32 protein-coding genes are annotated in these 57,671 nt (G+C 67.2%); 17 read left to right on the plus strand and 15 right to left on the minus strand.

Translation table 11 applies throughout. The features are described from left to right. The first annotated feature begins 77 nt into the window (after positions 1–77). Genes ACH34T_RS39470 through ACH34T_RS39480 form a run of 3 tightly spaced genes read left to right on the plus strand, consistent with a single transcriptional unit; the run spans position 78 to position 20,657 of the window. Complete coding sequence (locus ACH34T_RS39470; RefSeq protein ID WP_396026187.1) at positions 78–11,678, plus strand: amino acid adenylation domain-containing protein; 11,601 nt, start codon at positions 78–80, stop codon at positions 11,676–11,678. Then, entirely contained in the window at positions 11,678–19,036 is a 7,359-nt protein-coding gene (locus tag ACH34T_RS39475) for an amino acid adenylation domain-containing protein (RefSeq protein WP_396026116.1), read from the plus strand. Before ACH34T_RS39470 ends, ACH34T_RS39475 begins: the two co-directional genes overlap by 1 nt. 52 nt (positions 19,037–19,088) lie before the next feature. After that, positions 19,089–20,657: an NAD(P)-binding domain-containing protein gene (locus ACH34T_RS39480; RefSeq protein WP_396026117.1), complete on the plus strand. Its 1,569-nt coding sequence runs from the start codon at positions 19,089–19,091 to the stop codon at positions 20,655–20,657. 423 nt (positions 20,658–21,080) lie between these two features. Here the strand turns inward: ACH34T_RS39480 and ACH34T_RS39485 are convergent, their stop codons facing one another. The 3 genes from ACH34T_RS39485 to ACH34T_RS39495 all read right to left on the minus strand — a co-directional run bounded on the left by ACH34T_RS39485 (position 21,081) and on the right by ACH34T_RS39495 (position 25,714). Further along, positions 21,081–21,818, minus strand: a complete 738-nt coding sequence (locus ACH34T_RS39485) for a hypothetical protein (protein ID WP_396026118.1) — start codon at positions 21,816–21,818, stop codon at positions 21,081–21,083. A 105-nt stretch (positions 21,819–21,923) separates the two neighbouring features. Then, complete coding sequence (locus tag ACH34T_RS39490) at positions 21,924–23,705, minus strand: ABC transporter ATP-binding protein (protein ID WP_396026119.1); 1,782 nt, start codon at positions 23,703–23,705, stop codon at positions 21,924–21,926. A gap of 113 nt (positions 23,706–23,818) precedes the next feature. Then, positions 23,819–25,714, minus strand: a complete 1,896-nt coding sequence (locus ACH34T_RS39495; RefSeq protein WP_396026120.1) for an ABC transporter ATP-binding protein — start codon at positions 25,712–25,714, stop codon at positions 23,819–23,821. 257 nt (positions 25,715–25,971) lie between these two features. Here ACH34T_RS39495 and ACH34T_RS39500 point away from each other — a divergent pair, with 257 nt between their 5' ends. Further along, positions 25,972–26,343, plus strand: coding sequence for an ArsR/SmtB family transcription factor (locus ACH34T_RS39500; protein WP_396026121.1), 372 nt, complete (start codon positions 25,972–25,974; stop codon positions 26,341–26,343). A gap of 130 nt (positions 26,344–26,473) precedes the next feature. Here the strand turns inward: ACH34T_RS39500 and ACH34T_RS39505 are convergent, their stop codons facing one another. Continuing rightward, entirely contained in the window at positions 26,474–28,066 is a 1,593-nt protein-coding gene (locus ACH34T_RS39505; RefSeq protein ID WP_396026122.1) for an MBL fold metallo-hydrolase, read from the minus strand. A gap of 239 nt (positions 28,067–28,305) precedes the next feature. Between ACH34T_RS39505 and ACH34T_RS39510 the strand changes: the two genes are divergently transcribed. The 4 genes from ACH34T_RS39510 (at position 28,306) to ACH34T_RS39525 (ending at position 32,541) form a co-directional block, all read left to right on the plus strand. Next, on the plus strand, positions 28,306–29,319 hold the full coding sequence (locus ACH34T_RS39510; RefSeq protein ID WP_396026123.1) for a hypothetical protein: 1,014 nt from the start codon (positions 28,306–28,308) through the stop codon (positions 29,317–29,319). 43 nt (positions 29,320–29,362) lie between these two features. Beyond that, entirely contained in the window at positions 29,363–30,361 is a 999-nt protein-coding gene (gntD, locus tag ACH34T_RS39515; protein ID WP_396026124.1) for a guanitoxin biosynthesis L-enduracididine beta-hydroxylase GntD, read from the plus strand. 321 nt (positions 30,362–30,682) lie between these two features. Beyond that, positions 30,683–31,402, plus strand: coding sequence for a DUF169 domain-containing protein (locus ACH34T_RS39520; protein WP_396026125.1), 720 nt, complete (start codon positions 30,683–30,685; stop codon positions 31,400–31,402). Between the two features lie 137 nt (positions 31,403–31,539). Beyond that, the gene (locus tag ACH34T_RS39525; protein ID WP_396026188.1) at positions 31,540–32,541 is read left to right on the plus strand and encodes a methyltransferase; all 1,002 of its coding nucleotides are present in this window, start codon (positions 31,540–31,542) and stop codon (positions 32,539–32,541) included. 30 nt (positions 32,542–32,571) lie between these two features. Here the strand turns inward: ACH34T_RS39525 and ACH34T_RS39530 are convergent, their stop codons facing one another. The 3 genes from ACH34T_RS39530 to ACH34T_RS39540 all read right to left on the minus strand — a co-directional run bounded on the left by ACH34T_RS39530 (position 32,572) and on the right by ACH34T_RS39540 (position 34,719). Then, entirely contained in the window at positions 32,572–33,363 is a 792-nt protein-coding gene (locus tag ACH34T_RS39530; protein WP_396026126.1) for an alpha/beta hydrolase, read from the minus strand. A gap of 87 nt (positions 33,364–33,450) precedes the next feature. Next, positions 33,451–33,738, minus strand: a complete 288-nt coding sequence (locus ACH34T_RS39535) for an MbtH family protein (protein ID WP_396026127.1) — start codon at positions 33,736–33,738, stop codon at positions 33,451–33,453. Between the two features lie 114 nt (positions 33,739–33,852). Then, positions 33,853–34,719 carry a Clp protease N-terminal domain-containing protein gene (locus ACH34T_RS39540; protein ID WP_396026128.1) on the minus strand — a complete coding sequence of 289 codons (867 nt, stop codon included), beginning with the start codon at positions 34,717–34,719 and terminating at the stop codon, positions 33,853–33,855. A 587-nt stretch (positions 34,720–35,306) separates the two neighbouring features. Between ACH34T_RS39540 and ACH34T_RS39545 the strand changes: the two genes are divergently transcribed. The 7 genes from ACH34T_RS39545 (at position 35,307) to ACH34T_RS39575 (ending at position 45,581) form a co-directional block, all read left to right on the plus strand. After that, positions 35,307–36,308 carry a pyridoxal-phosphate dependent enzyme gene (locus tag ACH34T_RS39545; protein ID WP_396026129.1) on the plus strand — a complete coding sequence of 334 codons (1,002 nt, stop codon included), beginning with the start codon at positions 35,307–35,309 and terminating at the stop codon, positions 36,306–36,308. Positions 36,309–36,376: 68 nt separating this feature from the next. Next, the gene (locus ACH34T_RS39550; RefSeq protein WP_396026130.1) at positions 36,377–37,153 is read left to right on the plus strand and encodes a class I SAM-dependent methyltransferase; all 777 of its coding nucleotides are present in this window, start codon (positions 36,377–36,379) and stop codon (positions 37,151–37,153) included. Further along, complete coding sequence (locus ACH34T_RS39555; RefSeq protein WP_396026131.1) at positions 37,150–40,521, plus strand: amino acid adenylation domain-containing protein; 3,372 nt, start codon at positions 37,150–37,152, stop codon at positions 40,519–40,521. Before ACH34T_RS39550 ends, ACH34T_RS39555 begins: the two co-directional genes overlap by 4 nt. Next, positions 40,518–42,320 carry an AMP-binding protein gene (locus tag ACH34T_RS39560; RefSeq protein ID WP_396026132.1) on the plus strand — a complete coding sequence of 601 codons (1,803 nt, stop codon included), beginning with the start codon at positions 40,518–40,520 and terminating at the stop codon, positions 42,318–42,320. The genes ACH34T_RS39555 and ACH34T_RS39560 overlap by 4 nt, the downstream gene beginning before the upstream one ends. Continuing rightward, complete coding sequence (locus tag ACH34T_RS39565; protein ID WP_396026133.1) at positions 42,317–43,633, plus strand: condensation domain-containing protein; 1,317 nt, start codon at positions 42,317–42,319, stop codon at positions 43,631–43,633. Before ACH34T_RS39560 ends, ACH34T_RS39565 begins: the two co-directional genes overlap by 4 nt. Then, positions 43,630–44,895 carry an MFS transporter gene (locus tag ACH34T_RS39570; RefSeq protein WP_396026134.1) on the plus strand — a complete coding sequence of 422 codons (1,266 nt, stop codon included), beginning with the start codon at positions 43,630–43,632 and terminating at the stop codon, positions 44,893–44,895. The genes ACH34T_RS39565 and ACH34T_RS39570 overlap by 4 nt, the downstream gene beginning before the upstream one ends. After that, entirely contained in the window at positions 44,853–45,581 is a 729-nt protein-coding gene (locus ACH34T_RS39575) for a methyltransferase domain-containing protein (RefSeq protein ID WP_396026135.1), read from the plus strand. The genes ACH34T_RS39570 and ACH34T_RS39575 overlap by 43 nt, the downstream gene beginning before the upstream one ends. A gap of 18 nt (positions 45,582–45,599) precedes the next feature. Here the strand turns inward: ACH34T_RS39575 and merB (ACH34T_RS39580) are convergent, their stop codons facing one another. The 4 genes from merB (ACH34T_RS39580) to merA form a co-directional block, all read right to left on the minus strand. Next, positions 45,600–46,247 carry an organomercurial lyase MerB gene (gene merB, locus ACH34T_RS39580; RefSeq protein ID WP_396026136.1) on the minus strand — a complete coding sequence of 216 codons (648 nt, stop codon included), beginning with the start codon at positions 46,245–46,247 and terminating at the stop codon, positions 45,600–45,602. Between the two features lie 142 nt (positions 46,248–46,389). Beyond that, a complete protein-coding gene (merB, locus tag ACH34T_RS39585) occupies positions 46,390–47,106 on the minus strand; it encodes an organomercurial lyase (RefSeq protein ID WP_396026137.1) in 717 nt (238 codons plus the stop codon). Positions 47,107–47,221: 115 nt separating this feature from the next. Further along, positions 47,222–47,701, minus strand: coding sequence for a MerR family transcriptional regulator (locus ACH34T_RS39590; protein WP_396026138.1), 480 nt, complete (start codon positions 47,699–47,701; stop codon positions 47,222–47,224). Then, complete coding sequence (merA, locus tag ACH34T_RS39595) at positions 47,686–49,152, minus strand: mercury(II) reductase (RefSeq protein ID WP_396026139.1); 1,467 nt, start codon at positions 49,150–49,152, stop codon at positions 47,686–47,688. The genes ACH34T_RS39590 and merA overlap by 16 nt, the downstream gene beginning before the upstream one ends. Positions 49,153–49,277: 125 nt before the next feature. Between merA and ACH34T_RS39600 the strand changes: the two genes are divergently transcribed. Beyond that, entirely contained in the window at positions 49,278–49,664 is a 387-nt protein-coding gene (locus ACH34T_RS39600) for an ArsR/SmtB family transcription factor (protein WP_396026140.1), read from the plus strand. Between the two features lie 435 nt (positions 49,665–50,099). Continuing rightward, entirely contained in the window at positions 50,100–50,549 is a 450-nt protein-coding gene (locus ACH34T_RS39605) for a DUF4231 domain-containing protein (protein WP_396026141.1), read from the plus strand. 51 nt (positions 50,550–50,600) lie between these two features. On the opposite strand, the gene ACH34T_RS39610 is transcribed toward ACH34T_RS39605, so the two are convergent. The 4 genes from ACH34T_RS39610 to ACH34T_RS39625 form a co-directional block, all read right to left on the minus strand. Continuing rightward, a complete protein-coding gene (locus ACH34T_RS39610; RefSeq protein ID WP_396026142.1) occupies positions 50,601–51,206 on the minus strand; it encodes a hypothetical protein in 606 nt (201 codons plus the stop codon). A 475-nt stretch (positions 51,207–51,681) separates the two neighbouring features. After that, the gene (locus ACH34T_RS39615) at positions 51,682–54,660 is read right to left on the minus strand and encodes a TIR domain-containing protein (protein ID WP_396026143.1); all 2,979 of its coding nucleotides are present in this window, start codon (positions 54,658–54,660) and stop codon (positions 51,682–51,684) included. 1,138 nt (positions 54,661–55,798) lie between these two features. After that, positions 55,799–57,013 carry an RNA polymerase sigma factor gene (locus ACH34T_RS39620; RefSeq protein WP_396026144.1) on the minus strand — a complete coding sequence of 405 codons (1,215 nt, stop codon included), beginning with the start codon at positions 57,011–57,013 and terminating at the stop codon, positions 55,799–55,801. A gap of 7 nt (positions 57,014–57,020) precedes the next feature. Further along, positions 57,021–57,308, minus strand: a complete 288-nt coding sequence (locus tag ACH34T_RS39625; protein ID WP_396026145.1) for a YciI family protein — start codon at positions 57,306–57,308, stop codon at positions 57,021–57,023. Positions 57,309–57,671: the final 363 nt, after the last annotated feature.

The raw sequence follows: 57,671 nt of genomic DNA on the forward strand, positions 1-57,671 counted from the left end.
TCGCCCGCCAACACCCCAACGGACACCTCCAACACCTCGGCCGCACCGACACCCAAACCAAAATCCGCGGCTACCGCATCGAAACAACAGAAATAGAAACAACACTCACCACCCACCCCAACATCCACACCGCCACCGTCATCCCACATCGCGAAGCGCCCGACGCCGCCCAGCGTCTGATCGCCTATCTGACCACGCGCTCCGGCCACGTCCCCACCTCCGACGAACTCCGCGCTCACCTCGTCGACCGGCTTCCCGAATACATGGTCCCGGCGGCGTTCGTGTTCCTGGACGCCCTTCCGCTGACCGCGAGCGGCAAGATCGATCGCAGTGCCCTGCCCGCGCCCACGGCCAGGCCCCGGCTCACCGCGGCCTACGCGCCCCCGTCCACTTCCGCGGAGCGAACCCTCGCGGCAATCTGGGAAGAGGTCCTGGGCCTCGACCACGTCGGCGTGCACGACAACTTCTTCGATCTCGGCGGCGACTCGATCCTGGCCATCCAGGTGGTGACCAGAGCACGGGCCGAAGGGCTTCACCTAACCCCGGCGCAACTCTTCCAGCTCCCGAGGGTCACCGACCTCGCCTCGGCGGCCGGAACCGGGGAGGCGGCTCAGGCGGATCAGGAGCCGCTCATAGGCCCGACCGGCCTCTTCCCCATCCACCACTGGTGGGCCGACCTCACGACTCCGTACCCCGAGCACTTCAATCAGACCGCCCTTCTGGAATCGGCAGGTCCCCTGAACCCGGATCTGCTGGAACGAGCGATCGCGGCTCTGGCGGACCATCACGATGCGTTGCGTCTGCGCGCCTCCGGCTATCCCGACCAGCTGCACCTGTCGGTGGCGTCACCCGGTGAACAGCCCTCGGTGACGCACCATCGGCTCTCTGGCCAGTGCGACGCCGATCAGCGGATCCGCCTGATCCGCATCGCCGAGGCAGCGCAGCGAAGCCTGAGTCTTGACGACGGGCCGATCCTTCGGGTGGAACTGCTGGACCGTGGCGCCGACCGACCCGCCTGGCTACTGATCGTCATCCATCATCTGGCGGTCGACACCGTCTCCTGGACGATCCTCATCGAGGACCTCACCCGCGCCTGTCGCCAGCTCGTCCAAGACCAGCCCGTCGACCTGGGGGCCCGGACCGACTCGATTCGCCGGTGGGCCGACCATCTCGCGGATCTCGCCCACGATGCCGACACCCTGGCGGAGCTCGACCACTGGACCGCTCCTGAACGGGCCGACGCCGATCCGCTTCCCGTCGACCACGACACCGGACCCGCCACAGTCGCGACGACGGCCACCTACGGATTCTCCCTGGGTGCCGACAAGACCGAAACGCTGCTGCGCAGCGCCCCGGCGGCGTACAGAGCCCAAACCCGGGATCTGCTACTGGCCGCGCTCGCGATCGCCATGCGCGAATGGGCGAACGCCCGCCGGATTCTCGTCGATCTGGAAGGCCACGGCCGCACCCACAGCGGTGCCGTCGACCTGACCCGGACCGTCGGCTGGCTCACGACCCTCTCGCCGGTCGTACTGGAAGCTCCCGCCAACACCGATCCGGTAACGGTGATCAAATCGGTCAAGGAGCGGTTGCGCGCCGTCCCGCGCGACGGTCTCGGCCATGGCGTACTCCGCTACCTCGCCGACCCTGCCGCACGCCGGCGGCTCAGCACCCTGCCGAAGCCACAGATCGGCTTCAACTACCACGGACGAGACGAACCGGCACGCGAGTGGAGCACGGAGGCGGAGTCCGTCGCCGAGCTCGGCGCGGTCGGCGGCGCGTCGGCGGCCGTGTTCCGTCATCTCGGCGGGGAGACCGGGCCCGATCTGCATCCCGACACCCCGCTGCCGCATCTGCTGGAGATCAGCGCGGTCATCAGCGACGGCCGGCTACGGCTGAGCGTGACCTATCCGACCACCCGGTACCGGTCGGCGAGCATCAAGGCCCTGGCCGACCATCTCACACATGCCCTCGGCACGGTCGTCGATCACGTGGAGGCCGCCCCCCGCGGGTCCGCGACACCGAGCGACTTCCCCCTGGCCTCACTCACCCAGTCGGAAATCGACCACCTCACCGCGACCACGCCCTTCGTCATCGAGGACGCCTATCCGCTGGCACCGATGCAGCAGGGGATGCACTTCCATACGCTCCTTGAGCCGGACAGCGGCCTGTACGTCCAGCAGGTCCTGCACGAGCTCGAAGGCACGCTCGAGCACGAGCTGTTCCGCACGGCATTCCAAGGACTTGTCGACCGCCATCCGGTCCTGCGCACCGCGATCCGTCACCGCGGCGTGCGGCGGCCATTGCAACTCGTCTCCGCTCGGGCAGAGATTCCCTTCACCGCGCACGACTGGACCGGCCTGTCGCCGGAGGAGTGCCGTCGCCGGCTCGCCGAGCTCCTCGATGAGGATCGTGCACGCGGTCTCGACCTGGCGGCCCCGCCGGCAGCCCGCCTGATCGTGGTGAGCCGCACGGACGCCGATCACCTGCTCATCTTCAGTGCGCATCACCTGCTGCTGGACGGCTGGAGCATGGAGCTCCTCACCTCGGAGCTCTTCGAGGGCTACCGCGCGCTGGCGGCTCAGGGCACCGTCTCCGCACCGCGACGCCGTCCGTATCGCGACTTCATCGCCTGGCTCCGCGAGCAGGACGAAGGCCGCGCACGCCATCTGGATTTCTGGCGTTCGCAACTCGCCGGATTCCGTCAAGCGACGCCGCTCGCACTCGACCCGCCGCGCTCCTCAACCGAGCACGGCACTCACGGCTGGGCGCTGCCGGAAACACCGAGCCGGGCACTGGCCGACTTCGCCCGCGCCCACGACTTCACGGTCAACACCGTGATGCGGGGCGCCCTCGCCCTGCTCATCGCCGCCTACACGGGAAGCGACGACGTCTGCTTCGGAGCCACGGTGGGAGGACGGCCGGCGTCCCTGCCCGGGGCGGAGGAGATGATCGGCCTGTTCATCAACACGATCCCCGTGCGCGCCGACGCGACTCCCGACACGGTGCTCCCAGACTTCCTCGAAGCCCTTCAGCGCCAGCAGCTCGACCAGCAGGATCACCAGCACACGTCGCTCGTCGACATCCAGGCCCAAAGCCCGCTTCCTCCCAACACACCACTCTTCGACACGCTCCTCGTCTTTGAGAACTATCCGACGGTCTCTCCGAGCGAACCCGAGGTCCCCTCAGCGGACGCGCCGGCCAGTACGGACACCTCGAACCTGACGGTGTGCGGCAGCTCGGTGATCGAGTACGGCAATTACCCGCTCACCGTGGCCATCGGTCCCGGCGTCCCGCTGCACCTTGCGCTGTCGTACGACGCGGCCCGCTTCTCCCCCGCGACGATCGATCGCCTGGCCGCACACTTCACCGCCCTCCTGGAGGGCATCGCCGCGGATCCGCACCGGCGACTCGGTGACTTCTCGCTTCTGCCCGCAGCCGAACGGGACCGGATCGCGGAATGGGAAAGGGGGCCGCGAAGCGAGCGCGCCGAACCAGGACTCGTCCACGAGCTGATCGGCGCGCGAGCTCAGACGGCTCCCGAGGCGATCGCCGTGATCGAAGACGAGGAGCGACTCACCTACGCCGAACTCGCCGCACGAGCCAACGGGCTCGCCGCGCATCTTCGCGACCTCGGTGCGGCCCCCGAAACGGTGGTCGGAGTCTGCTTGGAGCCCGGCCTGGACCTGGTCGCCGCCCAGCTGGCGATCTGGGCGGCCGGCGCCGCCTACCTGCCGGTCGATCCCGAATACCCGATGTCACGCATCGCCTACTGCCTCCGCGACGCGGCGGCCAGCCTGCTCGTCACGACCTCAGAGCTGCTCGAGCGGCTTCCCGATCAACCCATTCCGCTGGTTCTGCTCGACGACGGCGCCACCAGGGCCGCCATCACGCAGCACGAGAGTGAGGCGCTGGACGTACGGGCGCAGCCGGACAACACCGCGTACCTCATCTACACCTCAGGATCCACCGGGAAGCCCAAGGCCGTCGCCACCACCCACCACGGCCTGGCGCGCCTCGCTAATGCCCAACACCGGCTGTTCGACCTTTCTCCCTCCGACCGGGTCCTGCAATTCGCCTCCCCTGGATTCGACGCCTCGATCTGGGAAACGAGCATGGCGCTGACGGCCGGCGCGACCCTGGTCGTCGCGGGCGCGGAACGTCGCCGTTCTCCGGATCGGCTGGCTCGCCACCTCACTCGGCATGGTGTCTCCGTCGCCACTCTTCCGCCGACCATGCTGGGCGCTCTGGATCCCGAGCAGGCGCCTGGCTTGCACACGGTCGTCGCGGCAGGCGAGCGTCTTCCGGACACCACCGCGGCCCGCTGGAGCGAAGCTGTTTCCCGCTTCTTCAACGCTTACGGCCCGACCGAGACCACCGTCTGCGCGACCATCGCCAGGTGTCCGGACGCCTCGAAGCCCGCCATTGGGATCGGGACACCTCTGCCCGACACGACCTGCCACGTACTCGACGCCCATCTGCGGCGAGTGCCGACCGGCGTCGTCGGGGAGCTCTACGTGGGCGGTGGACAGCTGACGCGTGGCTATCACCGCCGGCCCGTTCTCACGGCCGAACGCTTCGTCGCGAACCCGTTCGCATCCGACGGCGGTCGGCTCTACCGCACCGGAGACCTGGTGCGGTGGCGGTCCGACGGGCAACTGGAGTTCGTCGGCCGCAACGACGGCCAGGTCAAGGTCCGCGGCCACCGGGTGGAGCCGGCCGAGGTCGAGGCCGCGCTCACCGAGCATCCCTGCGTCGCCGCCGCCGTGGCGGCGGTGCGGGCCGCCGAGAGCGGGGACGAACGGCTTGTCGCCTACCTGGTTCCCGCCCTCGACACCGAGCCTCCGGCCGTGTCGGAGTTGCAGGCCCATCTTCAGGCCAGGCTTCCCGAATCGCTCGTACCGGCGGCGTTCCTCGTTCTCGAGGAACTGCCCCTCACCGCCAGCGGCAAGGTGGACCATGCGGCACTGCCCGAACCGGACGCCGCGCGGCGCGCCCCCGGACCTGCGTATCTCCCGCCATCAGGGCCTACAGAAACCGCGCTGGCGCAGATCTGGCGCGAAGTACTCGGCGTCGAGCGGATCGGCGCGCACGACAACTTCTTCGAACTGGGCGGCCATTCCCTGCTCGCCGCCCAGGTCATGACCAGGCTCCACGCGCTGCTCGACGTGGAGCTGCCGGTGGCGGCGCTCTTCGAGGCCCCTACGTTGGGACAATTCGCGGCTGCGGCCGACGCCGCCGCACGGACGGAGCCGCTGACACCGATCGCTCCGGCCGACCGTGACGCGCCGCTCCCCCTGTCGTACGCGCAGCAGCGGCTGTGGTTCCTGCACCGGCTCGATCCCGCCAGCGCCGAGTACAACATCCCGATCGCGATGAACCTGTCGGGAAACCTCGATGCGGGAGCTCTCGAAAGGGCACTGGGCGGCATCATCTCCCGGCACGAGATACTCCGCACGACGATCAGCGCGTCCGAGGCCGGAGAGCCCATCCAGGTCGTCCATCCGAAGAGACCGTTGGAGATGACGACCACCGACCTGGGCGCCCTGACCATCGAGCTTGCACAGAACGAGACCAGGCGGCTTCTCGAAGACGAGGCGACCCGGCCGTTCGATCTCGCCGGGATGCCCCCGCTGCGCGCACGACTGATCGTCCAGCCCGGCGACGAGTACGTACTCGTGGTCACCGTGCACCACATCGCGTTCGACGAGTTGTCCATCGGCGTCCTCACCCGCGAGCTCGCCGAGCTCTACGCGGCGTTCCGCGAGGACAGGCCGAACGCCCTCGCCCCGTTGCGGGTCCAGTACGCCGACTATGCGGCCTGGCAGCGCGAACGATGGTCCAGCGAGACCCTCGATCGGCACATGGAGTACTGGCGTGGCCAGCTGGCGGACCTGCGCCCACTGCAGCTGCCGACGGACCGCCCCCGCCCCGCCGTCCGCGACCCGGCCGGCGCGACACTGGGCTTCACCGTCCCCGCCGAGGTCGGCCGCGCGCTGCGGGCGCTGAGCCTTCAGGCCGACTCCAGCATGTTCATGACGCTGCTCGCCGCCTTCCAAGCTCTCCTGTCGCGCTACAGCGGGGATGAGGACGTCGCCGCGGGCTCCCCCATCGCCAACAGGCCCCATCCGGATGTCGAAGGACTGATCGGGTTCTTCGTCAACACCCTGGTCCTGCGCTCGGACACGTCCGGCGATCCCACGTTCACGGACCTGCTGGCACAGGTCCGAAAGACCGCGCTGGAGGGGTACGCGCACCAGGACGTGCCCTTCGAACACCTCGTGGACGTGCTCCAGCCGGAGCGTGACCGCTCAAGGCACCCCCTGTTCCAGGTCATGTTCACCTTCGACGCGGGCAGCGACCGGATCGGCGAGACGGTACTGGACGACGTCGACCTCTGCGGCTACCCCATCGCTCCCACCGTCACGCAGTTCGACCTGACCATGAACATGGCCGAGGCCGGCGGCGACACCCTGGAAGGCGCCGTCGTCTACAGCACCGGGCTCTACGACCAAAGCACCGTCGAGCGACTGGCCCGGCACTACGTCGCTCTCCTGACGGCCGTGGCGACGGCCCCCGACAGCAGATTGAGCGAGCTGAACCCAATGTCGCCGGCCGAGCTGCGGCAACTGACCGAGTGGGGCACCGGCCCTCTCCTGCGACTGCCGGATCAACCCGTGCACGAACTCATCGCGGCGCGGGCCGCGGCCGTCCCGCACGCCACCGCGGTGGTCGCCAACAGCCGGCACTTCACCTACCGGGAGGTCGACGAGCACGCTGATCGCCTGGCCGCCCGGCTGCGGGCGCTGGGGGCCGGCCCCGAACGCGTCGTCGCGGTCTTCCTGCCCCGCGGCTTCGATCTCATCGCCGCGGTGCTGGCCGTCTGGAAGGCCGGTGCCGTCTACCTCCCACTCGACCCGGATGATCCTGCCGAGCGGTTGGCCTACCAACTCGGCGACAGCCAAGCCCACGCCATCGTCTCCACCACGGGTCTGCGAGGACGGCTGCCGGAGGCCGGGCCACCGCGAGTGATCGTCGACGAAGACGGCGGAACGCCCCCGGTCTCCTCGCCCAGCCCCCGGGTGAACCTGGCCAACGCCGCGTACCTCTTCTACACCTCCGGGTCGACCGGCACCCCCAAAGCGGTGACCGTGCCACACTCCGGCCTGCTGAGCCGGCTGCGCTGGCAGATCGACGCCCACGACCTCACTTCCGCGGACGTCATCCTGCACAAGGCTCCGGCGACGTTCGACGTTTCGTTGTGGGAGCTGTGCTGCCCCCTCCTGGTCGGAGGCACGCTCGTGATGGCGGGGCCCGGCGAGCATCGTGATCCGGTCGCGCTCTGCCAGACGATCACCGTCGCCGGGGTCACGGTGGCGCATTTCGTGCCGTCCATGCTGGGTCCGTTCCTGGAGGCCGTCGCCCACGGGCAGTGCGAAGGTCTCCGGCTCCTCGTCACCAGCGGCGAAGCGCTCTCGGCGTCGCAGGCCCGGCGCTGTCGCGAGCGCTTCGGCGAACGTCTGCAACTGCGCAACCTGTACGGCCCCACTGAGACGTCGATCGACGTCACCGCGTCACCGGACGTCCTGACCGCCGACGGGACACCTCCCATCGGTGCCCCGGTCGCCAACACCACCGCCGTGGTCTTGGACCGAGGCCTTCGCCCCGTCCCCATCGGCGTGCCTGGCGAATTGTGCATCGGCGGCATGCAGCTGGCTCGTGGCTACCACGATCGTCCCGCCCTCACAGCCGAACGATTCGTCCCCGACCCGGCAGGAGACGGCTCACGCCTGTACCGCACCGGCGACGTGGCCCGGTGGCGGCAAGACGGCCAGCTCGGCTACCTCGGCCGCCTCGATCACCAGGTGAAGATCCGTGGGCAACGAGTCGAACCAGCCGAAGTGGAACAAGTCCTCAGCACCCACCCGGACGTCGGCGCGGCGGCCGTCGTCGTACACCGTGCGCGCACGGACGATCCGCGGCTGGTCGCGTACGTGGCCGCCGTCGCCGGCGGCCGGGCGCCCACCGGCGGCGAACTGCGCGACTTCCTCCAAGCCCGGCTGCCCGGATGGATGATCCCCGCCGCCTTCGTCGTCATGGACACCCTGCCGCTGACCGCCAGTGGGAAGGTCGACCGCACGTCTCTCCCCAGCCCCGGAGAGGCACGCCCCGTCCTCACCGCGGCCCACCAGCCCCCGGCCACGCCCACCGAGGAGGCGGTGGCGGAAATCTGGCGAGACCTTCTCCACCTCGACCGGGTGGGCCGCCACGATGACTTCTTCGGGCTCGGCGGCCACTCCCTGCTCGCCGCCCAGGTCACCGTGAGGGTCAAGTCCCTGCTCCACGTCGACCTTCCCGTGGCCGCGCTGTTCGACGCCCCAACTCTGGCCGCCCTCGCCGCCCGCGTGGACGACTCGGCGCGCACGGAACCGTTGGCACCGATAACCCCGATCGATCGCACCGGGCAGATCCCCCTGTCCTTCGCGCAGCAGCGGCTGTGGTTCCTCAACCGGCTCGAACCCGAGAGCGCCGAGTACAACCTTCCCACCGCCATGCTCCTGGAAGGCGAGCTGGACGCCGAAGCCCTGCGACGGGCCTTCAACGAGGTCGTCGCCCGGCACGAGGTGCTGCGCACGACCGTCGCACCCACCCCGGACGGGATTCCCATGCAAACCGTCTCGGCCGCGGCGACGGTGGAACTTCCCATCACCGACCTGTCCGGCCTGACACCGGAAGAGGCCCGCGACGAGGCCAGGCGGCGGGTGGACGCGGAAGCAGCCCTTCCCTTCGATCTGGCCGCCACAGGCCCGCTACGCGCGCGCCTGCTCCGGCTCGGCGCGCGGGAGCACGTGCTGGCGCTGGTCCTGCATCACATCGCCTCGGATGAGTGGTCGGCCGGCATCCTCACACGCGAGCTGTCCACGCTCTACGGGGCCTTCCGTGAAGGTCTCCCCGCACCACTCGACACACTACCGATCCAGTACGGCGACTACGCCGCCTGGCAGCGCACCTGGTTCTCGGGCGAGGTGCTCGAGCGCCAGCTGGACTACTGGCGCGGCAAGCTCGCCGATATGCCCGCCCTCGAGCTGCCGACGGACCGGCCGTACCCCACGTTGAGGGATCCCGCCGGCGCGGTGCGGCCCTTCGTCGTCCCGGCCGAGCTGACCGACCGGCTGCGCGCCCTGAGCCACGCGTCCGGTACCACCATGTTCATGACCATACTGGCGGCCTTCCAGGCACTTCTGGCGCGCTACAGTGGTCAGGACGACATCGTTGTCGGAACACCGGTCGCGGGGCGCACACACCCCGACACCGAGGACCTCATCGGGTTCTTCGTCAACACCCTGGTGCTCCGCACGGACCTCTCCGGCGATCCGGAGTTCACCGAGCTCCTGGCCCGGGTTCGATCGACCGCGCTGGACGCCTACGCCCACCAGGATCTTCCTTTCGAGCGTCTCGTGGAAGCCCTCGGGCCGGGACGCGACCTCGCCCGCCACCCGCTCTTCCAGGTCATGTTCTCCTATGGCGTCACTCCCCCGGCCGACGTCCGCGGCGGCGCCGACCTGGTCGGTGTCGACGCCTGCGGCTTCCCGTTCACCTACACGGCGACCCCGTACGACCTCACGCTGAACCTCGCCGAATCTGACGGGCAGCTGTTCGGTGGCTTCGAGTACAGCACCGTGCTGTTCGATCCGGAGACCATCGACCTGCTGGCGACTCACTTCTCGGTGTTGCTGGAGGAACTCGTCGCCGAACCCGGCCAGCGCGTCAGCGAGATCGCCATGACGCCGGACGAGGAGATCGCCCGTCTGCTCGCCCTCGGCGCCGGGCCCTCAGCCGACGCCCCACCGGGCGCCCTCATCCACGAGCTGGTGGCGGCGCACGCGACGGCCACGCCGGAGCGGACGGCGGTCAGTGCCCATGGAGAAGAACTGTCCTACGGCCAGCTCGAAACGCGGGCGAACCGGCTCGCCCATCTCCTGCGAGACCTCGGCGTGGAATCGGAATCGATGGTCGCGCTGCTGCTCGGCCGTGGCGTGCAGACGGTCGCCGCGATCCTGGGGGTGCTCAAAGCCGGCGGGATCTATCTGCCGGTCGATCCCGACTCCCCGCCCGACCGGATCGACTACCTGCTCCGTGACGGCGGGGCACGGCTTGTGATCACAACGACCGACCTGCGGGAACGGTTCACCGCCGACATACCGGTGGTATCGCTGGACGACCAGTCTCGCCGCGCCGAACTCGCCCTTCTCCCAGGCACGCCGCCCCCGCTACGGGCGCATCCCGACAGTGGCGCCTACCTGATCTACACGTCGGGATCGACCGGGAGCCCCAAGGGAGTCCTGGGGACGCACCGCAACCTCGTGCAGCTTTACCACGCCTGGTCCATCAGCTATCACCTCGGTCCGACCGACATCTGGCTCAACACCGCCAACCTCGGAATCGACGTGTTCACCGGCGACTGGGTCCGTGCCCTCGCCCCTGGCGGCACCCTCTATGTCGGTCCCGATCGCCGCGGGCTTGACGCCGCCCGCCTGGCCGAACTCATCGTGGACAACGACATCACCGCCCTGGAGACCACTCCGCACCAACTCACCGAACTCCGCGACCACCTCGATCCGGAAGCACCCCCGAGACTGCGGGTTCTCATCGTCGCCGCCGACCTGTGGCCGGCCGCGCACGTCGAGCCCACCCGCAGGCTGCTGCCGGGTACTCGTCTCTTCACCACCTATGGGCTCACCGAGACCAGCGTCGACAGCACCTGGCAGGAGACGACGGACGGCGGTCCCTCCAGCGGGTCGGTTCCCATCGGCAGGGCCCTTCCCCATAGCGGGGTCCACGTCCTGGACCCGCACCTGCGCCCGGCCCCGGCGGGGCTGATCGGCGAGATCTACGTCTCCGGACCTGGACTCTCCCGGGGCTATCACGGGCGCCCCGCCTTGACCGCCGAACGCTTCGTCCCCGACCCGTTCGCCTCGGACGGGTCGCGCCTCTACCGCTCCGGCGACCTGGCCCGTCGGCACAACGACGGACGGCTCGAATTCCTCGGCCGCACTGATCAGCAGATCAACCTGCACGGCCATCGCATCGAGCCGGGGGAGATCGAGGTCGCCCTCACCTCTCACCCGTGCGTGACCACGGCGGCCGTCGTCGTCCGCCCGGACCACGGCATCGACCGCCTGGTCGCCTATCTGACTGTCACCGCCGGGCATGAACCGAGGGGGCGCGAGCTGCGCGACCATCTCAGAAGCGCCCTTCCCGACCACATGGTCCCGACGGTCTTCGTCACGCTTCCCGACCTCCCCCGCACAGCGACCGGCAAGATCGATCGCAGGTCCCTCCCCGCGCCCCCGGCAGTGCGTCCGGAGCTCAACGCCCCGCACCGCCCGCCAGGCACGTCCACCGAGCACACCCTCGCGGGCATCTGGCAGGAGCTCCTTCCCGTCGACCGCGTCGGCGCCGACGACGACTTCTTCGAACTCGGCGGCCATTCCCTCCTGGCCACCCAGATCATCGGCCGGGTCCGCAGCCGCCTCATGGTGGAACTCCCGGTGGCGGCCATCTTCGAGGCACCCACGCTGGCGGAGCTTGCCGCCACGATCGACACGCTCGCCTGGATCAAGCAGGGCGGACGGCAGGCGGACGGCACGGATGACTACGAGGAGATGGAGCTGTAGTGACCGCCCTCGAGCTACTCACCCGTCTCCGCGCCCTCGGCGTCGAGGTCCGGCGCGACGGCGACCGACTCCACGTCCGAGCTCCCAAGGGGGCCCTCACCCCCGAACTGCGGAGAGATTTCGGCACGCACCGTGCAGAGATCCTTGCCCTGCTCCGTCAGGCCGAGGCGGCGCCCGTTGCGGACCACATCGCTCGCTGCTCCCGGGACGCAGTCCTGCCCCTGTCGTTCGCCCAGCAGAGACTTTGGTTTCTCGATCGATTGCGGCCCGATGAGACCGAGTACAACCTCGCCGTCAAGTGGCACGCGCCCCGGGACCTGGACCACGACGCACTCTGCCGGGCGCTGAACGAGATCATCGCCCGGCACGAGATCCTGCGGACCACCTTCCCCAGCCGGGACGGCGTCCCGAGACAGGTCGTCCATGCGCCGACGCCCGTCGATCTGACGGTCTACGACCTGACCCATCTCCCCCCTGCCGAAGCTCGCGGCGAGGCGGACCGGAGGGTCCTGCGTGACGTCTGGCGTCCATTCGATCTGTCGAAAGGACCCTTGCTCCGCTTCCACCTCATGCGGATCAGCGACCGTGAGCACCAGCTGGGAATCGTCCTGCACCACATTCTGTTCGACGACTGGTCAGAGAACCTCCTGTTGGACGAGCTCTCGACGTTGTACGAGACCTCTCGGCTTGGCCGTCCGTCCCCCTTGGAGGCCCTCCCGATCCAATACGCCGACTATGCCGCCTGGCAGCGAGACCGCATCTCCGGGGACTACCTCGAACAGCAGCTGACCTACTGGCGCACGCAGCTGGCCGATCTGCCGCCCCTGCGGTTGCCCGCCGACCGCCTCCGTCCGGCGCATCGCGACCCGGTGGGCGCGTTGCACCAGTTCATCGTCCCAGCGGAGACGGCGGACAGGCTGCGCGAGATCAGCCGCCGGGCAGGCGGCAGCATGTTCATGACGTTGCTGGCCGCGTTCCAGGCCATGCTGGCCCGGTACAGCGGCCAGGACGATTTCGCGGTCGGAACCCCGATCGCGGGCCGGACCCACCCCGACACGGAGCGGCTGATCGGCTTCTTCGTCAACACCCTGGTGCTCCGCGCCGACCTCTCCGGCGACCCGAGCTTCACCGAACTCCTGGCCCGCGGCCGCAAGACCGTGCTGGGCGCCTTCGCTCATCAGGATCTGCCGTTCGATCACCTGGTGGAAGCCCTGCGGCCCGAGCGCAATCCGGCTCGAACCCCGTTCTTCGACGTCCTGTTCACCTATGCCGTGGACGACGAGGGCCCCGCAGGAGCCATGCTCGACGCTCCTCCATCACCTGAGCCCAGCATCACGAAATCCGACCTGGGGCTTGCGTTCGTGGACTCGGGCCGAGCTCTCGGCGGTTGTTTCGAGTACAGCGGTCAATGGCTCACCCCAGAAGCGGTGAGCCGGATGGCGGATCATCTGGTCGCACTACTGGTCGCTGCCGCCGAGGACCCTGACCGGCCCCTCCGGGCCATCTCTCTGGTGTCGGACACGGAACGGGAACGACTGTCAGTCTGGGGCCGCGGTCCAGTCGCGCCCGCGCCCTCCGGACTGGTGCACGAGCTGGTTTCGGCGCAGGCCGAGAACACCCCCGACGCCACAGCGGTGGTCGCCGCGGACGGGGAGCTCAGCTACCGGCAACTGGACCGGCGAGCCGACAGTATCGCCCACCACCTTCATGAGCTGGGAGCGGGCCCGGAGACCGTCGTCGCGGTATGCATGCGGCGATGCTCCGACCTCCCTGCCGCACTTCTGGGGGTGTGGAAGGCCGGGGCCGCCTATTTGCCGGTCGACCCGGACGATTCGCCGGAACGGCTCGGCTGCCTGCTCGCGGACGCCGACGCACGCGTGCTTCTTACGACCCGGGCCGCTCGTCCCCCGACCGTCCCGCAAGGGACGGGTGTCGTCCTCATCGACGATCTCTCGTGGCCGCCCTCCTCGCCGCCCCGCGTCCGCGTGCGTCCCGAGAACGCCGCCTATCTGATCTACACCTCGGGTTCCACGGGCACGCCGAAGGCGGTCATCGTGTCCCATGCCGGCCTCGCCAACAGGCTTCTCTGGCAGGTCGGAGCCCATGGATTCGGCCCCGCCGACCGAATTCTGCATAAGACCCCGCTCATCTTCGACGTCTCGCTCTGGGAGCTCTGCTGCGCGCTCCTCGCCGGCGCCACACTGGTCGTCGCGGAACCCGAGCGGCACCGCGATCCCGCGGCGCTGTCCCGCCTGATCATCGACAACCGGGTCACGGTCGCCCATTTCGTGCCTTCGATGCTCGGCCGGTACGTCGACGAGGCGCCCTCAGCCGGCCCCGGCGCGATGCGCCTGATCGTGGCCAGCGGAGAGGCGTTGCCCGGCCCACTCGCTCGCCGCTGCTACGAGCGGTTCGGTCACCGGATGCGGCTGCACAACCTCTACGGCCCCACAGAAGCCTCGATCGACGTCACCGCCGAGTTCTGCCCGCCGGACATCGACCACGCGCCGCCCATCGGCGTCCCCGTGGCCAACACGACGGCGTTCGTGCTGGACGAGCGGCTGCGCCCGGTCCCCATCGGCGTTCCCGGAGAGCTGTTCATCGGCGGGCGTCAACTCGCACGCGGATACGCGAACCGTCCGGCTCTGACCGCCGAGCGTTTCGTCGCCCACCCGTTCGACTCAGACGGAGCCCGCCTCTATCGGACCGGTGACAAGGCCCGCTGGCGCCACGACGGCCGGCTTGAGTACCTCGGCCGGGTGGACCGGCAGATCAAGCTCCGCGGTCACCGCATCGAGCCCGGTGAGATCGAGGCCGCGCTCGCCGGCCATCCGCTCACACGTGCCGCGGCCGTCGTCGCGCGTTCGGAGGATCCCGCTGGTCCCCGCCTCGTCGCGTATGCCGTGCCCACGGACGTGCTTCGGCCGCCCACCGTCGAGGAGGTCCGGGACTTCCTCCGCACGCGACTGCCGGACGCCATGATCCCGGCCACGTTCGTCTGGCTCCCCGAACTCCCTCACACGACCAGCGGCAAGATCGACTACAGTGCGCTGCCCGCCCCCCGAACGGATCGCCCCGCCCTCTCCGCCGCTTTCGCCGAGCCCGCGTCCGCCACCGAACAGGTGCTTGCCGAGATCTGGCGGGAGGTTCTGGACGTCGACCGGATCGGGCGGCACGACGACTTCTTCGCGCTCGGCGGGCACTCGCTCCTCGCCACCCGGGTCGTCGCGCGAGCCCGTGATCGTCTCGGCATCGACCTGTCCATCGCCATGCTCTTCGACGATCCGACCCTGACGGCGCTCGCCTCCACGATCGACGCCGCACCCCGCACTGACGCGGGGCCGCCGATCACGACGGTCGGCCATGACGGCCCGCTGCCGCTGTCCTTCGCCCAGCAGCGCCTCTGGTTCCTCAACCAGCTCGAACCCGAGGGCACCGAGTACCACGTGCCGCTCTCACTGCACCTGACCGGTCGGCTCGATCTGAACCTCCTACGCGACGCGTTGAGGGCGATCGTCGCCCGTCAGGAGGTATTGCGCACCGAGTTCACCGCGGACGAGGAAGGCGCTCCGCAGCAGATCATTCGGGCCGTCCCTTCGATCGAGCTGCCCGTCTCCGACCTCAGCGGGATGCCGGCGGCCCGGGCCCAGGCCGAGGCACGGTGGCTGGTCGACGGAGACGCTCAACGCCCCTTCGACCTGAGCGCGGGATCTCTACTACGCGCCCGCCTCGTGCGTCTGTCGGAGGAGGACCATGTGCTCGCCCTCACCGTGCACCACATCGCCTTCGACGAATGGTCAGCGAACGTCCTGCTCACGGAGCTCTCCGAGCTGTACACCGCGCTCCAGGAAGGCCGACGACCCGAACTGCCCGAGCTTGCCGTCCAGTACGCCGACTACGCCGCCTGGCAGCGCGAGGTCTACTCCGGGGAGCGGCTCCAGGAGCATCTGGACTACTGGCGCACCCAGCTCGCCGATCTTCCAGTGCTGTACCTGCCGACGGATCGGCCTCGTCCCGACACCCGGGCATCGGCCACGGGGAAGGTCGACTTCACCATCGATGCCGAGATCACACAACGGCTTCGCCGCATCGGCCGCCGTGCGGGTGCGAGCATGTTCATGACGCTGCTCGCCGCATATCAGGCGCTGCTCGCACGGCACAGCGGCCAAAGCGATGTCATCGTCGGCTCTCCCACGGCCAACCGCGGCCGACCCGAGGTCGAGGACCTGATCGGGCCCTTCATCAACATCCTGCCGCTCCGCACGGACCTCTCGGGTGATCCGGCCTTCCAGGAGGTGGTGGCGCGCGTCCGAAGAGTCGCGCTGGACGCCTATGCGCACCAGGACCTTCCGTTCGAGCAACTCGTCGAGGAACTTCAGCCGGATCGCGACCGGCGCCGGCACCCGCTGTTCCAAGTGATCATGAACTACGCCGTCGCGGAAGGCACGGCGGGTCGGCCGAGTCTCGCCGACCTGTCGCAGTGCGACTTCCCGACGACACCGGTGAGCGAGAAGGTCGATCTCCGGCTGGCGTTGACCGAGGTCGGCGGTGAACTCCAGGGCGAGATGTTCTACCAGGCCAGCCTGTTCGAGCAGGAGACGATCGAGCGGCTGGTCCACCGCTTCACGACGCTGCTGGTCGCCATGTCCCGGAACCCCGACGCAGCGGTGAGCGGGCTTCCCCTGCTGTGCGAGGACGACCTGTCGGAGATCTCCGGCTGGGCCGCCGGATCCGGCGAAACCCCTCCTCGGCCAGGAGGCGTCCACGAGTGGATCTCGGCGCGGGTCCGGGAGGCGCCACACAGGCCTGCCGTCGTCACCGAGCACGAAGCGTTGTCCTACGGTGACCTGGAATCACAAGCCAACCGGTTGGCCCATCGCTTGCGCGCCATGGGCATCGGCCCCGAGTCGGTGGTGGGGCTTTTCCTGCCTCAGACCGCGGATCTCGTCGCCTCGGTGCTCGCGGTGCTGCGGGCAGGCGGCACCTACCTTGCCCTGGACCCCGACGCGCCGCTCGCCCGGCTCGCGTTCCAGCTCGGCGACTCGGCCGCCAGCGTGATCATCACCACGGACGGGCTCGCGGACAAGCTCCCCGGTCATCCGAATCCTCCACTGATCCTCGACGATCCGGACGAGCGGATGGAGCTCGAACGGCTGGCGACCACACCGCCGGACTTGGCCGCCGCCCCGGCGGCGGGGGCCTATCTCGTCTACACCTCGGGGTCCACCGGTCAGCCGAAGGCGGTGACCGTCACACGTCAGAACCTGGCAACCTACGTCCACCACGCCGTGCGCGCCCTGGGCCTGAGACCAGCCGCCAACTACGCCATGGCTCACTCGCCGGCGGCCGACTTCGCCAACACGACGCTGTTCGGATGCCTGACCCAGGGCGGCACACTCCACCTGCTCGACGGCGAGGTGCTCAGCGACGGGGTACGGCTCGGGGAACGGATGAGAGATCACCGCGTCGAGTTCCTCAAAATCGTCCCTACCCACCTGGCTGCGCTGCTCGCCACCACCGACGACCCCGTCCAGGTGCTGCCGGAGAAAGCCCTGGTGCTCGGTGGCGAGGCGACCCCGCGGAGCCTGGCCGTCCGCCTGCATGAGATCGCCGACCGGAACCGCATCACTCTCCACAACCACTACGGGCCAACCGAAGCGACGATCGGTGCGACCACCTACCGTTCGCTCGTCCCGCCCATCACCCCCACCATGCCGATCGGGAGGCCGCTGCCCCACACACGAGTCAGGGTGCTCGACCAGCACTTCCAGCAGGTCCCCAGGGGAGTGCCCGGAGAACTGTTCATCGGCGGGCTCGGCCTCGCGCGCGGCTACCGTAACCGCCCGGCACTCACCGCTGAGCGGTTCGTCGCCGACCCGTTCGCCGCCGACGGGTCCCGGCTCTACCGCACCGGCGACGAGGTGCGTTGGCTTGCCGACGGCGCCCTGGAGTTCCTGTGCAGGGTCGACGACCAGCTGAAGATCCGCGGCCACCGAATCGAGCCCGGAGAGATCGAAGCCGCGTTGGCCGCGCACCCCCAGATCGCCGATGGCACCGTCGCCGCCTGCGATGACCCCGGTGGTGGCCAACGCCTCGCTGCATACCTCGTCAGCGCCGATCCCGAGCGGCCTCCCTCTGCCGGCGAAGTCCGCGCACACCTGGCACAGCGTCTGCCCGGCCCGTCGATTCCGTCGCTCTTCGTGCATCTTGCGCGGATTCCCCGGACGACCGCGGGCAAGGTCGACCGCCGGGCGCTGCCGGACGCGAACGCGGCGACCCCCGCCGGCACCGGCGGACGCCGCGAACTCCGCACGCTGACCGAGCACATGCTCGCCGACGTCTGGCGCGACGTGCTGCGCATCGAGCAGGTGGGGCGCGACGACGACTTCTTCGATCTGGGCGGCCACTCACTACTCGCCGCTAACCTCGTCGCCCGGTTGCGCGCGCACCATAATGTCGACCTTCCATTGGGCGCCGTCTTCGATGCGCCCAGGCTGGCTGATCTGGCCGTCGTGATCGACGAGCAGGGCGAACGCCACCGCCTGCGTCCGCCGCTGATCCCGATGAACCACGCACGGAGCGAACGCGCCTTCTTCGCCGTGCCGCCGGTGAGCGGAAGCCCGTTCTGCTACCGGCAGCTAGGGCAGAGCCTCGCACCGGAGCTATCGTTCATCGGGCTCCAGGCCCCGGGCGTCGACGACGCGCAGCCGCCGCTCCACCGCGTGGAGGATCTCGCGGAGCACTATGTGGAGGCCCTCCGGAGTGCCCAACCGACCGGCCCCTACTTCCTCGGAGGCTGGTCCGTCGGCGCCATCGTGGCCTTCGAGATGGCACAGCGGCTCGTCTCCGTAGGAGCGGAGGTGGGCATGCTCTGCCTGATCGCCCCCGCACGGCTCAGGACCCGATCCGCCAAGCGGCACGCCGACCGGGTGAGATCGTTCATCGGGGAGTTCCGCGCCGGGTCCCCAGACGCTATGGACCAGGCAATCCTCGCGGGATGGATACGTCCGCTCCGCTGCGAGCCGGGCTTCTCCGAGGACCCGGCCCGTGTGGACCGGCAACTTCTGCTCCAGCGCCTCGAAGTGATCGCAGCCACCACGGAGGCGAAGGCCGACTACCGCGCCCGTCCGTTCCCTGGACAGGTGTCGATTCTCCTGCCGGAAGAGGAGAGGCACGCCAGGGGCCTCGTCTCCCAATGGCGGAAGGTCGCCTTGGGAGGCGTCGACGTGGCCGCCGTGCCCGGAAGCCACCAGTCGCTGATCCTTGACGACGCCAACGCACGAGCGGCGGCGGAGTGGCTCAAGCCAACTCTCATAGCGCGTGGGCTTCTCAGCCTCGACACCGTCCACACGGGATGACCCCCGGAACGACCGTCGGCACCACCGATCGCAGCCCATGAGGAGGCCGACCATGACCGACCACGCCGCCGCCCACATCGACTACCTGCTCATCGGCGCCGGACCTGGGAATCTTCAGCTGGCTCATCACCTCCAGCGCGCCGACGCCGACTACCTCGTGCTGGAGCGCGGCCAGGCACCCGGTACCTTCTTCCGGCGCTTCCCGCGTCATCGGACGCTGATCTCGATCAACAAGCCCCATGTCGGAGGCCTGTCGGCCGAGGCGGCGCTCCGCTACGACTGGAACTCGCTGCTGAGCGACGACGAACGCCTGCTCTTCACCCGCTACACACCGCGGTACTTCCCCGCGGCCGACGACTATGTCCGCTACCTCGGCGACTACGCAAACGAGCTCGCGCTCGACGTGCGATTCGGCATCCGGATCGAGCGGATCGACAAGCCCGATCGTTTCGAGGCCATCGACCAGGACGGCCGCGTCTACTCAGCCCGGAACCTCATCATCGGCACCGGCCTGAGCGCTCCGCGGCTTCCCGCGATTCCCGGCATCGAGCACGCCGAGCCCTATCGGGACTTCGACACCGATCCGGCCGGCTTCACCGACCAGAGAGTCCTCATCATCGGAAAAGGCAATTCCGCCTTCGAGACGGCCGAAAGCCTCACCGAGAGCGCGGCGACGCTCCACCTGGCCAGCCCCAACCCGATCCGCTTCGCGTGGAAGACCCGCTATGTGGGCCACCTGCGCGCCGTGAACAACGACTTCCTCGACACCTACCATCTGAAGTCGCAGAACGCAGTGCTGGACGCCCACGTCACCCGGATCCGGCGCGCGAACGGGGGTCTCGTCGTCGACTTCTCCTACACGCACGCATCCGGCGAGCGCATCCAGCGCTACTACGACCGGGTGATCGCCTGCACCGGTTTCCGGTTCGACGATTCGATCTTCGCCCCGGCCGCGCGGCCGGTCTCCTGTCATGACGGCAGGTATCCGGCGCAAACGAGCGAGTGGGAATCGGTCAACGTGCCAGGGATGTTCTTCGCCGGCACGCTGATGCACGCGCGGGACTATCGCCGGACGATGTCGGGGTTCGTCCACGGCTTCCGCTACAACGTCCGCTTCCTCGCCGACCTGCTGCTCGGCCGGAACGGTGGCCAACGCCTGGCTTCCAGGGAAGTCCCACGCGTCCCGGAGAAGATCTGCGAGTCGGCGCTGCGGCGGATCAACACGAGCAGCGCGATGTTCCTGCAGCCTGGCTACTTCTGCGACGTGATCACTGACGCCGGGGGCGAGACGCTGCGGCACTACTCCGACATCCCGTACGACTACGTTCTCGACAGCGAGCTCTCCAGCGCGCGCTGGTTCTCCATCACCCTGGAGTACGGCCCCGAAGCCGACGATCCGTTCAACATTGTGCGGGACACCGACCCCTCCTGGGCGAGGCTCGCGCCTTTCCTTCACCCCGTAGCACGCGTCTTCGACGGCACAAGGCAGATCGACCAGTTGCACCTGCTGGAGGACCTGGAGAACAAGTACTCCTCAGACAAGCACGGCCGCCTGCTGACGCGATTCTTCGACGAGCACATCCGACGGGCAGAACTCAACACGGAGCCCGCAGCCTTCTGAGAGCGTTTTTGAGAAGTCATGAATCTTGGTGTCCGCGTCTGCGTGACCACAAATGGCGATGCCATCAGGTGGCCGGGTCTCTCCGCTGCGGCGGTGCCCCGCGGACTTGAACGACGGGCAGTGGGCGCTGATTGAGCCGTCATCGTCGCGTCGTGCGCTGTTGTTGATTGGTGCCCCGGGATGCGTTCGGGACGTTTCTCCTTGGTCGATGCTGTCCTCGGTACCCCGGCGATCTCGATCCGGCACCAGATCTAGCGCCACTGGGGGAGTTCGTGGTATTGCCGCCGCGCAGTGACGTTCGGCGAGCTGCCGCGGGGTTCCCGGGCGAGGATTGGTCGTGCTCATAGTGCGTGTCTGAGACGCGGGCATGATTCATCCGGCCAGGGTCGGCGACCCGGCGGCGAGCACAGCACTTCGGTCCGGTTATTTCTGCTCGCCTTCCTCAGAGGTTGAATGGCAGGAGGAGCACATCCACTCATAGAATGGCAAGTGATGCTCATAAAATGCCCGCAGCACGCTCTTGTTGTCTACCCCTACGAGATGCATTCTGGCGCTGGACCTGAACCCTCTGCTTTCGGCCACTTCACGGTGCCACTCACTGGTCCGACCCCATTCCGCGCGGTCACCAGGTTCCCAAGAAAGAGCCGATGAAATGAAGGGTATTCCGACCTGTTCGCAGTATCTCCGTACTGCGCCGCATGAATCTGCCATGAGCTGCTCAGCTTCGACGACCACCGGGATTCGTCCATCGTGGTCCCAGACCATCCTGAAAATCTCATACTGGTGCTCAAAACCGATCTCCGGGCAGGTAACGTTCTCGTTCATCGCATAGTGGGATGCGATCACCGACCGGGGATGGCGCGTGATAAAGCTATGAGCACCCGACGAAACGAGATCGGGGTCATCGATCACGTCATATCGATACTCGGTGGTCTCCTTAACGAAAATTGGCCTGTGCAGAGCATACTCGCGGAACAGCTTAAGCAGTTCTGAGGCATCCGCCACCGGTTCATCCTCGAAAACGAAATACCCCTGGACAACGATGCTCGAAAAAGGCTCGTGCACCACTAGAAAATCACCGCGCTCCAACATCATCCGCAGGAACGCCGTCGAGAGCGAGCGGGGCGGGCCCCAGAGAAAGATGAGACAAGGAGCCGTCATGACAGCTTTCGACCTCCGGCCGTCCGGACCGCCGCAGAAGAGACAGCTCTGCGACTCCGAAATCGCTCAGTTTACCCGGTCAATTGATTAGCAGCCTCAGCGTGATCAGGGAGCACGTTCATCAGGAGATCTCGCCGCAGGCCGATCCTGGTGGCCGGGTTCCTGTGCCTCGTCCTGGTAGCTGGCGGCCTGAAGCGTGAACAACTGAGCATAATGACCGCCCAACGCCATCAACTCCGCATGACCACCAGACTCGATCAACCGCCCTTCCCGCAGCACGAAAATCCTGTCCGCCGTCCGCACCGTCGAGAACCGATGCGAAATCAACAACACCGTCCGCCCCTCACACAACGAACGAATACTCTCGAACAACTCAAACTCCGCCCGCGCGTCCAACGACGCCGTCGGCTCATCCAAAATCACAAACGAAGCACCCCGGAAGAACGCCCGCGCCAACGCCACCCGCTGCCACTGCCCAACCGACAAATCCCGCCCACCCTCGAACTCCGGCCCCAGCACCGTCCCATACCCATCAGGCAACGCCTCCAAGAAATCCGACGCCCCCGCCTGCCGCGCCGCCTCCCGCACCCCCGCCAAATCATCAGCCCGCTCATACCGACCAAAAGCAATATTATCCCGCACCGGCAACAAATACCGAATGAAATCCTGAAACAACACCGCGATACCCTCGCGATACCGCTCCGAATCCATCTCCGCAACATCCCCACCATTCCACACAACACGCCCCGACCCCGGCCCATACAAACCACACAACAACTTCGCCAACGTCGTCTTCCCCGACCCATTCTCCCCCACCAGCGCCACCACCTCCCCAGCACCGATCTCCAACGACACATCAGTCAACACCAACCGATCCGACCCCGGATAAGAAAACGACACCCCCTCCACACCCAAACACACCAACGACCCAACCCCCACCCCCTCAGAAGAACACCCCCCACCACCAACCGACCCCCACTCCAAAAAATCAGCCAAATCATCAACCAACGGCACCGACTCAAAGAACTCGTTGGTCGAGCTGATCGCAAGGGTCAGCATCCGGATGAGCACCAGAAGCGCCGCGACCGCGGTGGCCGCCTTGGCGAACGACATCATCCCGGCCTCGTTCAGTGCCACGAGGGCGCCGAGGGCCGCGAGGAAGGACAAGGTGATCGCCACGTTCGCGACTACCTCGGTACGCAGCCGCCTGCTGAGGTTCCCGCGCATCGCCGCCAGACGCTTCTCCGAACTGTCGTGCCATCGCTGATAGAGGAAGTCGCCGAGGTTGAACGCGCGGATCTCCTTCGCCGGACCCCGGCGGGTCAACAACTCGAAGAGATAGCTCCGCTCACGCTCCACCGGAGCCGTACGGCGGACGTACTCAAAATGCTGCTCGCCACTGCGGATCGAGCCCAACCACAGCGGCACGACGGCCACCACGGCCAGCAAGGCCACCAGCGGCTGGATCAGGAACAGCGCACCGGCGACGCCGGCGAGAACGATGAACGCCCGCAGGGTCCGGGCGAACCCCAGGACGAGGGCCCGCGGCTTGTCGGAGGCGCTTGACACCGCACGCTGGAGTCGGTCGTGAAAATCGTCGGTGTCGAAGGCCTCCAGTCCCACCGAGGAAGTCACCCGAAGAATCCGTTCCATCACCCGCAATGCGACGATCTCCCCAAGGACCTGCCTGCGATTGTTGGCGAACACTCGGGTTGCGAAGACCGCGAAGTAGACGGCGACGACCGCGCTCGTCGTGTACACGACCGTGGACAGGCGGACGTCGTCTCGTTCGAAGACCTCCGTCATCACCTTCCGCGCCAACCCGAGGAGGGCGAAGATCCCGATGCCTTCCAAGAGCTGGAATCCCACGATCAGCGAGAACTGCACTCGCCCTACCGACCACGAGAGGGTCAACCCGCGTGTGACAAGGCGCGGGACGCGCCGGAGCGGCAGTCGCCGTGATCCCGGCCGCTGAGGTTTCCGCTGCTGCCGCGCGTCGGTCACGCCTCACCCCGCCGCTGTACTGGTGTCGTCCCGCCGGGTTCCTGTGCCTCGTCCTGGTAGCTGGCGGCCTGAAGCGTGAACAACTGAGCATAATGACCGCCCAACGCCATCAACTCCGCATGACCACCAGACTCGATCAACCGCCCTTCCCGCAGCACGAAAATCCTGTCCGCCGTCCGCACCGTCGAGAACCGATGCGAAATCAACAACACCGTCCGCCCCTCACACAACGAACGAATACTCTCGAACAACTCAAACTCCGCCCGCGCGTCCAACGACGCCGTCGGCTCATCCAAAATCACAAACGAAGCACCCCGGAAGAACGCCCGCGCCAACGCCACCCGCTGCCACTGCCCAACCGACAAATCCCGCCCACCCTCGAACTCCGGCCCCAGCACCGTCCCATACCCATCAGGCAACGCCTCCAAGAAATCCGACGCCCCCGCCTGCCGCGCCGCCTCCCGCACCCCCGCCAAATCATCAGCCCGCTCATACCGACCAAAAGCAATATTATCCCGCACCGGCAACAAATACCGAATGAAATCCTGAAACAACACCGCGATACCCTCGCGATACCGCTCCGAATCCATCTCCGCAACATCCCCACCATTCCACACAACACGCCCCGACCCCGGCCCATACAAACCACACAACAACTTCGCCAACGTCGTCTTCCCCGACCCATTCTCCCCCACCAGCGCCACCACCTCCCCAGCACCGATCTCCAACGACACATCAGTCAACACCAACCGATCCGACCCCGGATAAGAAAACGACACCCCCTCCACACCCAAACACACCAACGACCCAACCCCCACCCCCTCAGAAGAACACCCCCCACCACCAACCGACCCCCACTCCAAAAAATCAGCCAAATCATCAACCAACGGCACCGACTCAAAGAACTGCTTGGCCGAGCCGATGGCGTTCGTCATCGATTGGGCGATCAAGACCAGTGTCGCGGCGACCGTCAGCGCGTCGGCGAACGACGTCAGGTCCGCCTCGTTGAACACCAGTACGCTGCAGAGCGCGACCACGATCATTACCGAAATGGCCAGTCCGCTCAGGACCTCCGACTTCATCCTCCGCCGGAGGTTGAGCTTGAGCTCACTCAGCCGCTTCTCTGAACTGCGCCCCCACCGTTGATAGAGGAATTCGCCGAGATTGAACGCGCGGACCTCCTTAGCAGGCTCACGACGGGTCAACAACTCGAAGAGATAGCCCCGCTCACGCTCCACCGAAGCCGTACGCCGGACGAAATCGAAGTTCTGCTCCCCACTGCGGATCGAGCCCAGCCACCACGGTACGACGACCAGCAACGCCACCAAGCCCACCAACGGCTGGATGACAAACAGCACCGCGAACATCCCGACCAGCATGAGGAGGTCTTCCAAGACCCCCGCGAGCCCTTGGACAAGTTGCATGGGACGACTGGCCTGGACGGGGCGGCCCACCATGCCGGTTGACACCCTCTGCAGGCGATCGTGAAATCCTTCAGTGTCGAATGCGGCCAGTCCCACCGACGAAGTCACTCGAAGTACCCGCTCCATCACCCGCAACGCGACGACCTCCCCGAGCACCTGCCTCCGGTTGATCGCCAACTGCTCCGCCGAGTTGTACAAGAAGAACGCGAGCACGGCGAGGAGGACCGGTACCGTCAGTGAGGAGAGCTGGTCGTGGCCTCGATCCAGTATCGCGTTGAGCAGGTCCCGCCCCAACCAGAGAATGGCGAATACCCCGAGCCCCTCCAAGACCTGGAAGAGGCTGATCAAGATGAGTTCGAGGCGACCCACCGACCACGCCAACGACAATCCCCGGACAATGAGCCGGGGCGCGCGACGCAAGGTGATTCGTTCAGAGGCCCTTGGATGCTCTGCCAGCCCCGCCTTCATGGGTCAATTCCCGCTTCGGCACACCGCACGTTCCTCTGCATGCCGAACGGGCGCCGCAGCGTCTCGTGGCGGGCTCCGAGTGACCTCCACACCGTCATCACGCTACTCTGACCACGGAACACATACAACAGGAATGCCTGTTGCGAGTGTCCATCGGGACCTTCCGATGGTCCGTGTGCGTGATGGCCGAATGACTCAGCGCCACCGTCGCATACCGGTTCCGATGGTGTCGGCGGGACTTACGTAGTATTGGGGGCGTGGGTACTGCAACGCACGATGGCGCGGAGAGCACCGCGGGCGACGAGGAACTGGTCGTCTCGGCGAACGCACGCTTCTTCCGGGCCCTCGGCGACCCGACGAGGATCGCCATCATCCAGCTCCTGCTCGCGCGACCGCACACCGTGTCCGAGCTGATCAATGAGCTTGACGTGCCGCAGAGCAGGGTGTCCAACCATCTCGCCTGTCTCCGCTGGTGCCGCTTCGTCGAGACCGAGCGCAAGGGCCGCCAGGTCCTGTATTCCATCTCCGACCCCCGGATCCGTGACCTCCTCCACCTGGCCACCCGGATGGCGGGAGACAACCTGGAGCACCTCGCCGCCAGTCAGCGAACGGGACCTGACTGGCTCTAGAGCGCCGCACGCCGGCGTCCCGAACGGCCATCCCTCCGTGCGGTGCCGGAGGTCGCCCCGGTCGGACGTCACGCTCCTGCCGCGTCGACGATACGGACGCCGCCGTGCACATCCGTCACATCGCATCGACCTACCAGCGAAGCTCTTTCTGCACGAGCAGGTGCTCGGCTTTGACCCCGCGCTCCGCGCACGCCTCCAGGAAGGCCGCGACTTGCTTGAGCTGGTAGGACTCCGGCGTGTAGCTCGTCGCCATGACGTGCTGCAGCCAGTCCTCTTCTCCCATGGCATAGACGTAGGCCTCGTTCACGCCGAGCTGCCGGACGATGCCCAGCGCCTGTTCGGCGTTAGAGCCGGACAACTTCCGTGTGAGGCTCATCTTCCGGCTCACCGGCTGCGTGAACAGCGCGCTGTACAGCCACGTTAGCGGGGCGCCATCGCATTCCATCCCCAGGAAAGCGATGTCAGTCGGCCCAACGGTCTCACGGATATGTCCGTACAGTTCGGGCTCGATGCCGGAGGAGTCGGCGTCGATGAAGATCGATCGATCCGCCAGCCTGAGCCAGAAGGTGCTCTTGGCCCGTATGTCGAGGTCGCTGTGCTCCCCGAGGAAAGGGCAGGCCACGATGGCCCCACCCGCGAACGGGATCTCCTCGAAGTCGTCCACCACCTGCACGTCGAATCCCAGCCGCCGCAGGCAGAGTTCTATCGAGGGGTCCTGAAGATTGCCGGTCCCGTTCTTCGGGACCACGACCTGGCCGATGCGGCCGCGCAATTGGAGCAGGCTCTCCAGGACGATGTGATCCTGATGGCCGTGCGTGATCAGGCAGTAGTCGAGGCGCTCGGGAAGGTCGACATAGGTGTAGCGATCGCCCGCCTGGTGATCGGCGCTGATGAAGGGATCAGTAATGATCGAGACCGTCGGGCTCTGCAGAACGAGACACGCGTGGCCGAAGTACCGGATGCGCCCGCCCGAGGTGACCTCGCGCTCAGCCGGGAGAGTGGGTTCTTCGGTCAGGAATGAACGCAGGATCTCGGCCTGGCCGTCGTCGGAAACTTCGAGCCCCTCCCGAAGCCGATCGAAGGGCTGGGGGTTCAGCCGAGCCTGGAAGAGTTGGTCGATTCCGGAGTGCCGGAGGGGCAGCGGCAACTGCAGTTGCCCCGGCTTCGGCAGGCGGGGGGTGCTGAGCGTGAACGGCCGGGCCTGTCCCTCGTCCAGGGACAGTTCGATCGACTGTCGTTCCTCGCGATAGAACCGGCTCCGGTACAGCAGCGATTCGAGGAACCGCATGGAGGGCTGGTGGTTCAGGTCGTAGACGATCTCGACGAAGCCTCGCACGGCGTCCGGAAGCTGCGGATAGAGGCCCGTCAGATCGAATCCCGTCGCCTGCGCGCGCAGCAGTTCATCGGTCTCCTTGATGCCCGCCGCCAGCTCGAGCAGAGCGGCGTTCTCCCGGGTCAGCCGCTCCCGCAGCGCTTTGATCTCACCGACACGCTCACTGTCGTGGTCGATGAAGAATCCGCCTCGCATCTTAGGGTTAGCCACCGCGGCCGCGTGCACCTTCGGCTGTTGGACGTACGAATCCAACATCGACAGGTGCAGGTTCTGCAGATTCATCGCGGACTGAGCGGGCGGAATGAGATACAGCCACGCGTAGAACTGGTCGATCAGCCCCTCGATGATGAGATTCGGCTTGATGAAAAGGGCTTCGTCGTCACTGCTCATCGGCTACCCACTTCACACAGGAAGGGAATCTCCTCGGAAGCCGTCCGTCCGCCTAGAGGAGCAGCGGGTTCGTCACCTTGCCTGCCTCGGCCACGGCCACCTCTCAGACGATACGCCGGACCCTACCTCGACTCAACAGGTTATCCGGATCTTATACTTCTGAACTGGCGAGGAGCCGGCAACGGAATCCGTTGTGAAGGGAGCGTGCCCACGTGAACACAGGTCGACTGCATGTCCGAGTGCTCCTGGACACCGGGCCGACCCTCGAAGAGTCCGAGCAGATCCGCGCGATATTCGACGACATGGACATGACCGCCGAGGTCGAAGGCCACTCCTACGGCGGTCCCCCTCCCACCTCCGCCTTCCTCGTTGTGGTCAACAGCGATCTCTCGTCTCTGCTCGACGCGTTCCTCTCCCAGGGGACGGGCGAGTATTCCAGGTTCGAGCGGTGGGCGGTTCAGATGCTCGCACTGCGATCCGACGAGCGAAGATGGGGCAAGCAGCACACGCTCAAACTTGAGGACGACCGGTACGACCTGGGCATCCTCCTCTGCAACACGCTACCTACCGAGGCCTATCGAACGATCCTGAGGGTCGACCTCTCGGGTTTCGATCGCGGCTCACCGCCGACCACCATTGAATGGAACGAAGGTCTGCGCGCTTGGCGGGCGCACCCCCACGCGGCGCCGCGCCACATCGCCCGGCGGATCAGGTTGCGGTCCGATGCGAAGCAGGACGAGTCACGGCTCCGCGACGTCTCTGAAGCCGATCTGCGCACCATGTGGCGACTCACGGAAGACCCCGACCTTCACACCGTGACATGGCAGCGCGCAAAGATGGTGCTGTGGAGTGCGGTCGGATGGAGCCCGAGAGCGATCGCCGACAAGCTTCTCGTAAGTGAACTCCGGACGCGGGAGACGATTCACAATTTCAATGCCGATGGGTTCAGCTCCTTCGAGCCCGGCTATTCCGGCGGTCGACCGGCTCGGTTGACCCCCGAGGAGGAACAGGAGGCCATGGTGGTGGCCGCCGGCCGTCCGCGCGACCATGGCCTGCCCATAGAGAGCTGGGACGCCGAGACTCTGTCCGACTTCTTGGTGAGCCAGGGCGTGGTCGAGGACATCACGCAAGACCAGGTCACGGCGCTCCTTGACTCCCCCGCCAACGCCACCGCCCCCAGGACGCCGACGGAGGAGCCCCAGGGACCAGGCGGCTCCAAAGAGGGCACACTAATACAACAAGATATCCTGTGATATGTTGTCCAGCGCCAGAGGCACCGCCCGCCAAGGGGATCGCATGGAACGGCTCGAGCTCGAGGAAGCCGAACTGCAGACAGTGAACGCCTTGGTGGATCGCCTGACCAACGACCATGATCGCGTCGACGATATCGACCTCTTAGCCGAGGTCCAGCTGCTGGCCCACGAACTGCCCCGTCGAATCCGGCGGTTCCTTCAACGACTACACCGCGAGGACATGAGCTGGTGCGTCATCGGCGGACATCCGATCGACGAATCGCTTATCGGCCCCACACCCGGGCATTGGGCGTCCATCGGCCACCCATCGCCGAGCCTCCGCTATGAGGTCCTACTCATTCTCTACGCCTCGCTCCTAGGTGACGCGTTCGGGTGGGCCACCCAGCAGAACGGACGCCTCGTCCACGACGTACTTCCGATCAAGGAGCATCAGGGGTCTCAACTGGGCACGGGCAGCGAGACATTGCTGACCTGGCACACAGAAGACGCGTTTCATCCTTACCGAAGTGACTACGTCATCTTGGCCTGTCTACGCAATCCCCATGGGGCCGAAACGCTCATCGGCTCGATCGATCGGCTGGACCTGGAAGACGGCGTTCAGGAGGTCCTACGCCAGGAGCGATTCACGATCCTTCCCGACGAATCCCACCGCCCCAAGAACAACACGGTCGGCACCAGCGCGGACTTCGAGCGCATCGAGTCGCTGCTCACCGCCCCACCGCGGGTCGCGGTTCTCTTCGGAGGCGACGACGCCCCCTACATCCGTGCCGACCCGTTCTTCATGCGCACCGAACCTGGTGATGTCGAAGCCGAATCCGCCCTGCGGAATCTCGTCGCCGCGATGGACGACTGCCTGGAGGAGGTGGCCCTCAGCCCCGGAGACGTCTGCTTCCTCGACAACTACAGAGTCGTCCACGGCCGCAAGCCCTTCACTGCGCGGTTCGACGGAAGAGATCGCTGGCTGAAGCGCGCCTGCATCACGCGAGACCTGCGCAAGTCACGCGGCACCCGCATGAGCAGCGCCGATCCCATCATCGGGTGAACGGACTTCATCCCCGACGATGGCTTAGTTCAGCCACAACAACACAAACCTCACATATACCCCACCTCGAAACGAACGGCGGGGCGCTTTTATCTGCCCACTCAAAGAAAGCCGACCAAATTCACGCGAGCGTTTACAAGAGGCGGCGTAAGTGTACGCCTGATTCCACAGGCATGGAAGTGGATCGATTGATATTTGCCCAATGTGGCCCCAGTCTGGACACGCTCCGCAGGGGCATTGAAGTATCCCAAGTAATCATCGCAAGTCCGTCATCGCAGCATTACCTGGAGACTTGCGAGGGCTCACGTGATAGGAGAACCCATGATCTTCTCCGAGACCTCCCGCCGCATCACCGATACCCTCGGTCTTGCGACACCGCCGATCACCCTCACGTTCGCCGCCGAAGCGCCCGACGGGGTCTCCGGGCCTTCTCGCGAGGTTCCCTCGGCGTGTACCTTCTGGCGGGAGGCCGAGAAAGGAACGTTCTTCGCCACCGCCGAGCACCACTACAACTGTCCGATCGGCTCGATGGTCATGGGCTTCCCTTTGCCGGAGGAAGTTCAGAAGAACCTCGGCGAGGTCGTCACGGGTATGTGCGAGCAGAACTACATCTCCCCGGACGAACCCCCGAAGATCCCGGTGGTCGCGGACCAGCACGCCGGGATCGTCTACGGGCCGCTGTCGGAATGCGTCGCACGTCCCGACCTGGTGTTGCTCTGGGCGACCTCCCGCCAGGCCATGATCTGCAATGAGGCCCTGGGCGCGGCCAGCTGGCTGTCGGGCTCCCCCACGGTCACCGGCCGGCCAGGATGCTCAGCCCTCCCCCTGGCGATGGACCAGGGCCACCCGACGATCTCCCTCGGCTGCGCGGGAATGCGCACGTTCACCGGGATCGGCGACGACAGGCTCCTCTTCGCCATCCCCGGTCAGGCGCTGGAAGAGTTCACCGAGGCGGTCGAGAAGACCCACCGGGTGAACCAGCACATGATCGGTTATTACAAGGAGCAACAGCAGAAAGTGGCGGCCACGTCGGAATCCTGAATCGGGTGGACGCCCGGTGACGGTCGATTCCCAGAGCCTGTTGACGGCCGTCCCGGCCGCGGCAGGGTCATTCTCGGAAGGGCGCACGGCACATGACCGAACCTACTCCGGTGATTCCTGATCAAGATCACTTGAGCATGGTGCTGTTCGGCCACGCCGCCTTCCAGTACTTGCACGCCGGCTGTGAGTTGGGCCTGTTCCGGCTCCTGCATCGCAGGCCGGGACTCGATCGGCAGGCTCTCGGAGAAGAACTCGGCCTACCGGAGCGCCCGGCGTCCATCCTCCTCTTCGGCACCACTTCCCTGCGACTCGTGGAACGTACCGATGACACGTACCGGAACGGGGCGGTGATCAACGCCCTGATGACCACAGGGCAGTGGACCGCCTTCGAAGCCGCGGTCGAGTTCGAGGCCCATATCAACTACGGAGGACTACAGGACTTCTCCGCCTCCCTGAAGGAGAACAGCAACATAGGGCTGCGGCGAATACCCGGCGAAGGCCCAACTCTCTATCATCGCCTGAGCCAGAACCAGGAACTCAACGAGGTCTTCTTCCACTACATGCACTCCTGGTCGGACATGGTGAATCGCCATCTCATCGAGATGGTCGATTTCAGCCGAGTCCACCGCATGCTCGATGTCGGAGGCGGGGATGGAGTCAACGCGATCGCTCTGGCTTCCGCGTTTCCTCATCTACGCGTGACCGTTCTGGAACTGACGGATGTCGTGCCGCGCGCCCAGCGGCAGATCATCGCCGCGGGCGTGGAAGATCGCGTCCGCGCGGTGGCGGGAGACATGTTCGTCGGACTTCCGACCGGTCACGACTGCATGCTGTTCGCACACCAGGTGCAGATATGGCCAGTGGAGAAGAACATCGAGCTTTTCTGCAAGGCGCATGCCGCGCTCTCCGCGGGCGGGCAGGTCATCGTCACCAACTCCATGGCCTCGGATTCAGGTGATGGACCACTCTATGCGGCTCTCGACAGCGCATACTTCGCCGCCATTCCGGGAGGCGGCGGGATGGTGTATTCATGGGGTCAGATCGAAGAGTGCCTGCATAAGGCCGGCTTCTCCACGGTCGAGCGAATCAGACCGGAGCAGGCATGGACACCACTTGGCATAATTCGAGGCATCAAGTAAGTCCGGAAGGGACGCCGAGTGACCAAGATCCTATTCTAGAGCGTTCATGATCCGATGTCTGATTTCGCCCCAGGGTCGAGTCCGCGGATTGATCAGCTCGAAATGTCCAACTCCAGGCAAGCTGATGAGCTCGCAGTCATCCCCTTCGGCTTCGGCTGCCTGTTGGTATCCGACGCTCATCTCATGCGGGACTGAGTCGTCCTCCGTCCCATGAAAGATCAGCTGACGGACCCCCAAGGGAACCAACGCGGCCGGCGATGCCGCTACATAGCGTTCGGGTCTCTCCGAGTAAGACGCACCCAGCAATTCCGCGGGCGCATCATTCGACAAGCGTCGCCTATGCGCCTCGATCATGTCGGCCACGGGAGCGAGCGCCACGACGGCTACGGGCCGGACACTCCCTGAACGTCTGGCAAGCTCAGCGGCAAGCCACAGCGCGAGCTGCCCTCCCGCCGAGTGCCCAACGATCACAACACGCTTGAGATCAAGCCGGTAAATGGGCGCCAAGCCCACGATCATCTCGAACCCCGAGATGACGTCCTCAAAGGTGTCCGGCCAACCGGCACCGGGTGTTCCGACCCGGCGATACTCGAGATTCCATGCTGCACACCCGAACCAGGCGAGATCTTCCGCCATGGCGTTCATGACGTCCAGCCCGTAGTGCGCCCGCCAGTAGCCACCATGCAGGAGAATTGCCAGAGGATGCTGGCCGCCACCGGCAGGGGGCCAGATCTGACCAAACTGATCGGACGCCTCGCCGTACTGGATCGTGTCTCCGTGACAAGGCACCGCCAGCCCGGCCAGCGCCGCCTCGTAGGCCATCATCGACTTCCCGACGCGCTTACGATCGGACTCATCTCGACGGCGGCGATCATGTTCCGCCGGAGCCTAGTCTCACCTGCGCCGCACTCAGTTGGCTGAATCCGCGGCCTCCTGAGCGTCACCGGTTGCTCCCGTCTTACCCTCCTCCTCTTCTCGCTGTCCGTCCATCCACTCTCGGAGGCTCTTAGGACGCATATCGGTCCAGACCCGATTGATGTAGTCGTCGCATTCGCTCTTGGGTCCCTGCTGACCGGTCTCCTCCCACCCACCTGGAACCGGCAGGTCAGCGGGCCATATGGAGTACTGCTCCTCATGGTTGACGAGCACCTTGAAGACGGCGTCCTCGTTCTCGAAGTCGAAGGATGTCGTACGCATGGAACCTCTCCTCCGCTGCCAATTGCAACAGGTTCTCCTGAGATGTCCCTAGCTTGCCTTCTGTTCACACTCCAGGCAAGAGTCTCTGTCCGGCCGCGGGGCCAGACCGACCGCTCACTCCGCCGCCGCTGCCGCAGGCTCTGAAAGCGTGTCCTCTACGGCATGCGCGCACGGGCCACAGATGTACGCCTTCGGGCCTGCGACAAGGCGGCCGACGGCGGACTGGGGTTTGCGGCAGAAGGAGCACACGGGTTCGGTGTCCTGGCGCCGGCGCCTCTTCCTGCCGCCTCCGACGATGTATTTGTCGATGCCTCGCCTGATGTCGGTGTGAGCGACGCCCAATTCGTTCAGTACCCGGCGAGCCTTGCCGCCTGAGTCGGAGGCGAGTACGCACAGCAGGTGCGGAGGCGCCACCGCGACCGTCCCGTTGTCGTGAGCCATGTGCTGCGCGCCATCCAGTGCGGCGAGAGCCTGCCCGGAGTAGGGCGGGGCGACTTCTCCACTGGTCCCCTGCGGACCGAACAGCAATGCGGCCGTCTTCCTGATGTCATCCGCACGTACCTTGAGACTTTCTAGGACGGCCGCGGCGACCCCCTCCTCCATCAGGCCAAGCAGCAGGTGATGAGTGCCGATTTCTGCGCTGCCGTCGAGGCGGGCCTCCTCACCGGCTCGTTCCAGACACGCCACGAGCCTCGGCGCCATTTCCATCCCTTCGCCGCCCACCACGCGCATGTGCCCGATCCGCTCCAGGAACTTCGCACGGGCGGCCTGCTTGGAGACTCCCAGCCGTTCGCCGATCACGCCCCACGACAAGTCCGCCGCACGCGCCTCGCGAATGAAGTGATCGAGCACCCTGTCCGCGAGGTCGGCAACCTCGCGGCTGACACTGATCGCGGCCTCCAGCCGCGCCAGTCCACCACCGTCTGCGGCCCGTGATCGCACCGAGGCGACAAGATCAGAAAATTCTGCATCGCGACTCATGAGACAACCGTAGGTTGTCGCGAATCAAACGACAATAGCAACCTGTCGACCAACCACGCTCAGAGCCTGGTGGAACCCTCCCGTCCTGTTCTCCGGGCCGAGCCGGGCTGCGAGGGCGAGACGGGTCGATGCGTGCAACTACGGTGCGCACGAACGGTCCGCGAGGCATATCGAACTCGACCGGCTGGCGGCCAAGCTGTATGAGTTTCTTGGGCTCCCGAGTGGCGACGGTAGGTGTTGTAGAAGGCCAGCCAGCCCAACCCTCCCACCCGGGCTTGCCGGAATACTAGGCAGACTGGGATGTAGGTCCGCCGCTACCGACTCCGGCTCGTTCCGAGAGCTGAGCGTAAGTGCGGGACTCTTCCACGTCCTGCCGTTGCTCTCGCGTCACGTGATGATGTGGCTCGGTAGGCGCCAGTGGTCCACTGCGCCTCCAAGGATGGTTTGCAACGACAAAATGACAGACAGTAATAATGGCGATCAATACTTGCCGTCGGGCGATCGGTCTGAGAGCATCGCAATGTAGCCTTGCATGGTGACCCCGCATGCCAGTCTCAAGTCGTACTGAGTCAATAAGTGGGGCAGTTTTGACGCCAACGGAAACTTTGGCTCCAACACCCATCCGCAGAGCTGAAGCACTTTATCGGGGCCACTCCCTGACGTTCGGGCTCAAGCTCGAAAGTGAGAACACCACCGGATCGATCAAGGATCGTACTGCCGTCGGCCTGTTCATCGCCATGGAACGCGAGAGCCCGCTCACTCCCGGCAGTGTCGTCGTCGAATCGACATCCGGAAACCTCGGCCTCGCGCTGGCCTCCCTATTGCGCCGGATCGACTGCCACTTCATCGCCGTCGTCGACCCTCGGACCCCGGAGGCCACACGGCGGCGGCTGTCCGAACTCGACGCCGAGTCTGTCATGGTGGACGATCCAGACGAGCACGGGGGCTACCTGCTGAGCCGTCTCCGTGAAGTCCGAAGGTTATGTTCGGATAATCCGGCCTATCGATGGCCAAATCAATACGGTAACCCGGCCAATCCCGATATTCATGCGCGCACGACTGGCCCGGAGATCTCTCGGCAGGGTGGCCCTACGTGCAATACCGCCTACATTGCAGTTTCGACCGGCGGCACGCTTGCCGGCGTTTCCGCCTATCTCCGTCGGTACCGTCCCGATGTGAAGATCGTAGCGGTGGATGTGCGCGGCTCACTGGCGGTCACCTGGCGTCCCGGGCGGCGGCTGGTGCCGGGTATCGGCTCAAGCCGCCGGTCGGAATTCCTGACCGGGAGGCCCTATGACCGTGTGATCGCGGTCGGAGCAGTGGAGTCCTTCGCGATTTGCCGGATCATCGATGAGGATCTGGGGATGCGACTCGGCGGCTCGAGCGGCAGTGTGATCAGTGCGATGCTGACGGAGATGCGTGCACATGATCTGCGGTTCCCGATTTGCCTGTGTCCGGACGGTGGCATCAGATACCTGGAAACATTCTACTCGGATAATTGGCTGGAGGAGCAGGGAATCCTCGAGGACGTTCGGAATGTACACGATCGGCTCCGCTCTGAAGGCCTCAAATTTCTCCTGGAGACGTGACGTTGACTGCGGAAGATCTCCATCGCGCTGATCCACGGATCGCCGATCTTACCGAGATAAACAAAACCATGTGGTCGTACGGCGACTATGCCAAGGTCGCCGAACTGCTGTGGCCTGGTGCGGTCCGGCTAGTGGACCAGCTCGGCGACCAGTCCGGAGCGGCGCACCTCGACATCGCCACCGGCAACGGTAACGTCGCTGTGCTGACGGCCGGACTGGGCGCCTCGGTCACGGGCCTGGACCTCACCGCCGAATTCTTCCCTGACGCCCGCCGCAGAGCCACCGAGCAGGGCTCGACAATCCGGTTCTTGGAAGGGAACGTCGAGCGGCTCCCGTTCCCCGACCGGTCCTTCGACACGGTCACCTCCGCGTACGGCATCCAGTTCGCACCACGGCACCGTAGGGCCGCCGCGGAGGTCGCCCGAGTCTGCAAGCCTGAGGGTGTACTGGGCATGTGCAATTGGACACCGAGAAGCTGGACCGCACACTTCCACGAAGTGATCTCGGACTACTTCCCGGCGCCGCCGGAGTTCGCCGGGCAGCCGATGCGGTGGGGCGACGAGAGGTATCTCCAACGGCTTCTGGGAGATGCCTTCGTCCTTACGACCGAGCGCCATGAGCTCTGGTATCCGTTCTCGACCGGTAAGGAACTGATCGGGTTCTTCGAATCGTGCTTCGGCCCGCTCATCGCCGCACGCCGCTCCGTGTCACCGCGAAGCAGATGGTCGGAACTGCGCAACGAACTCGTTGAGATGAGCGCGGAGTTCGTGACGACGGACCACCGCGGAACCGGGGTTCCGGTCGAGTACCTGCTGGTGATCGGGCGCAGGCGGAGGGCGCGGTGATCGCGCCCTCCGGCGCTTACGGCACCCTGCCGATCAGCCGGCCACAGCTGGAGCGAGCTCGGCGGATGTCGCTGACCACGGCGACGAAGGCACGCCCGACGCGTCCTGTCTCGGAGATCGTCCGGCAGCATGCCGAAACGGCCGGGACCAGGACCGCGGTGGTCGACGGCGACGTGCGACTGAGCTACGCCGCATTGCATCGGCGCGTGCGGACGACCGCCGCCCTGCTCATCCGGTCAGGGTGCCGGCCCGGTGACGTCGTCGCCGTCTGCGGGCCACGATCCGCCGACCTCGTCGTGGCCTACCTCGCGATCGAACGCTGCCAGGCGATCTATCTGCCGCTGGACGAGCGATGGCCGGAACGGCGTACGACCGAGTTGCTGGCGCGTAGCGGCGCCGTCGCCGTCCTGTCGCTCGGGGGGAGACCGGGCTCCGCCAACGCCGTGTCCGGCGCCGCGCGGCGGGCGGGCGTGCCAGTCGTCGCCGATGACGGAGACTCCGAGCGCATTTCTCCCGCCGCATTGGACGCCCAAGCGTCCTCGTCGCCGGATCGGATTTGCTATCTCGTTTTCACCTCGGGATCCACCGGCGTACCCAAAGGCGCATTAGTCGAGCAGCGTGGCTTACTCAACCATCTGTGGGCCAAAGTGGACGACCTGGGGCTCACCCACCGCGATTCCGTGGCGCTGACAGCGCCCCTGGTCTTCGACATCTCGATCTGGCAGATGCTGGCGCCGCTCCTGGTCGCCGGGACCGTGCATGTGTTCCGCGACGCCGACGACCCCGCACGGCTGGTCATGGAACTCGCCGAGCTCCAGACGACCGTCGTGGAACTGGTGCCCACAGTGATCGGGTTCGTCCTCGACGAGCTCGGCCGGTCCGCCGCCGACGATCCGCTACCCGCTCTTCGATGGGTGCTGGCCACCGGCGAGGAACTGCCACCGAAGCTCGCCGGGCGCTGCATGGACGCTCTTCCGCACGCGAAATTGCTCAACGCGTACGGTCCGGCCGAGTGCTCCGACGACGTCACCCACCACGTCGTACGGGACGGTGACGTGAATCGGCGGCATCTGCCGATCGGGCGTCCCATCGGCAACACCGCACTCTACGTGCTGAGCCCCGGCGAGGACGGATGGACGGCCTGCGCCCCCGGCGAGCCGGGCGAGCTGTTCGTCGGCGGTCACGGCGTCGGCCGCGGCTACCTCGCCGACGACGAACGCACCGGTGCGGCCTTCCTCGGCGACCCGTTCGACGCCCTCTCGCCCACCGGCCGGATCTACCGCACCGGCGATTCGGTACGGCTGGACGACGAGGGCGTCCTGGAGTACCTCGGCCGTGTCGACCGGCAGGTCAAGGTGGCCGGGGTCCGCATCGAACTCGGCGAGGTCGAAGCGGTGCTCCGCGAGCACCCCGACATCGAGACCTGCGCGGTCGCCCTCGCGGCGAAGAGATCCCCCGGTGTGCTCGTCGCCCGGGAGACGCGCCTTGCCCTCCCAGACCCCCCCGAACTCGTCGGCTACTACGTGGGCACGCACGCCGACACCGGAGGCATCAGCCGATTCTTGCGCGATCGCCTGCCGCATTCGGCGGTGCCGCGTCGCTGGGTCGCGCTGGACGCTCTTCCCACCACGCCGAACGGCAAGGTGGACTACAGCGCGTTACCGTCGCCCGCAACGCAACCCGAACGACCTCGAAGGAAGCGCGGCGGGACACCCGGCACACCGGCGAACGACCGTGAGCGGCTGGTCGCGACGACGATGGCCGAGGTGCTGGGGCTTTCCCGGCCGGACGCGCTCGACGCGGCCGGGTCGTTCGTCGAGGCGGGCGGCGACTCGCTGCAGGCAATGAGGTTGGCGAGCGGGCTGCGGGACGCGGGCTACCACGTCGGGGTCAGGGACATTCTCCTGGCCGGTGGAATCCCCGAGCTCGCCCGGTCGTTGCGGCCCATCGATGAGCGGGAAGATCACGTGGGTGCGGAACGTCCGGGCGCCGCGACGACGCCACGCGCCGTCCGCACGCGCCGGCTCACCCCCGAGCAGGAGGGCGTCTACTTCCACTGGCGGCTGGAACCGGACAACCCGTACTACAGCTATCAGGGCGTGCTGCGCATCGACGGGCCGGTCGAGTGGGAACGGCTGGCCCGAGCGTGGTCGACGCTGCTCGCCGAGAACCCGAACCTCACGGCGCGGATCGCCGAAGACGACGGTGAGCCGGTCCAGAGTTTCCCGCACTGGACGATCCCTCTCGGTGATCCAGCCGACCTGGAGGATATGCCGGCGCCGGAGCAGGCCTTCCGCGCGGACGCGGCGGCCGAGGCCGCACGACCGTTCCGCCTGGACCGAGAGCCCATTCTGCGGGTACGTGGCTTCCGACTCGCGCCCGACGACCACCGGCTCCTCGTGACCATGCACGAGGTGCTCCTGGACGGATGGGGCGCCACGATCCTGTTCCAGCGCATGGGCGTGTTGTACCGCGACGATGCGCCCGCGCCCGATACACATCGGCGTCGAAGGTACGAGCGGTTCCTCGACCGCCGGACGGACGAGCTGCGCGGCCCCGAGATGGTCCGCGCCCGCGACCACTGGCGCCAGGAGCTCGGAGGAGAGCTTCCGGTCCTCGATCTCCCGTCCCCCGGGCCCCGCCGCCCGTCGCCCAGCTACCGGGGCCGGATCGTCGAACGCGCCTTATCCGGCGACCGGTACGCCGGCCTCCGCAGGACGTGCCGGGCCACCGGCTGCACGCCGTTCATGGTGGTGCTCGCCGGATACGCGTTGGCCCTCGGCTACTACGCGGACACCGACGACATCATCGTCGGCGCTCCGATCGCCAACCGCGACGGCCCGGACCGGATCGACGTGCCGACGTTCGCGCTGAACATGCTGCCATTGCGAATCGAAATGCCCCCCGGCAGGCCCGTCGCCGAGCACCTGAGACACGTGCGGAACAAGGTCGCCGACGCCTACTCAACGGCCGGCTACCCCTTCGGCTGGATGCTGCAGAACTCACATCCCACGCGGAGAAGCGGCCGGACTCCCGTATTCCAGACGATGCTGAACATGCTGACCTACCCGGCCGGAGCCATCGACGTGGACGGCGCGCATTGGTCCTTCACCGAACTGGACACGGGGTTCACCAAGTACGACTGCACGCTCTATGTGCAGCAGCACGGGCCGGATGCCTATCTGCTCCAGCTCGCCTACCAGCTGGACTTACTCACCGACGAGCTCGCCGAGGCACTCCTCGACAGCGTGCTCGCCGCCATAGAGGCGATGACCGCCGATGGGGCCTTATCGATCAGCACGGTCGATCTCCTGCCGGCGGCGCATCGCGTAGCGCTGACCGAGGTCACTCACCGGGAGCAGAAATGACCGATCTCGACGACCCTGGCCTTCTCGACGACGTCCACCCCCGCGCGGTCCTCGCAGAACTCTTCGCGCGACAGGTGCGGGCCGACCCGCGCGCCGTCGCGGTCCAGCATGCCGGCAAGGTGCTGACCCGCGGCGAGCTGGACGACTGGAGCGACACGATCGCGGCCGATCTGCAGGCGGTCGGCGTGCGACCGGGCCACCTGGTCGGCCTCGCGGTGGAGCGCGGTCCGGTGGCGATCGCCGCCGTGCTGGGCCTCATCAAAGCCGGGGCCGGTTACCTTGCGCTCGATCCCGACCTGCCCCGGCGCAGACAGCGTGCCCTGATCTCGGCCGCCGCGCCCGTCGCGCTCATCGTTCAGGACCATCTTGACCGTCTGCCCACCCACCATCTGCCGACGGTCTGGGCCGACGAGGCCGGTCCCGGCGAGGCGGCCAGGCCCGAAGCACCGCCCCCAGACGATGACGGGTCGCGGGTCTTCCATGTGGTCAGCACGTCGGGAACGACCGGTTCCCCCAAGGCGGTACGAATCGGTTACGCCGCCGTCCTCAACCGGCTGCGCTGGATGTGGACGGACCACCCCTTCCCCGCCGGCGCCGCGGTCCTGATCCACAAGTCCTACGGGCTGGTCGCCTCCCCCTGGGAGATGCTGGGCGGCCTTCTTCAGGGGATACGTTCCGTCTCACTGCGCCGCGACGAGCTGCTCGACCCGGTGCTGCTGACCGACGCCGTGCTGGACCGGCGGGTCACCCACCTCTACCTCACCCCCCAGCTCATCACCGGCCTGCTCGACGAGCTCGACCGCCGCATGTCCGCCGCGCCGGACATCGCACTGGTGACCAGCGGCGCCGACACCCTGCCCGTGGACCTCGTCCACCGGTTCCGACGCCGACTGCCCGGCGCCACCCTCCTCAACCTCTACGGAGCGACGGAGACCGCCTCCAACACCGCCGCCTTCGATACGGCGCGGCTGGCCGAGGACGCGGTGACCGTCCCGGTCGGCAGGCCGGTCGCGGGAGCCGAGCTGAGCGTGCGGGACCGGCATCTGCGGCCGGTACCGATCGGCGTGCGGGGCGAGGTCTGTGTCGCCGGTCCCCCGCTGGCCCTCGGCTACCTTGGCGACGCCCCCGACGGTGCCGAGCGGTTCGTCCGTATGCCGGACGGCTCAGTCCTGCATCGCACCGGAGACGTCGGCCGATGGAACGCCGACCGTCAGCTCGAGATCATCGGACGGCTCGACAACCAGGTCAAGGTGCGCGGCTACCGGGTCGTGCTCGAAGACGTCGAGGCGGCCATCGCCGAGGCCCCGAACGTCACGGCAGCAGGTGTCCACGCCGCACCGCGGGCCGGCGACACCGTCCTCATCGCCTGCGTGACCGGGACGAAGGATCTCGAGATCGCGGCGTTACGCGCGTATCTGCGCGAGCGGCTCCCCGACTACATGGTCCCCTCGCGTGTCCATCGGGTCGCCGCGCTGCCGGCCAACAGCGCCGGGAAGCTCGATCGCACGCGGCTGGCCGATCTCGCCGTGGACGCCGAACGGCCGGTCGCGGTGCGGACGCTGACGCCCCGGGGGCCGTTGCAGAGCGCGCTCGCGATGTGCTGGGAGGAGTTGCTCGGACGGGGCCCCGCCGAGGCCGAGGAGGATTTCCTCGATGCCGGTGGGCACTCGGTACTGGTCGTGCGGCTGATCGGCCGGCTGGAGAAGGCCACCGGCGTCAACCTGCCGCTGCGCGAGGTCCTGGAGAACCCGACGTTCGGTGGCATCGCCACGGCCCTGCAACGGCGGGCCGCCACGTGAGCCCGGCGGAGATCCAGGTCCCGCTGTCGGCGAAGCAGCGGTACTCCTGGCTCGAAGTGGCGGCGAACCCGGGCATCCCGAGCAGGCAGATCTCCGCGTCCTATACCGTCCACGGTCCGCTCGACCTTGATCGGCTGCAAGGAGCGCTGCGGGCCGTCATCACGCACCACGATCAGCTGCGGCTGCGGGTGACCGGCCCGCCCGACGCGCCGGTCGCCACACTCAGGGAACCGCCCTCGTCACCGCCGCTCCCGCTCATCGACCTCACCGGCCTCGACGGGCCCACCACCGCCGAGTTGATCGCCATGTACGGCGAACGGGAGGCGTCGACCTACCTGGACCTGGGCCGCGACTGGCCGGTGCGGGCGCTCCTGCTCCGCCTCTCCCCCACCGAGCATTTGCTCATGCTGACCGTTCATCACCTGGTCGCCGACGGCTGGAGCGCGGGCCTGGCCGTCCGCCACCTCGGGCACGCCTATCGGACGGGCGGGCTCGCCGATGTCCCCAGCTCCCCGCCGTACACCGCTTATGTGGAGGCGGAGGCGCAACGCCGCAGTACGGCACAGCACCAATCCGAACTGCGGTGGTGGGTAGAGGCCCTCCATGACGTGTCGCCCGCACCACTCCTCGGATCGGCCATCGGCCCCGCGACCACCTTGGACACCATCGAACGGCACCACCCGGCGCCGCGGTCGTTCCGTGCCGATCTGCGCCGCATCGCGCGGCCCGCGCGGGCATCGACTTATGTGGCCGCAGTCGCGCTGCTCGCCGCGGCACTGCGACACCGCACCGGCGTGGCGCGGCGTGTCCTGCTGGTCTCGCACCTGGGCCCGCGCCTCCCGGACTACGAGCACACCGTTGGCCTGTTCTCCAACCGCCTTCCGCTGGTCGTTCCGGTCGCCTCCGAGCACTCGGCGATCGATGTGGTCCACACCGTGCAGGCACGAATGCTCGACCTGATCGAACACTCCAGCCCGGCCTACTTCGAACTACTGGAGGCGGCCGAGGATCGGAACGTCGTCAGTGCTCAGATCACCGTCCAGCACGTTCCGCCGGAATCGGCCGGGCCGAGTGAGAAGCCGCGCCCGGACGAGATCACCTTTCGTTTCCAGCGCTACCGGATCGCCGCGAGCGCCCTGCCCCTGCACCTGCTGCTCATGGAGGAACCCGACGGCCGCATGTGGTGGGGCGGCGAGTTCCGCACCGACGTGTTCCGCCCGGCGGAAGGCGCGGCTCTCGTCCACGGCGTCCTCGACGACGTCGCGACGCTGGCGGAACGGTCCGGAGACCCGATCGCGAAAGCACTCACTTGATCACGAACTGGGTCGCGTCGCTGCTCGGACGCGTCCGCGCGTTCCTGCCGTGGCTTCTGGCCGCGGCGCTCGTGGAGTGGGTGGGAACCGGGCTGTTCCTCGCCGTCTCCACCGTGTTCTTCGTGAAGGTCGTCGGGCTGACCCCGGGCCAGGTCGGTCCCGGGCTGACCATCGCCGCGGTGGTGGCGATGGCGGCGGTACTGCCGGTGGGACGGCTGGCGGACAGATACGGGCCGCGCAACGTCCTGATCCTGATCAACCTGATGCGGGCGGCCGCCACCGCCTGCTTCTTGCTCGTCCATGGATGGTGGGGCTTCCTGGCGGTCAGCGTGCTGATCGCCGTCACCGACCAGGCGGCCCCCGCACTGATCCAGGCACTGGTCGGCGATCTGACCGGCAGCGACCGGCGCACCCGGGTCCTGGCCGTGCACCGCTCGGTGATCAACGTCGGGCTGAGCATCGGCGGACTGACCGCCGGAATTCTCCTCGGCGTCGGACTAGAGCATGTCTTCCAGGTGCTGCTACTCGCCGACGCCGCGGCCTTCGTCGCAGCCGCGGCCCTGTTGTGCAAGCTCCCCGGACGACCGACACCCCGTCCTCGGGACGCCCTGACCCGCTGGAGGGTGCTGCGCGACACCAGGCTGCTCGCGCTGACCGCCTACGACTCCGTGATGTGCCTGTGGCAGCCGATGCTCAACATCGCCTTCCCCCTCTGGCTGATCACCCGGACCGACGCCCCGGTCAGCCTCGTCGGCATCCTGTACGCCACCGCGACCATGACCTGCATCATCCTGCAATATCCGATCAGCATCCGGGCCGGTACACCGCGGCAGGCACTGCACGGCTACGTGTGGGCCGGGCTCTGTCTGGCCACGGCGAGCCTGGGTTTCGCGGCGGCCCCCGCGGTCTCGGACACCGCCACCGTCGCCGTCCTCGCAGCCGCCGTCATCACCCTCACCATCGGCGAACTCTTCCAGGTCGGGTCGGCGTGGACCCTCTCGTTCGCGATCGCCCCGCCCGACCAGCGCACCACCTATCTCGCCGCGTTCGGCCTGGGCCGGGCGACCGGCCGAGCCGCGGGACCGCTGCTCATGACCGGCGTGGTCCTCGCTCTCGGCGAACCCGGCTGGATACTGCTGGCCGCGGTGCACGCCGCCGCGGCCGTCGCCCCCGCCATCGTCGCGAAGCGGCGCCACCATCAACCTCCACCGAGGAAGCCATGCACAAGCCTGGACCGCCCAACGACGACGCGACGGAACTGACCAGCCTGATCGAGCGGCACCGCTCCGCCGAGCGTCCTCGCGTCTTCACGATGCTCGACCGGGACTGGGATCTGCTTCCCGAGGTCTACGCGCCCGTCTACGCGACCTCGACCAGCCTGTTCACACAGTGGCTGCGCTATCCGTCCGGTGGCTCGATGCTGGAGGTCGGTTGCGGGGCCGGGCTGACCGCCGTCACGGCCGCACTGGCCGGATGCCGATCCGTCACCGCTCTGGACGTCAACCCGGCCGCGGTCGACAACACCCGGCTCAACGCCGAACGGCACGGCGTGGCCGACCGCGTCCGAGTCCTGCACAGCGACATGTTCGAGGCGCTCGACGACACCGACGCCTTCGACCTGATCTTCTGGAACTCCAACTTCGTTGAGGCACCGGCGGACGCCGCCTACCCGTCAGAACTCGCCCGCGCCTTCTTCGACCCCGGATACGACAGCCACGAGCGCTATCTGGCCGGAGCCAGCCGACACCTGCGGCCAGGCGGACGCCTCTACCTCGGCTTCTCCGACCTGGGGAACCGAACGCGCCTCGACGAAATCGCGGCCCGCCAGCGGTACCGGATCGATACCTCCGCCCATGAGCAACGTTCCACCGCCACGACGACCGTGGAATTCCAGCTGCTGGAATTCACCGCTCTCCCACCGGGCACATCGGGACGGCCGGTTTCGTGAGTCAAAGAAAACGCCGGGCTAGCAGCAAGAGCAGTCGCCCGGGCCGCCGGCTAGGGGCAGGCTCTGGATCAGGGGCCGGGCATGGCGCTGGGCTTGGGCGACCGGCAGAACTCTTGCGTCGGGGTGGTCGCGTAGCCACGGGGCGGCGACTTGAGCGCTGGCGAAGAAGTGCACCTGGTTGCAGAACGAAGACCGGATCGAGGCCCGGTCGGCCGGGGTGAGCAGAGATACGACGGTGCCGGCGGGGTCGACGGCGGTGACGCGGTCGGGTTCTACCTGCAGGCGTACCGAGGCTCCAGTGGCGTGGCAAATCGATTCGACAGTGGCGGGGCGGCCCAGCAAGGCTGGGAAGACGAGGGTGTCCAGCGCGCACCAGGTGAACAGCGGGGTGCCGTCGACGATGAAGCGGTGCGGGGTGGGGTTGAGCGTGATGCCGTTGCCGACGATCTGGCCCTGGTCGTTGTACTCGATGTCGCCCTGACCGGCCAGAGCGGCCCGGACGTGGTCGATCGGGCGGCCGGTGACGGCGGCCAACTCGGCCACGCTGACTGGCCCTCCACGGGCAAGCAATCGCAGCAGCGGCAGGCCGAGCCAGCTCAGCGCTCGGTCAGTCTCGGCGCGGAAGGCACCGTCCAGGAACGGTTCCGGACCGGTCTGATTGCTCATGAGCGATTTCCTCCCTGATCAGGCTGGGTGGTCCAGTTAGGGACGACGTGCAAGGTCGGGAGTCGGCGGCGTCCCTGAGCCGGTAGCCCCAGGCCACTCAGCCCGGAGACCCCAAGCGCCGCCTGGCCGAGCCGGGAGTACCTCAGGTGGTCGTGGTGGGTACGGCGGTCGTTTCGGCGCGCAGCCTGCGCCACCAGGCGTCCAGGTCGGCGACCGGGAGGACGCGGCCGGTGGGATGGGACTCGCACCATGGCTGGGCGGCGTCGGCGTCGGCGAAGAACGGCTGCTGACTGCAGGCGTCACGGTCGACGGTGGCCGGGTCGAGCTGTTCGCTGGCGGTCAGGATCGTGCCGGGGGTGGCCGCAGGATCGATCAACGCGACCACCGTGCCGGTGGGGTCGGCGTTGACCAGTCCGCCGGGCGCGAACTCCACAGTGACCGGAGTATCGGTGATGGGGCAGGCGGACTCGATGCGCAACGGCTCGTTCAGCGCTTGGGCGACCAGGAAGGTGTCGGGTGCGCAGCCGCTGACCCCGATGGTGCGTGCCCCGATGCGGTACTGGTAGCGCGGCGTGGCGGTGGTGGCCATGTCCAGGTGGGCGTGCTCGCCGTCGTGCCGGATGCGCCCCCAGGTCGACACGCCGCGCGCGGTTGTGTCGATCAGCCGCCGGGTGTCGTCGGGGGTGCGGTGCAGCGCGGCCGCCAGCTGCGGCAGCGGCGCCCGGTGCTCCCCGGCGTCCGTCAGCGCGATGACGGCGTGGATCAGGTCGAACAGGTGGCGGTGCCGGGTGAACATGGTGCGCCAGTTGTCCTCGAACGCGCCAGTGTCGGTGGGCCGGTGGGCGGACGCGGCGGTCATGGTGGACCCCCTTCGCTGGATGGGGACAGGCTGTGTTCGGCCAGTTCACCGCGACGCTAGGGTCTGCCCCCGGGGTGAGGGTCAAGGCCGGCCCCGCGCCTTGGCGGGTGCGAGGTCAGACTGCGGGGCAGCGGGGATCACCGGCCCAGCAAAGGTTCTTCTCGTTCAGGTCGGTGTGGTGGGCGGCCTCGAACTCAGCGATGCGACGCAGCATTCGTTGCTGCTCGGCGATGCGTTGCTCCAGGCGCCGACGTGACCGTTGCAGCAGCTCGGCCAGGTGCGATCCGATCGGCTCCCCGTTGCCGCCCGCAGCGGCGTCAGCCGTGGTGGCCAGCTGGACGATCTCGGCCACGGTCAGGCCGAGGCCGCGCAGTTCGCCGATGAACCGCACACACCACAGTGCGTCGGTGTCGAACAGCCGGTAGCCCGCCGGGCTACGGCCCAGGCTGTAGATCAGCCCGAGATCGGTGTACTCGCGCAGCGTTTTGACGGGCACACCGGTCCGGCGGGACAACTCCCCGACGGTCATCGGCCGTGCCGAGCTCGCGTCCACCGCCGTTCCTCCTTCTCCCCATTCGATCAGGTGGCGCAGCACGACAGCTTGGCCACATCGCGGGTGTAGCTCTGGGCGGTCAGCTTCAGTGCTTCGGCCATGGTCAGGTACGGCGACCAGAGTTCGGCGATCTGCTGCACTGTCATCCGCCCCGCAAGCGCGTACACGGCAGCCGCGATCACATCACCCGCGCCCTCCGCCACTACGTGCGCCCCCAACAGACGGCCGGTGCCGACCTCGGCGACAAGCTTGACCACACCGCGAGTGTCCCGGCCGACCAGGGCGCGCGGCACGTGCTCCAACGGCAGCACCCGGCAGTCGCACGCATAGCCCTGCGCCAGAGCCTCGGCCTCGGTGAGACCGGCCGACGCGATGGCCGGACTGGTGAAGATCACCTGTGGCAGCGCCGCGTAGTCCAGGCTGCGACGTGCATCGTCCAAAGCGTTGTCGGCGACCAGCGCACCCTGCGCCGCTGCGACATAGACGAACTGCGGATGCCCGGTGACATCCCCGGCCGCCCAGACCCGCGGGTTGGTGGTGCGCAGCTGCTCATCGGTCATAATCTGGCCGAGATCCCCCGTCTTCACCCCGACCTCGTCCAGCCGCAGGCTGCTGGTGACCGGGCGGCGCCCGGTCGCGACCAGCAATTGCTCGGCGCGAAGCTCAACCACCCGGTCACCCTGAGCGACCGACAGCACATAACCCCCACCGCGTCCGTCTCTGTTGGACGGGCCGGCGGAATGGCCTCGGCTTACGGCGGTGACGGTGGCAGCAGTGTGCACGGCGATGCCCTCATCGGCGAAGACCTCGTCCAAGACCACGGAAACCTCCGGCTCCGCGAACGGCGCCAGCCGGTCCCGTGCCTCCACCACACAGACTTCCACCCCCAGCCGGGCGAACAGCTGAGCCTGCTCCAGCCCGACCGTGCTGCCGCCCAGCACGATCAGCGACCTGGGCAACCGGTCCAGCTCCATCGCCGTGGTCGAAGTCAGATATCCGGCCTGCGCCAGACCGGGCAACGGCGGCGCCCACGGCGTCGACCCGGTCGCCACCAGGTAGTGCGCGGCCTCGATCATCGCGGCGCCGCCGTCGTGCAACGCCACCCGCAAGGCCGGGTTCCCGGGATCGCCGGTGAACGAGGCCGTGCCGTGCACAATTTCCCAGCCGTACTCGGCGGCCAGATCGATGTACTTGCCAACCCGCATGCCCTCCACCAGGGCAGTCTTGCCACCCATCAACGCGGGAGCGTCCACCGGACCTGCCTCAGTGGCGATCCCGGGAAACGGCTGGGCCAAGGCGACCAGCCGAGCTTGGGCGGCGGCCAGCAGCGTCTTGGACGGCACGCAGCCGGTATTCACGCACGTGCCGCCGACGGCGCCGCGTTCGACCATCACCACCGAGGCACCCTTGCCACGGGCCGCGATCGCCGCGGCGAACGCCGCCCCACCTGACCCGATCACCGCCAGGTCGTAACCGCTCCCCGCAGCACCCATGATCGAACCCCTTCCACGCATCCGGGATCTACCGGCCCCGAACCACACTCCTATCCGGTTTGCCGAATAGCAGACCGCCACCTTACTATGCGGGAAAGCGAATAGCAGCAGGTGGAAGGGTACCCGTGACATCGACTCCGCCCACGACCCTTGGGCCTACCGGATCCGAGGACGCCGCCGACTGCACGCACACCGACACCGTCGCTACGTTCTTCCGCGCCCTGGCCGACCCCACCCGGCTCAAGCTGCTGGAATTCATCCTCGACGGCGAACGCACCTCCGCCGACTGCGTCGTCCACGCCGGCATCTCCCAGCCCCGGGTCTCGGTCCACCTGTCCTGCCTGGTCGACTGCGGCTACGTCGCCGCCCGCCGTGACGGCAAGAAGCTGCGCTACTCGACCGGCGACCCCCGCGTCGTCGATCTGATCGTCCGGGCCCGCGCCCTGGCCGTCGACAACGCCGCCGCCCTGATCTGCTGCACCCACATCCCACCGACCAGCCCCGACGCCTGACCGGCCTCACGGTGAATCCCCAGATCCGCGGCGATCTGTGCGATCGGACGGTCAGACTCCAGAGCCAGCCGTACAGTCCGGTCACGGAGTTCCTGAGGGTATTTGCGCGATCCTGCCATCGCGGTGATTCTCCTCCCTGCCAGTCAAGATCACGCTGGCTTCAAGGACTTCACCGAACCCAGCGGACTCCAGGCGGCAAGTCCCTGGCCTCGTTGACGAGGTCCTGGCCGTTGCCGGCATCAAAGTCAAGGTCACGAGAGTTCGGATGGCGAGGGGAGCGGGATCAGGGGGCCTGGTTGGCGCAGACGGCCGACGTCAGTGCCCTTTTCTGCATGCTCATCCGTCGCCGCCCCGCCATGTTCCCAGCGTTCTAGCGCATATCTTGAGCGGGTTGCATCATGGCCGGACGGGTGTCCTCGGCTCTAGGAGCGGCGTATGGGCGAGCAGGGAAATTCGTCTCCCGAAAGTTACGCACTTGCCGTTGCCGACAACTCGTATGAATGGTATCGCCGTGCCGCGAGGAAGGCCCGGCGCTTCTTCCGGCTGTCCGAATGCCTACATCTGCTGGTCTCGGCCGCGATCCCCGTCTCGGCCGTGCTGGTCACACGGGACGCCAGGATCCCCGCCGTGCTCGGCGGGCTCGTCGTGATCATTACCGGCTTGCGGTCGATCTTCCACTGGCAGGACGATTTCCTGAGATTCAGCGCCTGCAGGGAGGCCGTGGAAGCAGAGCGAAGGCTGTATCTCACCCATGGCCATCCTTACGATGACCCGGCCGCCCGAGACCAGCGCCTGGTCGGCGCGATCACGCGGATCGAGCACGAGGAGATGGAAAAGTGGCTGCAGATCGCCGTGTCCAGGACTGACACCAAGGAGAAGAAGTGAGTGTATCCTCGCCGTTCGCCCGCGGCTACGGCGAGCTGGTCATGGCGCGGTCTACTGCAGCCAGCCTGCGTCACGGGCGCGCAGGAGCGCTTCCACCCGGCTGCTGACACCGATCTTCGTGTAAAGCTCGCGGAGCAGCCGGTACATCATGCGTTCGGAGTAGCCGGCATGCGAGGCCAGTTCGTTGACCGTGGTGCCCTCTGCGAGTCGGCGCAGCCAAGCCCGTTCGACCTCGGTCGGTGTGGCGGGGTCCTGTACTGCGTGCGGCAGTGACGTCAGGGCCCGCAACACACGCAGCGGCACGAGGGCTTGGCCGTCCAGCGCGGCGACGAACGCCTCGCGCATCGTCCGCGCCGTGGCGTCGCGAGGTATCGCGGCGATGGCTCCCGTCGTCAGGGCCCGCACGTGGCTGCTGACGCTCGCCTCGTCGAGGATCGCGATGACGAGCGTGTCCTCATGGGCTCTCCGCAGCTCGTCGAGAAGCGTCCAATCACCGGGCGTCCGCACCGTGAGGATCACCATCTTCTGCTGCTCGTCGCGAAGCCATGCCAGCAGATCGTCCGGCGCCTCGGCGTCGATACCGGCGTCGCGCAGGAGCGCCTGTACTCCGCGTCTGAACACCGGGAGCGGGTCGCAGATGGCAATCCTGACGCGCATGGTCCCATGGCCCCTTCGCCCGTCCGTCTGATACGGCGCCGATACTGGCGGACGGCGGCAGGGTGTCGCCAGGGATCCGGCCCGCCGTGGCGGATCCCCGTCACGGCATTGCGTCATGGACCCGCTCGCTCGCGCCGCACTACCGTGGATATCGGTTATTCGGGATGCAACATCGGCGGGGTGACCTCGCGGTGATCTTCAGAAAAGGGCGCCGACCGCGCCGGAAGCTGCGGCGCAAGGTTCCGAAGATTCCGCGCAAAACCCGGCAACCTCGGCCGCGCAAGAAGAGAACCAGCTGATTGGCGAATACGGTTCACCGCAGGGGGTTGTCGTAGGGCCGGATGCCCTAGCCTAGTAGGACAGGCCGATTATGCAGGCCGATTATCTCGTCGTTGTACCGCGGGCCCCCGGTCCCCTGGTGGGCGAAGCCGCCCGCGAACGGTTTTGTGCGTAACGCCGAGGTCCTGAATGAAGTTCAGTCCGGGCTGGAGGGCGAGCTCCTAGTTCCCATGGCGGCATCGCGGACGCCCTTCAGCAGCTTGGGATCGGCTCCTTTGGCAAGCGCTTCGAACAGTTGGACGCACAGCCATACCGCACCGGGCTCTCGTGTGATGCGGCGCGCGCTGTGGTACGCCTTCTCGGCCTTCTGCAGGTGCTCGGTCTGACCGCAAAGCACCAGCCCCGTCAGTACCAGCCCGTTGGTCTCGAGCACCTGGTAGACGCCCTTCTCCCACTTCAGCACTTCCCTCGCCTGGTGGTGTGCGCCGAGGAAGCAGCGATGTGCGGCCTCCGGGCGCCGCAGGCGCAGTTCGGCGATGCCTCGCACGGCGAGGAGGCCCGCCGCCTTGCGACCGGGGCGGATACGCGCTCCGGCCCGCGCCGTCACCAGGGCGCCCTCGATCTCGCCGGTCTGGAGTTGGATGCGGGTGAGCGTCTCGGCGGCGGCATGGGACACCTCGGCGACGCCCGACCGCACTCCGATGTTCGCGGCCTGCTCAGCGAGTTCGATTGCCCTGTCGATCGCACCGAAATGGAGTTCCGCGAGGGCCTGCGCATCCATGGCCTGTGCGGACAACAGCACATCACCGAGATCCTCGGCGAGGGATCGGCTCTTCTTCAACGACTCGATAGCCTCGATCGTCCGGCCCCGATAGAACTCCAATACGCCGCGGTTCAGCCACAGCTCGGCAATCGTGGCGGGTAGTTGATCCTCATGGGGAGCTCCCTCGGCGATGGCGAGCCCCTCGTCGTAATGGCGGGCGGCCTCGGAGAATGAACCCGTCTCTACGAGACAGAATCCTAATCCCTGATGCGCCATCGCCTCGTCGAGGGGCTTAGCCAGCTCACGTGCCAGGGTCAGGCATTCTACATATCCGGCCCGAGCCTTGCTGAGGCGCCAGTTGTCGAAATAGGCGCCGGCCAGGTTCAGACGTAGGCCGAGGTCGTATTCAGCGTCGCCCTCATCGGCTGGACCATTGAGCCGCAGGGCCCGCTGGAGGAGGCCTATCTGCGCACCGAGTTCGTCCTGTTGGCGCTTGGCCGCCGCCATCCTTTCCAGGTTAGGGATTTTGTCTTCTCGGTCCAGCTTGGGGTTGATGGCCTGGCGCCACCGCGTCAGCGCGTCGCTGTGTCCCCACCGTTCCAGGTACTCGTCATCGAGGCCGTCCATCGCCTCCAACGCCCGTTCGTACTCGCCACCTTGGACCCGCAGATCGATCTCGCTGAAGTGCGGCCCCAAGTTCTCAATGCGGCTGACGACCGCCCGTTCGGCCTCGGCGCGGAAGTAGTCGGCAGCGCCGTGGAGCAGTGCGATCAGGGTCCATGGCGGCGACGTCCCGGTGCGGTCGGCGGCCCGGCCCCGTCTGATCTGTCCCCGGACGTGCGCGGCCTCGGACGGAGGCAGGTAGAACCGATCGCCGTCGCGCCGTACAAGCCGACGTCGGGCGAGCCCGCCGACGAGCTCGGATACGTCGCGGTTCGGTAGGTGGGAACTGAGCAGTTGCTTGATCGCCTCCGCGCGAACTGGTCGGCCGAAAACCGCGACAGCTTGCAGGACGAGCAGCTCCGCACTGGACAGCTGCCCTTCCAGCCGCTCGAGCAAGACCTTGCTCGCGTCCTTGGCCGACACGCCCCGCATCGCCTCGAGCAAACTGGCGAGCGTGCCGCCGGGATCACCCGCGAGCGTTGCGTAGACGAGCTCGAGCGTGCGCGGACGGCCGCGCGTCAGGTCGAAGAGGCGATCCTGGAGGCCCGTCGCCGACGCGAGGCCGAGCACGCGGCCGCCGTCGAGCCCGGCCAGGAAGGGAATGATCTCCGAGGAAGGCAGGCCCTCGGACAGCGCCAGTGACTCATCGGCGCTGTGACCGCGGAAAAGTGGCTCGGGCGCCCTCGAAGTGACCAGCAGGAGCCGGACCATAGGGTCCTCACGCTTGCACAGATCCTGAACCAGATCGCGCAGTGCACTGTCACGGATCGCTCCGGTGGCGGCATCGAGGAGGTCTTCGGCGTCGTCGATGACGATGAGCACGCGGGTACCGGTCAGTTCCCCCAACACCTGGTCGAGCTTGACCAGCCAACTGTTGCGGTCCGATTGCAGGCGCTCGCCAAGACGGCTGCGCACCGCCTCGACGGGATGCGCGAGCGCCAGATCCTGAATGATCGTTGCCGCGTTCACCGGCCGGAACCCGCGTGCCGACAGGTAGTCGAAGACGTCCACCCGCGGGTCCGGGCGTTCGCGCAGGCGGGGGAGGACCTCGGCGGCGATCGCGGTCTTACCCATGCCGTCGTCGCCCGCGAGCACCACGGCGCGGGCGTCCGGGCGATCGAGCAGTGCGAGGAGCTCGTGCAGCACATCCACGCGATCATGAAAGGCAGCCGGTACCAAATCGGGGGGAGGATTGAGCACCCGCACCCGTTCCCCGCGCGGATGGCCACCGCCGTGCTGATCGATTTTCAGCCGCCCGACGATCCGGTCGGCCAGATCATCCACCTTATCCTTCGCCAGCTTTGTTGTGATCTTGGTGTTCCGAAGCTCTCGCCAGTCCATAAACTGGTGTCGGGCGATCGCCTTCGCGACGGGGTCGCGCTCTTGTTCATCTGGGTCATCGATCTGAGACGCCTTACGGTAGTACACGGGCAGGATCAGGTCGTGACGCCCTTGCTGCTCCTCGCGCCGGACGAAGGCGTTCACCTCATACCTACACCCGGCACTTTGGAAGAACCGCGGGGTGAGGATCGGGATCAGGAAGGTCACCTTCGCAAGAGCCGTATCAATCTCCTGCGCCCAGTCCTGGCCCCATTCGATGTCGAAGCGGTCTTGAAAGATCGAAAAATCGGTGACCCCGCGCGCGTGGACCTCCCTGGTCAGACGTTCACGGAACGCGGTGATGAACTCATCGTCGAGTAGGTCGTCTGCACGCACGTAGCTCAGGAACGCCATCGGCGGATTGCTCATGAGAACTCCTTCCGCTCCCGTCCCAACCAGTTCGTCGGGGCTCTACCTAAGCGATCTTCCAGCGCTGCTCTCCTCCGTACTGACGACTATCTCTCCGAATTAACGGTTATGGCAGAGCTCGGCAGTGGCCTGCATCGGCCTGCCCTGTCGTCGGTGAATCGGCGATCAGTTGTTGGCAGGCCAAGGCAGACTGCCGCCGCTTTTTGGCAGGCAGCGGACTGAACAGACGTAGATCCACAGTGGAGCCACTTCCCTGCCGACACTTTCCCCGGTCGGGGCCTAGCCGGACGAGAGGTAGAGGGCGGGGCCAGTGGTCGGCGCCGTGAGGGCGGACGGATTGGGAACGCCGGGTCCAGGACGGTGGTCAGTGGACCGCTGGTGTCAATGTGGTAGCGGCCCACGTACGGCCAGGGCCAGGGCCTGGGCAAGGCCGGTATCGGCATCAGAGATGCCGTGTCGCCGTCGGCGGATCCGTTCGGTGACCTTGCGCTAGCGGAGACTACGCCTTCGTAGGTCGAGCGGCATGCTCGTACTCGTTGGGGGATCCCAGACGTTGCCTTCTTCGTACGTCCAGGCTGGCGATTCAGTCAGGGTCGGTGATCGGTGAAGGTAGCGGTCTGAGTGGCCGGGCGTTGCCGATGACCTGGTTGGGTCGATGCTGGTTGTAGAAGGCCTCGAACTTGCGGAGGGCGTGGAGCAGGTGCTGCTGGTTCCAGATCAGCTTTCGTTCGAGAAGTTCGCGGCGGCATGATGTGTCCCGGCTTCGGTGGTGTCGCGTTGCTGGAATCCTCGTGCCGTCGATCACGAGGAGAGGCAGTCGATGCCCGTAGCTATCCCCTATGCACCACGACCGAGCCGCAACAACTTCGACCGCCACCGCAACTACATCCTCGCCGGTTACATGGCCTGCGGCACCTGAACCAAGGCCGCAGACGGAACGGGCTGGTCTGCCGATGTGTGGGCTGGCCGGAGTGTTGGACCTACGCGAACGCGTCACCGTCACCGAGACGCCCCAGCGGTCGATGCTCAACCACACCGCCGGGCCGGCCGGGCATGAAACTGCTCGCGGGACCGGCCCGCGCAGGCAAGGGGAACGGGTCGGTGATGGGGTGAACCGTGTGGGCGCCGGTAGGTGTGTTCAGGCGAGCTGGGCGGCGCGTAGCGTGAGGTAGTCGCGTTCTGGGCGGCTCGCGGTCATCCGGGCCGCGCGCAGGTAGCTTTCGCGGGCCGCGGCCGCGTCGCCGGCCTGGTCGAGCAGGTGGGCGCGGACCGCTTCGAGGTGGTGGGAGTGTGCCATCCGGTTGTCGCCGTCGAGTGTGCCGAGGAGTGCCAGCCCGGCGCTGGGGCCGTGCACCATCGCGAGGGCGACGGCACGGCTCAGCGTGACGAGCGGGCCGGGCGCGACGTGGTCCAGGACGTCGTAGAGGGCGAGGATCTGCGGCCAGTCGGTGTCGTCGGCGGTCGCGGCCTCGTCGTGCAAGGCGGCGATGGCGGCCTGGATCTGGTAGGGCCCGACCGGCCCGGTCCCCAACGTCCGGGTCACCAGCGCGGCGCCCTCGGCGATCGCGGACGCGTCCCACAGGTCGCGTCGTTGCTCGGCGAGGGGCACGATCGCGCCGGCGGTGTCGGTGCGGGCGGCTCGGCGCGCGTCGATGAGCAGCATCAGCGCGAGGAGTCCGGCGACCTCGCCCTCGGTGGGCAGCAGACGGTGCAGCAGGCGGGTCAGCCGGATCGCCTCAGTGGTGAGGTCGGTGCGGTGCAGGACGGGTCCGGCGCTGGTGGTGTAGCCCTCGTTGAAGACCAGGTAGATCACGTGGAGGACGACGTCGAGCCTCGCCTGCCGCTGTTGTGCGGCGGGCAGTTCGAACCGGGCTCCCGACGCGCGGATGCGCTGCTTGGCCCGGACGATCCGCTTTGCGATCGCCGCCTCCGGCATCAGGAACGCGGCGGCGATCTCGGCGGTGGTGAGCCCGCCGACGGCGCGCAGCGTCAGGGCGAGCTGGGAGGAGGGTGTCAGGTCGGGGTGGCAGCACAGGAACAGCAGGACGAGCGTGTCGTCGACGTCCGCCGTCTCCGCCATTCCGGTCGGCCTGAGTGCGGCGGTTTCCAGTTCGCGTCGTCGCCGGGCGCTGTCGCGGCGCCAGAAGTCGACCAGCGTCCGGGTCGCGACGGTCAGCAGCCACGCGTGCGGCCGATCCGGCACGCCGTCGGCCGGCCAGCGCTGGGCCGCCGCGAGCAACGCCTCCTGCACCGCGTCCTCACACGCGTCGAACTGCCCGTGCCGGCGCACCAGCGTGCTGAGGACCCGCGGCGCGAGTTCGCGCAGCAGGTCCCCGACGGACTCCTCGTTCACCACTCGGTCACGAGTGGTCCGGCTGGTGGTCCATGAGGCGGCGGATCTCCATCGGGAACTCGATGTAGGCGACCGCCCGCGATGCGATCTCGACGGCCCGTTCCTCGCTCACGTCGACGATCCAAAAGCCCGCAAGGGATTCCTTCACCTCGGCGAACGGCCCGTCGGTCGGCAGCGGCGCGCCGTTGTGGAAGCGCACCGTGGTCGCCTGGGCCGGGTCGACGAGCGCGTCGCTCGCCACCAGCTCGCCGTTCTCCCGAAGCTCGCCATCGATCTCCATCATGAGCTTCTGCATGCCGCTGATCCACTCCGGAGACCGGCTCGCAAGCGTCTCACCGACCCCACTGTGGTGGTGCCCCACCGGCCCCCTTTTCCTGCTGCCGATCCACGCCGCCCACCCCTCCCAACAATGGCCCGAGCCGCAGAACCAAGTGCTCGACCGTGTCATCCCGTCGATGACGCCGACCCTGCCGATCGCTGGCCGAGTTGTGCGCCGCCGAGACCGTCGAACCGCGCCTCGACGGACTGCCGGTCGTCGCTCCGGTGGTCACCGAACGTTCGGCGCTCCACCACGCCGATCGGGAGATCTCCGCTGTGCAGCGGTTCTCGGGCGTCCCGACGTACGTGATCCGCGGATCCGAGGCCACTCGAACGGCAA

The organism is Actinomadura sp. 9N215 (genome assembly GCF_044326345.1).
In the GTDB taxonomy this organism is placed as follows: domain Bacteria; phylum Actinomycetota; class Actinomycetes; order Streptosporangiales; family Streptosporangiaceae; genus Spirillospora.

Excerpts from the sequence above, each read along its gene's own strand:
- ACH34T_RS39605 (WP_396026141.1), top strand. The coding sequence starts at position 50,100 with ATGGGCGAGCAGGGAAATTCGTCTCCCGAAAGTTACGCACTTGCCGTT.
- merB (WP_396026136.1), bottom strand. The coding sequence starts at position 46,247 with ATGAGCAATCAGACCGGTCCGGAACCGTTCCTGGACGGTGCCTTCCGC.
- gntD (WP_396026124.1), top strand. The coding sequence starts at position 29,363 with ATGGAACGGCTCGAGCTCGAGGAAGCCGAACTGCAGACAGTGAACGCC.
- ACH34T_RS39520 (WP_396026125.1), top strand. The coding sequence starts at position 30,683 with ATGATCTTCTCCGAGACCTCCCGCCGCATCACCGATACCCTCGGTCTT.
- merA (WP_396026139.1), bottom strand. The coding sequence starts at position 49,152 with ATGGGTGCTGCGGGGAGCGGTTACGACCTGGCGGTGATCGGGTCAGGT.
- ACH34T_RS39575 (WP_396026135.1), top strand. The coding sequence starts at position 44,853 with ATGCACAAGCCTGGACCGCCCAACGACGACGCGACGGAACTGACCAGC.
- ACH34T_RS39485 (WP_396026118.1), bottom strand. The coding sequence starts at position 21,818 with ATGACGGCTCCTTGTCTCATCTTTCTCTGGGGCCCGCCCCGCTCGCTC.
- ACH34T_RS39525 (WP_396026188.1), top strand. The coding sequence starts at position 31,540 with ATGGTGCTGTTCGGCCACGCCGCCTTCCAGTACTTGCACGCCGGCTGT.
- ACH34T_RS39615 (WP_396026143.1), bottom strand. The coding sequence starts at position 54,660 with ATGAGCAATCCGCCGATGGCGTTCCTGAGCTACGTGCGTGCAGACGAC.
- ACH34T_RS39550 (WP_396026130.1), top strand. The coding sequence starts at position 36,377 with ATGTGGTCGTACGGCGACTATGCCAAGGTCGCCGAACTGCTGTGGCCT.
- merB (WP_396026137.1), bottom strand. The coding sequence starts at position 47,106 with ATGACCGCCGCGTCCGCCCACCGGCCCACCGACACTGGCGCGTTCGAG.
- ACH34T_RS39505 (WP_396026122.1), bottom strand. The coding sequence starts at position 28,066 with ATGAGCAGTGACGACGAAGCCCTTTTCATCAAGCCGAATCTCATCATC.
- ACH34T_RS39540 (WP_396026128.1), bottom strand. The coding sequence starts at position 34,719 with ATGAGTCGCGATGCAGAATTTTCTGATCTTGTCGCCTCGGTGCGATCA.
- ACH34T_RS39610 (WP_396026142.1), bottom strand. The coding sequence starts at position 51,206 with ATGCGCGTCAGGATTGCCATCTGCGACCCGCTCCCGGTGTTCAGACGC.
- ACH34T_RS39480 (WP_396026117.1), top strand. The coding sequence starts at position 19,089 with ATGACCGACCACGCCGCCGCCCACATCGACTACCTGCTCATCGGCGCC.
- ACH34T_RS39625 (WP_396026145.1), bottom strand. The coding sequence starts at position 57,308 with ATGCAGAAGCTCATGATGGAGATCGATGGCGAGCTTCGGGAGAACGGC.
- ACH34T_RS39535 (WP_396026127.1), bottom strand. The coding sequence starts at position 33,738 with ATGCGTACGACATCCTTCGACTTCGAGAACGAGGACGCCGTCTTCAAG.
- ACH34T_RS39495 (WP_396026120.1), bottom strand. The coding sequence starts at position 25,714 with ATGAAGGCGGGGCTGGCAGAGCATCCAAGGGCCTCTGAACGAATCACC.
- ACH34T_RS39560 (WP_396026132.1), top strand. The coding sequence starts at position 40,518 with ATGACCGATCTCGACGACCCTGGCCTTCTCGACGACGTCCACCCCCGC.
- ACH34T_RS39530 (WP_396026126.1), bottom strand. The coding sequence starts at position 33,363 with ATGGCCTACGAGGCGGCGCTGGCCGGGCTGGCGGTGCCTTGTCACGGA.